Raw genomic sequence first — 49,870 nt, 5'->3', positions numbered from 1 at the left:
CCGACGAGAAGAAGAAGACCGTCGTTACCGGTATCGAGATGTTCCACAAGCTGCTGGACTACGCTGAGGCCGGCGACAACATCGGCGCCCTGCTGCGTGGCGTGGATCGTAATGGCATTGAGCGTGGCCAGGTTCTGGCTAAGCCCGGCTCCATTCATCCCCACACCAAGTTCAAGGGCCAGGTTTACGTTCTGACCAAGGACGAGGGCGGCCGTCACACCCCCTTCTTCAACAACTATCGTCCTCAGTTCTACTTCCGTACCACCGACGTGACCGGCGTCATCACTCTGCCCGAGGGCACTGAGATGTGCATGCCCGGCGATAACGTCGAGATGAGCGTTGAGCTGATCACCCCCATCGCCATTGAGAAGGGCCTGCGTTTCGCTATCCGTGAGGGTGGCCGTACCGTTGGTTCCGGCGCTGTCACCGAGATCATCGCTGACTAATCTCTGCTTTTAAAAAGAGACTGCCATATGGCAGTCTCTTTTTTTGCCCGGAGATCAATCCGCAGCTGCCGGATATACCAGGGTGTCCTGGAATCCGTCAGCACCGGAACAGAGAATGTCGCCTGCCACCGGGACTTCCTCGCATACGTACAGATTCGCCTGGACGCCCTGGGCACATCGGGGATCATTGGTCACCGTATAGGTGTAGCGGGTTACCTGCTTTCCCGTGTATTGGGTGAGATCAAAGCCCTGGGCCAACTGCAGCTGGTTGTAGCTGAGGTAGGGTTCCTCCAGGGTATCCGGCAGAAGGAACTGCAGCGTTTCCACCGGCTCGGGGTTTACTTCCCATCCCAGGGATTCCAGATAAGCAACCCGATCCTCATTGATGGCCAGCAGGGGCTGCTCCTGGGGATCCGTGCCGGGGGCTGTCTTTCCCAGAATGAGCGCCGCAGCTACCGCCAGGATCAGGACCAGTAAGCCGATCCCGGCCTTTTTCCGGGAAAACCGCGTTGTCCAAATCAGCATATCCATCCCTCCTGCATGTTTCTATTCATTTTCCACGGGCTTTATGATAAGATAAAGCGGAAAGTTACCAATAGGAGGAGTCTCACATGGAACAGCAGCGGCTGGACAAGATCATTGCCTCTACGGGACGATATTCCCGCCGGGAGGTGAAGCTGCTCATCCGACAGGGCCGCGTTCTGGTGGATGGCACAGCCCCCCGATCCTCAGAGGAGAAGGTGGATCCGGAGACGGCATCCATCACCGTGGATGGCATGGCGCTGACCTACCGGAAATATACATGGATTATGCTCCATAAGCCCGCCGGGGTGCTCTCCGCCACAGAGGACGGCCGTGGGAAAACGGTGCTGGATCTGCTGCCCGAGGAGCTGCGGCGGCAAAACCTCTTTCCGGTGGGACGGTTGGACAAGGATACGGAAGGCTTGCTTCTGCTGACCAACGAGGGGGGACTGGCCCATGATCTTCTCTCTCCCCGCCATCATGTGGACAAAGTGTATTATGCTCGCTGCGCCGGGCCCTTGTCTCCGGAGGACTGCCGGGCCTTTGCGGAGGGGATGGTGCTGGAGGACGGTACCCGGTGCCTTCCGGCAGGGCTGGAGATCCTCTCATCCGGGCCCCGCAGTGAGGCGCTGGTGACCCTGCGGGAAGGGAAATTCCATCAGGTGAAGCGGATGCTGGCTGCCTGCAGCGCGCCGGTAGAGTACCTGAAGCGGCTGAAAATGGGCAATTTGACATTGGATCCCGGCCTTTCCCCCGGTGAGTTTCGCTTTTTGTCGGAGGATGAAGTCAGGTTGTTGCGGAATTGTGAATAGTGATTTCCAAAAATTCAAATGTTCCACAAAAAAAATGACAATGTTTTGTGGAAAAAAGAAAAAACATCTTGCATTTTGTCATTTTTCCCGATATAATGTAACCATTGACGAAATGCACAAAAGAACCCGCACGATTTTTGGTGAGGAGGACGGGCCATGTCTGGAAGAATTTTTCAAAATGTGGTGCTGCAGCTGAAGGAGAACACGGATCGAACCGTCGGTGTGATCGACGGGGAAGGTGTGGTGATTGCCTGCAGTGAACTGTCTATGATCGGCCAGCGCTGGTCTGAGCATGTGCCGGTCATCAATGGAGCATCCGGCTCCATGATCTCCTCTGACGGAAAGACCTTCAAGGCCCTCAACGGCTGGGGAAACCAGTTTGACTATGCCGCTTTTGCTTTCGGCGACAATGAGATCAGCAGGACTGTCTGCGCCATGGCCACGGTGGCCCTCAACGCCGCCAAGTCCTATTATGAGGAAAAGCATGACCGGGGCTCCTTTATCAAGGACATTATCTCCGATAATATCATGCTGGGTGACATTTACATGCGGGCCAAGGAGCTGCGGGTCACCGCCGACGTGCCCCGGGGGGTCTTTTTGCTGCGCTCCCTGAAAAAGGGCGAGTCCGTGCCTACGGATATCATCCAGGCCCAGTTCCCGGACCGGCAGAACGACTTTGTACTGAGCATCGGGGAAGGGGACGTGGTCCTCATCCGGCAGATGCCCGAGGGCTCCGGCATCAAGGAGCTCAACAAGATTGCCACCTCTGTGGAGGAGAGCCTTCGCTCCGGCGGGGAGAGCACTGTGGTGGTGGGTATCGGCACCATCGCCACCCACCTGCGGGATCTGGCCAAGAGCTATAAGGAGGCCCAGATCGCCATTGAGGTAGGCAAGGTCTTTGATACAGAGAAGTACGTCATCAATTATGAGAATCTGGGAATCGGCCGCCTGATCTATCAGCTGCCTACCACCCTTTGCGAGATGTTCCTTCAGGAGGTCTTCAAGAAGAACCCTATTGACGCCCTGGATAAGGAGACCCTCTTCACCATTCACAAGTTCTTTGAGAACAACCTCAACGTCTCCGAGACAGCCCGGAAGCTCTTTGTCCACCGGAACACCCTGGTTTACCGGCTGGAGAAGATCAAGAAACTCACCGGGCTGGATCTCCGGGAGTTTGAGGACGCCATTACCTTCAAGGTAGCCCTGATGGTCAAGAAGTATCTGACCAGCCGGGGAATCGATTCCTGAGCTACATAGTGATGCCATCTCCAGGCGGTTTTCCGCCGGGAGATGGCTTTTTTATTTGTATTTCCGCCTCTGCCGGGTTCCGGACCGGCCGGAGGAGGCGACGGAAGCAGCAACCCGTGGAGCGGCTGTAACTTTTGTTACTTTTTTTGCCGATTCCTGCAAACTCCTGTTGCATTGCTGTGAAAAAGCAGATATAATGAGACACAATCAGGCATTATGTCGACTTTGCCGCCAAGGCCGGAAAAAACGGGAACCTTTTGGCGGAGAGAGCCGTCTGGATAAAAAAACGCGCGCGAGGTGTCCCATGATTCGATTAAAAGATGTGGAAATGGAGTATGACAACGGGACGAAGGCCATCAAAGGCATCACGTTGACCGTAGAGGACGGAGAATTTGTGTTTTTGGTGGGCCCCTCCGGGTCCGGCAAGTCCACCATTATTAAATTGCTGACCGGGGAGGTGGAGCCCTGTGCAGGCCGGATCATGATCAACGGCTTTTCCGTCAGCAATATCTCGGAAAAGCAGATCCCGCTGATGCGGCGGACCCTGGGGGTTATTTTCCAGGATTTCCGCCTGATCGAGAAGAAAACGGTGTACGATAATCTCTCCTTTGTTATGCGGGCGGTGGGAGCAAGTCCCCGCAAGATCCGGGAGCGCATCACCTATGTGCTGCGGCTGGTGGGACTGGAGGACAAGGCCAATTCCTATCCCACGGAGCTCTCCGGCGGTGAGCAGCAGCGTGTGGCCATTGCCCGGGCCCTGGTGAACAATCCCAACACCATCATTGCCGATGAGCCCACCGGCAACCTGGATCCGGAGCGGTCCCTGGAGCTGATGAGCCTGCTGGTGAAGATCAACCAGCTGGGAACCACGGTGGTGGTGGTCACCCATGAGAAAGACCTGGTGGATCGGTTCGGCAAGCGGGTCATCACCATTGAATCCGGCCATGTGGTCAGCGACTGCGTCGGCGGTTATGTGGGAGGAAAGCTCCATGAGTAAGCATAATTTCGGATATTTCGTTCATGAGGGCCTGTCCAACATGTTCAGCCACGGATTCATGTCTTTCGCGGCCATCGGCATTACCGTGGCGTGCCTTTTGATCATGGGAACCTTTACTCTGGTGGCGGTGAACGCCAACGAGCTGCTCCACACCCTGGAACAGGAGAATGAGATCCTGGCCTATGTGGACGATACCTATACCGACGCTCAATCCAAGGCGCTGGAATCCAAGCTGGAGGCGCTGCCCAACGTGGCCTCCGTCACATATATCTCCAAGGAAGAGGCCATGGAGAGTTTCAAGGCCCAGTACCCGGATGAAGAGGTCTTTCAGGATCTGGATCCGGAGATCCTGCAGGATCGGTACGCCATCAAGGTGGCGGATCTGACGAAGCAGGCCCAGACCAAGGAACAGGTGGAGAATGTGGAGGGCATTACTGACGTCAATGCCTATGAGGAGATCACCAGCGGCTTTATCACGGTGCGGAACGTGGCCACAGTGGTGTGCGTGGCCCTGATCGCCATTTTGTTTATCGTGTCGGTGTTCATTATCTCCAACACCATCAAGCTCACCACCTTTGACCGGCGAGAGGAGATCGCCATCATGCGCATGGTGGGCGCCACCAACGGCTTTATTCGCTGGCCCTTTGTGTATGAGGGCTTCATGCTGGGCTTTTTGGGCGCTGTGATCGCCTTTGGCCTGCAATGGCTGCTGTATGCGGCGGTGGCCCGGGGCGTGGCCACCAACGATACCCTTCAGCTGGTGCAGATCATTCCCTTCCAGCAGATGTGGCTGCCTGTGGCGCTGACCTTCGGGGGAGCCGGCATCCTCATCGGCGTAGGCGGCAGCTTGTCCGCCATCCGCCGGTTCCTGCAGGTGTGATAAAGTAGGTGCCGTATGAGAAAGAATAACCTGCAAAAGAAAAAAAGAGGGACGGGTGTGCTGCGCTGCCTGGCGGCCTTTGTGCTGGCGCTGGCAGTGGTGACGGCAGACCTTTCTCCCGCTGCCGCCGTCACCTGGGCAGATGTCAACGACCTCAAGGACGAGGCCGGAGATCTGGCGGATCAGCGCAAGGAGTTGGAGAGCCAGCTGGATGCCCTGGCCGACGACAAGAGCGAGGCCCTGAAGCGGAAGGATCTGCTGGATCAGCAGATCACCAACCTCTCCAGCCAGATCCGGAATGTGGAGGCGCAGATCTCCACCTATGAGACCCTGATCACCCAGACGGAGGCGGAGCTGGCGGAGGCCCAGGAAAAGGAAGAGGCTCAGTATGAGCTCTTTTGCAGCCGGGTCCGGGATATGGAGAAGCGTGGGACTGTCAGCTACTGGTCGGTTCTGTTCCGTGCCACCAGCTTTACAGACCTTCTGGGCCGGCTGGATATCATCAATGAGATCATGGATGCCGACCAGGCAGTCATTGATGAGCTGAAGGCCCTTCAGGAGGAAATCGAGACCAAGAAAACAGAGCTGGAGACCAGCAAAAAGGAATCCGAGGCCGCCAAGGCGGATCTGGTCACCAAGAAAAATGATCTGGATGTCCAGAGGACCAAGGCCAACCAGCTGGTCCAGGAGATCGAGTCCAACGAGAGCGAGTACCAGTCCACGCTGGACGCCATCGAGGCGGAGGAAGAGTCCATTCAGAAGAAGATCGTCCAACTGTCCCAGCAGCTGGCGGCCCAGAACGGCAGCAGCTCCAGCGCGGCATTGGGCGGGTATATCTGGCCGGTATCCAGCCGCCGCATCACCTCCCCCTTCGGCAACCGGAATACGGGAATCGCCGGGGCTTCCACCAACCACAAGGGCGTGGATATCGGCGGCGTATACTACACATCCCAGGTCCATGCGGCCAAGGCCGGAACCGTGATCATCTCCACCTATTCCAGTTCTTACGGCAACTATGTGGTGGTTTCCCACGGCAGCGGCAATACCACCCTCTATGCCCATATGAGCAGCCGCAGTGTCAGTGTGGGCGACTATGTCAATCAGGGCGATGTTCTGGGCATTACCGGTTCCACCGGCATTTCCAGCGGCCCCCATCTGCATTTCGAGATTACCGAAAACGGCACCCGGGTGAACCCCCTCAATTATCTCACGGGGTACATCCAGGCCTGGTAACCTGTGTTTTCGGGCATAACGGACCCTCCCGCTCCATACCATGGAGCGGGAGGGCTTTTGTTATGATGGGATTGATTGTATGGCAGCAGCCGGGGGCCGGAAAACGGCTGCGGACGGTGACGGCACAAGAGACGGCCATTTTGCGGGTGCCGTTTTTGCAGGTGGAGGTTGTACGGGGCCCCCGGACCCGGCCGGGGACGCTGGAGCGGCGGATGATCCGTGCGGCCCAAAAGCTGCGCCAGGCGGGCGTGAGATACACGGTGCTCCCGGCGGACTATCCCCCTTCTCAGTGGCCCCAGCGCCATGGTGTGGGAGTGGTGTCCACTCTCTCGCTGCGGCGGAGCCTGGCAGTGGAGCTGGTACGCCGGATTACGGCGGAGCGGGGACTGCCGCCGGGCAGTGTCCGGATCGCAGTCACCGCCGGACAGATGACCGGGGAGCTGGTGAAGACGGTGACGGAACTGACTCTTGGGTACCGGTATGTGATGCTGGATGTTCCCTACGGCGGGGAGGAGCTTTGCCGGAGGCTGCGGCGGGAGTACGGCGTGTCGCTGCTGCTCCAGCCATCCCGGGAGCAGCTGGAGGAAGCCCAGGTGTTGGTGCCTTTCGACCGGCGGACGGATCTCACCGGAAACAATGAGGCGGTAGTGGCCCTCTATGAAGGCGCGGAGAGCGCGTTCCCGCCTTTGACGGTGCCTCCGTCTGTGGAGACGCAGCTGCCTGCCGGGGCGGACCGGCTACAGCTTCTGGCGGCTTTGCGGGGGGCAGGGGCCCTGGCGCCGGGGCAGATCAGCCTCAGCGTTCCCGCGCTTGACATTCTCAAATCCAGCAACTATAATACTACTCTATGATAATATAGAATAGGTATGTTCGGGGGTTGAGGACGCTTCCCCATACTATAAAGAGAACGAGAAAGGACTTGCCAAAATGGAAAAAGAATACAAAATGAGCGCGGCCCGCGCCCAGGAACTGCAGGAAGAACTCAACTACCTGAAGACCATCCGCTCCGATGAGGTGGCCGAGCAGATCAAAGTGGCCCGCGGCTTCGGCGACCTGAGCGAGAACAGCGAGTACGACGAGGCCAAAAACGAGCAGGGCAAGCTCTACTCCCGCATCGCCGAGCTGGAGGAGATCCTCCAGCACGTGGTGATCGTGGACGAGAGCAACGCCCCTACCAACGTGGTGACCATCGGATGCAAGGTGACCGTGGTGGACAAGAACGGCAAGGCCATGCCCGCCTATAAGATCGTGGGCTCTCAGGAGGCCGATCCCATGCACGGCATCATCTCCGAGGAGTCTCCCTTCGGCAAGGCTCTGCTGGGCGCCAAGGAGGGAGACACCGTGACGGTGGAGGCTCCCCAGGGCGCCATCACCTATACGGTGCAGAAGATCGAGCGGTAAAGGAGAAGCATGATGTCTGAACAGAAGAACAACCAGCAGGCCCTGGGTGCCGAGCAGGATCTCTCCCAGCAGCGGATCGTCCGCCGGGAGAAGCTGGCGGCACTGCAGGCGGCAGGTGAGGATCCCTTCCAGGAGACCCGGTTTGACTGGGACACCACCTCCGCTCAGATCAAGGAGAACTTTGACGCCATGGAAGGCAAGGCTGTGAAGGTGGCCGGCCGTCTCATGAGCAAGCGCGGCATGGGCAAGGTCAGCTTCTGCGACCTCCAGGACCGGGACGGCCGGATCCAGCTCTACGCCCGTCAGGACGAGATGGACGAGGCGGTCTACAAGAAGTTTAAAAAGTTCGATATCGGTGATATCGTGGGTGTGGACGGCGAGGTTTTCCGCACCCAGCGGGGCGAGATGAGCGTCCGGGCCAAGAACATCACCCTGCTCTCCAAGTCCCTGCTGCCCCTGCCGGAGAAGTTCCACGGCCTGCAGGACCGGGAACTGCGGTACCGCCAGCGGTACGTGGATCTCATGGTGAATCCGGATGTGAAGCGGAACTTTGTCATCCGCTCCCAGTTCATTAAGTTCATGCGGTCCTATTTGGATGGGATGGGCTATATCGAGGTGGAGACCCCGGTGCTCAACACCATCGCCGGCGGCGCTGCTGCCCGTCCCTTCATCACCCATCACAATACCCTGGATATCGACATGTATATGCGCATCGCCACAGAGCTGCCCCTGAAGCGGCTCATTGTAGGCGGTATGGACCGGGTGTATGAGATCGGCCGTATCTTCCGCAACGAGGGTATGGATCCCAAGCACAATCCGGAGTTCACCACTGTGGAGCTCTATCAGGCCTACACGGATTTCCACGGGATGATGGATATTGCCGAGGGAATTCTCTCCGGCGCCGCCAAGGAGATTCTGGGTTCTTACCAGGTTCGCTGGCAGGGTGAGGACATCGATCTGACCCCCGGCTGGCGCCGTTTGACCATGGTGGAAGCTGTCAAGGAGTATGCCGGGGTGGACTTCGGCGCCATTACCGATGACGCCCAGGCCGTGGCTGCCGCCAAGGCCATCGGCGTGGAACTGGCGGACGCCGCAGAGAAGACCTGGGGCAACGCCCTGTATGCCTGCTTTGACCAGAAGGTGGAAGAGAAGCTGATCCAGCCCACCTTCATCACCATGTACCCGGTGGAGGTGAGCCCCCTCACCAAGCGCAGCCCTGCGGACCCCCGCCTGACGGAGCGGTTTGAGCTGTTCATCTGCCACAGCGAGTTGGCCAACGCCTATTCTGAACTCAACGATCCCATCGACCAGCGAGAGCGCTTTGAAAAGCAGGTGGAGCAGCGGGAGCGGGGTGACGAGGAGACAGAGATGCTGGATGAGGATTTCCTCACCGCTCTGGAATACGGCATGCCGCCCACCGGCGGCATGGGCATGGGCATCGACCGCTGCGTCATGCTGCTCACCGGCGCAGATACCATCCGGGAGGTCATTCTCTTCCCCACCATGAAGCCCCTGGATAAGCAGGACGCCGCCAAAAAGGAGGAGCGCTCCGCGCAGGCTGCTCCAGTGTCCGCCAGTGAGCCCATCGATTTTTCCAAGGTGGAGATCGAGCCCCTGTTTGCGGACTTCGTGGATTTCGAAACCTTCTCCAAGTCCGACTTCCGGGCGGTGAAGGTGAAGGAATGCACGGCTGTCCCCAAGTCCAAAAAGCTTTTGAAGTTTGTCCTCAACGACGGCACAGATACAGACCGGGTGATCCTGAGCGGGATCCACGAGTATTATGAGCCCGAGGAACTGGTTGGGAAGACCCTGATCGCCATTACCAATCTGCCTCCCCGGAAAATGATGGGCATTGATTCCTGCGGCATGATTATCAGCGCCGTGCATCACAAAGAGGGTGCGGAAAAGCTTCACCTTCTGATGGTGGACGACCACATCCCGGCCGGTGCCAAGCTGTATTAACCAATTCACGTTCAGCCCCTGAACCCCCACAGCCCGCGCGGCAGCCAATGGTACCGGGCCTGGCTGCTGCGGGGCACCGGGTGGTCTGCTGGCAGGATGGGAGAGAGATCCCCGGCCCTGCTGTTTCAAAAAACCAACGAAGGAGGCACCAGCCATGGAGAGCATCACCAGCCGCGCAAACGGGCTGTGTACCCATCTCCGGAAGCTGGCGGCCTCCTCCTCTTATCGCCGCCGCTGCGGGGAATTCCTGTGTGACAATCCCAAGCTGCTGGAGGAGGCCCTGCTGTGGGGCGGTGATTTGCACACGGTGGTGTGTACGCACCCGGAGACGCTGCCCGCCCTGCCGGAGGGCGTCCGAAGAGTGCAGGTGCCGGCGGATGTGATGAAATCCATCTCCCCCACGGAGATGCCCCAAGGGGTTTTGGCTGTGTGCGGCCTGCTCTCCCAACCTCTGCCGGAAAAGCTGGAGGGGCGGCGCTACGTGGTGCTGGACGGAGTGCAGGATCCCGGCAATGTGGGTACCATCCTCCGTACCGCCGACGCCTTCCATACTGACGGACTCTTCCTGGTGAACGGCTGCGCAGATCTCTACAACCCCAAGACGGTCCGGGCCACCATGGGCGCGGTGTTCCGCTGCCCGGTGTGGTCCTGCAAACCGGAGGAGGTTCTGGAGCTGCTGGAGCGCAGCGGCCTTCCTCTGTACGGGGCCGCCCTGCGGGACGATACCGCAGACGTTCGGGACGTGGATTACCGCCGGTGTGCCGTGGCCATCGGCAGTGAGGGCCGTGGCCTCTCGGCCCAAATGCTCCAGGGCTGTACCCGGACGGTGCGCATTCCCATGAGTGCGCACTGCGAATCCCTGAACGCGGCGGCAGCCGCTGCAGTGCTGCTGTGGGAGGCTGCCCGGGGCGATTGAGAAGGGGGAATGTTCCGTGTCCGCGCTGAAATACTGGCTGTGGCTGACGGAGCTGCGGGGCCTGCGCAATCAGACCCGGCTGGCCCTGCTGCGCCATTTTGGCTCCCCGGAGGATATTTTTTACGCCGATGAGGGGGAGATCCTCCTGACGGAGGGGATCACCCGGGATCAGGCCTCCCTTCTGAAAGACCACAGTCTGGATGGGGCGGATCAGATCCTGGCAGAGTGCCAGCGCCTGGGCTATCAGATTCTCACGCTGCACGACGCTGCCTATCCCGGGCGGCTGGAAAACATTTATGACCCGCCCTGCGTCCTGTATGTACGGGGGCAGATGCCCGCCTTTGACGAGGAGTGCGCCGTGGCGGTGGTGGGCACCCGGGACTGCACGCCCTACGGTGTCTCGGTGGCGGAGAAGTTTGGCTACGGATTAGCCGCGGGCGGGGCCCTGGTGGTCAGCGGCCTGGCCCGGGGTATTGACTCCGCGGCTCTGAGAGGCGCGCTGCGGGCCGGGAGACGGACCGCGGCGGTGCTGGGCAATGGACTGGACGTGGTCTATCCCAAAGAAAACCGCTATCTTTATGAAGATGTGGCCGCCGCAGGAGCTCTGATTTCCGAGTATCCCCCTGGAACAGAGCCGTCCCGGGGACATTTCCCGGTGCGAAACCGGATCCTCTCGGGACTGTGTGCCGCCACGCTGGTGGTGGAAGCGCCGGAGCGCAGCGGCGCCCTCATCACCGCCAACACCGCCCTGGAACAGGGGCGGGACGTCTACGCGGTGCCCGGGCCCATTGATGCTCCTGCCAGCCGGGGGTGCAATCAGTTTATTCGGGAGGGCGGTGTCTTGGTGACGGAACCCTGGGACATTCTGGAGGAGTATGTGGGCCGCTTTCCGGACAAGCTGCGTCAGGAGGGAGCCCGGAAGAAGCCGGAGGTCCTGGGTTACCAGGCCCGGCAGAAGGAGGAACCCCGGGCGGTGCCGCCCACCTTGGATCTGGCCAAGGGCGAAGTGGAGCTGACGGACGATCAGATTACCCTGCTGCGGGCCATGGGGGAGGAGCCTGCCCTGGTGGACGACCTTATTGAGGCCACCGGCATTCCCACCCGGCGGGTGCTCTCGGCACTGACCATGCTGGAGATCGACAGCCTGGTGACCCAGCATCCCGGCAAACGGTATGCCCGGGCGGTGACGCTCAGCGGCCTTCCAGGGGAGCCGGAACAAAACGGTAAGGAATAATCGCGCCCTGCGGGGCGCTTGGAGGTAACTATGGCAAAACACAGCCTGGTCATCGTGGAGTCTCCCGCGAAGGCCAAGACCATCGGAAAGTATCTGGGCAAGGACTTTGAGGTCAAGGCCTGCATGGGCCACCTGCGGGATCTGCCCAAGAGCACCCTGGGCGTGGATCTGGAGCATGACTTCGAGCCGGTCTACAAGCCCATCAAGGGAAAAGAAGACATCATCAGCGATCTGAAGAAATCTGCCAAGGCGGCGGACATGGTATATCTTGCCACCGACCCGGATCGTGAGGGAGAGGCCATTTCCTGGCATTTGAAGCAGCTTTTGGATCTGCCTGACGAGAAGACCCGGCGGGTGACCTTCAACGAGATCACCAAGAAGGTGGTGCAGGAGAGCATCCGGGAGCCCCGGGATATCGACCAGGATCTGGTGGATGCCCAGCAGGCCCGCCGCATCCTGGATCGCATCGTGGGCTATGAGCTCAGCCCCCTGCTGTGGAAGAAGATCCGCCGGGGGCTCTCCGCCGGCCGGGTGCAGTCTGTTGCTACCCGTATGGTGGATGACCGGGACCGGGAGATCGAGGAGTTCCAGCCGGAGGAGTATTGGACGCTGGACGCCAACCTCCTGGGCAATGACGTCAAGAAGATCCCCTTTGCCGCCCGCTATCACGGGAAGAACGGCAAAAAGGCGGAACTCAAGTCCGCCTCCGAGGTGGACGCCGTGGTGCATGAGACGGAGAATGCCGCCTTTGTGGTGAAGTCCGTCAAGCGCACCGACAAGCAGCGCAGTCCCTCTCCGCCCTTTACCACCTCCACCATGCAGCAGGAGGCGTCCCGGAAGCTCTCCATGACACCCCGGCGCACCATGGCGATTGCCCAGCAACTCTATGAGGGCGTGGACATCGAGGGGGAGGGAACCGTGGGCCTGATCACCTATATGCGTACCGACTCCCTGCGGATTTCTGAGGAGGCCTTGGCCTCCGTGAAGGAGTTTATCCTGGGCCGGTACGGAGCAGCCTACTATCCCCCTCAGACCCACCGCTACAAGGCCAAGGCCAATGCCCAGGATGCCCATGAGGCTATCCGCCCCAGCAATGTCAACTGGACGCCGGAGATGCTGAAAAAGGATCTCACCGGCGAGCAGTACCGCCTCTACCGGCTGATTTGGAGCCGGTATGTGGCCTGCCAGATGGCCAACGCCGTCTACGACAGTGTGGCGGTGGAAATTGAGGCCAACGGCCACAGCTTCCGCTCCAGCTCCTCCAGCCTGAAATTCTCCGGCTACACCGCGGTGTACGAGGAGGGCAAGGACGAGGAGAAGGAGGAGAAGGCATCCCCCCTGCCTGCTCTGCAGGAGGGGGAGACCCTGGTTCTCAAGGATTTCTCCCGTGACCAGCACTTCACCCAGCCCCCCGCCCACTATACCGACGCCTCTCTCATCCGGGCCATGGAAGAGCAGGGCATCGGCCGCCCCTCCACCTATGCGCCCACGGTGTCCACCATTCTGGACCGGGAGTACGTGGTAAAGGAAGGCAAGTACCTGCACATCACCAATCTGGGCCGGGTGGTGACAGCCTTGATGAAAGAGCGTTTCAGCGACATTGCGGATCTGAAATTTACCGCCAATATGGAGCAGAAGCTGGACGCCGTGGAAGAGGGAAGGCAGCCCTGGCGTGAGGTCCTGCGGGACTTCTACGGGGAGTTTGACCAGGATCTCAAGCAGGCGGAAAAGGACCTGGAGGGCGTGCGTATCAAGGTGCCCGACGAGGTCAGCGAGGAGATCTGCCCGGAATGCGGGCGCAATCTCGTGGTCAAGTCCGGCCGCTTCGGTCGCTTCCTGGCCTGCCCGGGATATCCCGAGTGCAATTTCACCATGCCTCTGGTGGTGGAGATGCCGGGCCGCTGCCCCAAGTGCGGCGGACGCCTTTTGAAGCGCACTGGCACCAGCAAAAAGACCAACAAGCAGTACACCTATTACTGCTGTGAGCATTTGAACAGCAAGGACGAGGCCGCCAAGTGCGACTTCATGACCTGGGACGTGCCGGTGAAGGACGACTGTCCCGTGTGCGGCCAGACCATGTTCAAAAAGTCCGGCCGGGGCTTCAAGCGTCCCTTCTGCATCAATCCCGCTTGCAGCAACTTCCTGCCGGAGGAGAAACGGGGTTACCCCAAGAAAAAGACCGAGGGAGAGGCTCCGGCAGCGGAGACGGCGGAGACTGAGGAAAAGGCACCTGCCAAGAAGACGGTGAAGTCCACAGCCAAGAAGACCACGGCAACCAAGAAAACAGCCGCCAAGTCCACGGAAAAAAAGACTGCCGCCGCCAAAACGACGGGAACCAAGACCACCACGGCCAAAAAGGCCACAGTGAAAAAGACGACTTCCAAGAAGACTGCCGAAAATCAGGCGGAGTGATGCCATGACGCGGCGGGAGGGATCAAAGAGATATGGATATGAATGTAACAGTGATTGGGGCGGGGCTGGCCGGCAGCGAGTGTGCCTGGCAGCTGGCCCAGCGGGGCGTCCATGTGACGCTCCTGGAAATGAAGCCCCTCAAGCGTACCCCCGCCCATGTAACGGATCAGTTTGCGGAGCTGTGCTGCTCCAACTCCCTGCGCTCCGACCAGCTGGAAAACGCGGTGGGCCTCTTGAAAGAGGAGATGCGCCGCCTGGGATCGTTGATCCTCTCTTGTGCCGATGCCACCCGAGTGGAGGCCGGCGGCGCCCTGGCCGTGGACCGGGAGGGCTTTGCCGCCCTGGTAACGGAGCGGATCCGCTCCCATCCCAACATCACCGTGGAGGCCCGGGAGGTCACAGAGATCCCGGAGGGGGAGGTAGTCATCGCCTCCGGCCCCCTGACATCCGACGCCCTGGCGCAGCGGCTGCAGACACTGCTGGGGGAGAAGAGCGCCCTGCACTTTTTTGACGCGGCGGCACCGTTGGTGTCCGCCGAGAGCGTGGATATGGACAAGGCCTGGTTTGGCTCCCGGTATGACCGGGGGACTTCAGATTATGTCAACTGCCCCATGACGGAGGAGGAGTACGATGCCTTCTGGCAGGCCCTCACCACCGCCCAGGAGGCGGAGGTCCACGGCTTTGAGGACAAGATGGTCTTTGAGGGCTGCATGCCGGTGGAGGTCATGGCCCGCCGGGGACATGATACCTTGTGCTATGGGCCCTTGAAGCCCCGGGGACTGAAAGATCCCCGTACCGGGAAGGAGCCCTATGCCGTGGTGCAGCTGCGGCGGGACAACGCCCAGGGAAGTGTTTATAATCTGGTGGGTTTCCAGACCCATCTGCGCTTTCCGGAGCAGCGGCGGGTGTTTTCCATGATCCCCGCCCTTCATGATGCGGAGTTTCTGCGCTACGGCGTCATGCACCGCAACACGTTTTTGAATTCCCCTCAGCTGCTGGACCGGTATTACCGGCTTAAAAGCGAGCCCCGGATCTCCTTTGCCGGACAGATGACCGGCGTGGAGGGGTATGTGGAATCCGCCGCTTCCGGCTTTTTGGTGGGGGTGGAGACTGCCCGGCGGCTGCAGGGCCTTCCGCCGGTGGATTTTCCCCGGGAGACGGCCATCGGTGCCCTGGGGCTGTACATTTCCAATCAGTCTATTGCCGCGTTCCAGCCCATGAACATCAATTTCGGCATCATGCCGCCCCTGGACCATCGGGTCAAGGGCAAGCGCAACAAGAACGCGGAACTGTCGGCGCGGTCCCTGGCCATTATTGAGGAACTGAAAGCGGAGGTATGTCCATGAAGATCATTGTAGACGCTATAGGCGGGGACAACGCCCCCCTGGAGATCGTGCGTGGAGCGCTGGATGCCCACCGGACCCACGGTGTGGATATTTTGCTGGTGGGAAGGGCCGGAGAGGTGCTCCGGGCCCTGGAGGAGTGCGGGGAGAAGACCCTGCCCGCAGGCGTGGAGATCAAGGACGCCGCGGAAGTGGTGGAGATCGCCGATGATCCTGCCACTGCATTTAAAATGAAGCCCAATTCCTCCCTGACGGTGGGACTCAAGCTCCTGCGGGACGGGGTGGGCGACGCCTTCGTCTCCGCCGGATCCACCGGTGCCATCCTGGCGGGAGCCACCCTGGTGGTCAAGCGCATCCGGGGCATCCGCCGGGCTGCCATGGGCCCCAGCGTCCCCGTGCTGGGGGGACAGGCCATCTTGTGCGATTGCGGCGCCAACGCCGAGTGCACGGCGGAGTATCTGCTGCAGTTTGCGTTCCTGGGCAGCTTCTACGCTCAGAAGGTGTGCGGTGTGGAGAATCCCCGTGTGGGTCTTTTGAACATCGGCGCCGAGGAGGAAAAGGGCGATGCCCTGCGCCATGAGGCCTACGCCCTGCTGAAAGAGGCAGGGGAGGCGGGCCGGCTGAACTTTGTGGGCAATGTGGAGGCCAACGATGCCATGCTGGGCGCCGTGGACGTCATTGTCACCGACGGTTTCACCGGCAATGTCCTGCTCAAATCCATGGAGGGTGTGGGAAAGTTCTTGTTGACGGAGCTCAAGAGCGTGTTCCTGACCAACACCCGCACCAAGATCGCGGCAGGGCTGGTGAAAGGGGACCTGGCGGGGCTGAAAAAGCAGATGGATCCCGGCGAGGTGGGCGGTACGCCCTTCCTGGGGATCACCAAGCCTGTCATCAAGGCTCATGGCTCCTCCAACGCCCGGGCCATCTCCAACGCCATCCTCCGGGCCAAGGAATATGCCCAGAGCGGCTTCATCGGAGAGATCGAGGCCAACATCGAACACATGCGGGTGCAGACCCGGGTGGAAAAAAGCTGATTCCCCCCCTTGACAGCGGCGCGGCATATGCCGTATGATTACCCCAGCAAGGATGACCATAATTCCTAAGGAGTGAACAGCATGTCAGTGGAAGATATTTTTCAAACGATGAGAGAGCTGGTTGCCGAGCAGTTTTCCCTGGAGCCGGAAGAAGTCTCCATGGAGACCTCTTTTGAGGATGATCTGGGAGCGGATTCTGTGGACGTGGTGGAGCTGGTCATGGCCATGGAAGAGGAGTTCGAACTGGGCGTGACCCAGGAAGAGGATCTCAAGGGCCTGAAGACTGTCGGCGACGTGGTGAACTATGTCGCGGGCAAGGTGAATAAGTAATCTTATGACACGGAAAAGCCCCGCTCCGGCGGGGCTTCCTTATGGAGAGGACCGCCATGCAGGAACTGGAGAAAAAACTGAATTATACGTTCCGGGATCCGTCGCTGCTCAGCGAGGCGCTGTGCCACAGCTCCTACGCCAACGAGCACCGTTCCGCCCACTTGAACAGCAACGAGCGGCTGGAGTTTCTGGGAGATTCCGTACTGGGCTTCGTGACGGCGGAGTTTCTCTTTATCCACCATCCGGATCTGCCGGAGGGAGATCTCACCCGGATTCGGGCGGCACTGGTATGTGAGCAGAGCCTCCATGAGGTGGCCCAGAAGCTGGATCTGGGGAGCTATCTGAAGCTGGGCCGGGGCGAGGAGGCCGGAGGCGGCCGCCACCGCACCTCCATCCTGGCGGATGCAACAGAGGCGGTCTTCGCCGCCGTGTACCTGGACGGCGGCATTGGGGCGGCCTCTGCGCTGATCCACCGGTTGCTGCTGGACGCAGAGCGGGAGGAGGCCGTGGAGGAGCGGCGCCGGGACTACAAGACCGCCCTGCAGGAGCTGGTGCAGCGGCAGGCGGATCAGGTGCTCACCTACCGGATGGCAGGGGAGCAGGGCCCGGATCACGACAAGACCTTCCTGGCGGAGGTGCTGCTCAACGGCACCCCGGTGGGAACCGGTTCCGGACACAGCAAGAAAGAGGCTGAGCAGGCCGCCGCCAAGGCGGCGCTGACGGCCATGGGCGCGGAGTAAGCGCTGGAGAAAACCCATCAGGGGGAGGGGAGCCCGCCGGGCACCCCTCCCTCCCTTTGTCCCGGCGGCACGGCGGAAATATGACTGGAATTTGCCCTGCCGGCATGGTATACTATCTCAATATGGGGCGAGGGGGTTCCCTCCCGCCGGCGGCGGCCCGGAGGCTGCGCCGGAAGCAGGTCTGGTTGGGCCTGCCGGTTACATAAGATCTTACCGTCAACAAGCGTACCACTTGGATAAATCGTGAAGGAGAGTGAGCCGATTGTCGCTTTTATCTGCCATCCTGCTGGGCCTGATCCAGGGCGTAGCGGAGTTTTTGCCCATTTCCAGCTCCGGCCATCTGGCCATTGCGGAGCATCTGCTGTCCACGGGTTCCATCGATGTGCCGGATTTTTACGATGTGCTGCTGCACCTGGGCACCCTCATCGCCGTGTTTGTTGCCTACTGGCAGGATATCCGGGAGATGGTGGTGGAGTTTTTCTCCGGGGTCCGGGATCTGGCCCATGGAACCACCCCCAATCCCGTGCCCCCTGCCCGACGTCTGATTCTGCTGATCATCGTGGGCACGCTGCCCCTCTTTGCGGTGCTGCCGGTGAAAGATCTGGTGGAGGGCCTGAGTGATAATCTCTACTTCGTGGCAGGCGCCCTGGTGTTTACCGGACTGCTGCTCTTTGCCAGCGACCGGGTCCGCAAGGGCCGCAAAACGGAGAAAAACGCCACGCTGGTGGATGTGCTGCTGGTGGGCGTTGGGCAGGCCATCGCCACCTGTCCCGGCATCTCCCGTTCCGGCACCACCATCACCGCCGGGTGCTTTGTGGGCTTTGAGCGGAAATTTGCCGTGCGGTTTTCCTTCCTGCTGTCCATCCCCGCCATCCTGGGGGCCAATATCCTCAGCTTGAAGGATGCTCTGGAGGGTGAGATCATCTGGGCCGACGTGCCGGTTTATCTGGTGGGTGTGGTCGTGGCGGCAGTGGTGGGGTATCTTTGCATCCGCCTGCTGCGGATGATCGCCAACAAGGGCCGTTTCGGCTGGTTTGCCTATTACTGCTGGGCCGCCGGCGCGCTGACCCTGGTGCTGGCCGTGATGGGCAAGTGATGGGTCAAAACAATCCAGGAAAGGGGGGAGGTTGACCATGGCATCCTCCGCACAAAAGAAGACCACCACAACCAGAAAAAGCACCGCATCCAAAAGCACAACCCGGGGGAAAAAGCGCACGCCGCCTCCTCCGCCCAAGCAGCCGGTGCGCCGGGAGGTTTGGGGAATCGTGCTGCTGGTGCTGGCACTGTGTGTGTTTGTCAGCTACTGCGGCATCTCCGCCATTTTCATTGATTGGTTTGCGGCGCTGCTCAAGGGCCTTTTCGGCTATGGCTACTGGCTGGCATGCCCGGCCTTGGTGCTCTCGGCGCTGATTTTGCTCTTCCACAAGGGCCGCCCTGTGGTGCTGCGGGTGACCTGTGCTCTGCTGACACCCCTGCTGCTGGGCAGCATCCTCCACATGATTTTGTGTAAGGTGGAATTTGAATCCTCTCTGGGAATTTTGAAGAACCTCTGGGCCACCGGGCAGAGCCTTACCTCCGGCGGCGCCGTTTCCGGCTCCCTGGCGGTGGGCTTTGTGGCGGTGTTCTCTCAGTACGCTTCTTTGCCCATTTTTATCCTGCTGCTGGTGATTGCCCTGATGATCGCCTTGCGGCTGACTCCGGCAGTCCTGTGGGAAAAGCTGCGGGAGCGGCCTCAGTATGAGCCGGAACCGGAAGAGGAGCCGGTCAAGACCCCGCCTGTCCGGGCGGCGGCTCCGGAGCCGGTGCGGATGAGTGCACCGGAGCGCAGCAGACCCCAGATCGATTTCCCGTTGGACGATGTCCCCGCCCGGGCGGAGAAAGCTCCGGCGGAGCCGGAGGAGAAGGAGGGGCGTTTCACCAGCTTCTTCCGACACAAGTCCGACCGGCAGAAGACGCCGGATCAGGTACTCTCCGGGGAGGAGAGTGCCAAGACCGAAGAGGCGGCATCTTCCCAGCCGGTTCGTACTCCTGCCATTCCGGAGATGGCCCCCCAGACCGGAACGAAGCCTGCTCCGGTACCCATGACGGCAGAACCTGCTGTGGAACCTGCGGCCCCCACTGCCTCCGGCGGCTCCGGCAAAAAGGCTGCGGCGGCAGAGCTGGCGGCGGCCACCGCTCAGGTCAGCGCGGAGATCGAAGAGAAGCTCTCCGCCGAGGGGGAGACGTACCGCTTTCCGCCCATTACCCTGCTCCATGAGAACACCGGGGGCAACATCTCCGCCGCCGGGGCGGAGCTGCGCAACAATTCCCGCCGCCTGGCGGAGACCCTTACCAGCTTCGGCGTGGACGCCACCGCCGGCGATGTGGTTCACGGGCCCTCCGTCACCCGGTATGAGTTTGTGCTGGAGCAGGGCGTCAAGCTCTCCAAGATCACCAACTTGGCGGATGACATTGCGCTGGCTCTGGGCGCCACCGGCGTCCGGATCGCCCCCATTCCCGACAAGATCTCTGTGGTGGGCATCGAGGTGCCCAACAAGTCCGTGACGCCGGTGCTGATCCGGGATGTCATCGAGTCCCGGGAGTTTACGGAGCACAAGTCCAAGACCGCCTTTGCCCTGGGCCGGGACATCGGCGGCCGGAACATCGTGGGCGACATTGAAAAGCTGCCCCATGTGCTGATCGCCGGTACCACCGGTTCCGGTAAATCCGTGTGTACCAACTCCCTCATCATCAGCCTGCTCTATAAGTCCACCCCTGATGAGGTGCGCTTTATCATGGTGGATCCCAAAATGGTGGAGCTGGCCCCCTACAACGGCATCCCCCATCTGCTGATCCCGGTAGTGACGGACCCCAAGAAGGCCGCCGGCGCGTTGCAGTGGGCGGTGTTTGAGATGATGAAGCGGTACAAGACCTTCTCCGAATGCGGTGTCAAGAAGCTGGAGGAGTACAATAAGCTGGCCCAGGCCACGGAGGGGATGGAGACCATGCCCAGCGTGGTGGTGGTCATCGACGAGTTGGCGGATCTGATGCTGGTGGCGGCCAAGGAGGTGGAGGAATCCATCTGCCGGGTGGCCCAGATGGGCCGTGCCGCCGGTATGCACCTGGTGATCGCCACCCAGCGGCCCTCCGCCGACGTCATCACCGGCCTTATGAAGGCCAACATCCCCAGCCGTATCGCCTTTGCGGTGGCCTCCTCTCTGGAGTCCCGCATCATTCTGGACACCACCGGCGCGGAAAAGCTGGTGGGCAAAGGTGACATGCTCTACGCCCCCCTGGGGGCCGGAAAGCCCACCCGGGTGCAGGGCTGCTTCATCACCCCCGAGGAGATCGACCAGGTGGTGACCTTTGTCAAGCAGACCGGTGAGGCCCAGTACTCCGACGAGGTCATGGCCAAGATCGAGGAGTCCATGCAGGAGCGGGAGAAGGGCGGAAAGTCCGCCCCCGCCGCCGACAGCGGCGCCGCAGAGGACTCCGACGAACTGCTGCCCGCTGCCGTGGATGTGGTGCTGGAGACGGGACAAGCCTCTGTTTCCATGCTGCAGCGGCGGCTGAAGCTGGGCTATTCCCGGGCCGCCCGCCTGGTGGACCAGATGGAGGAGCGGGGAATTGTGGGTCCCTTCGAGGGCTCCAAGCCCCGGCAGCTGCTCATCACCAAAGCCCAGTGGCAGGAGATGCAGCTGGGCGGCGCATCTGCGGGTACCCAGGAGGATGAACCTCCCTTCCCAGTGGAAGAGGAATGAGGCTGTGTCTTGACAAATCCGCGGAAAGACGTATAATGAAACAATAAAAGCGATGACAAAGCCAACTCTGTGAAACCGGCTTTCAGCGAGAGGGAACTGGTGCAAGCCCTCAGCCCACGCCGCAGAGCAGCCACTTTGGAGCGGCCCGCGAGGAGCGGGACGGATCATCTCCGTTACCGGATGACATGAGATGCCTCTTTCAATGGAGGGGGGCAGATCAGGGTGGTACCGTGGAAGTATTTTCGCCCCTGACAGTTGTCAGGGGCGATTTTTTTATCCAGATCAGACATGTTTCCCCGGCTAATCTTGAAAAATCAGGACCAAGGAGGTCATTTCCATGAAATTTTCCAGTAAGATCCAGGCCTGCGAGCTCTCTCCCATCCGGAAATTCCATCCCTATGTGCTGGCGGCGGAGGCCAAGGGCCGCAAGGTTCATCACCTGAACATCGGTCAGCCGGATATCGAGACGCCCAAGGCGTTTTTTGATGCGGTGAGCAACTTCGGAAAGGCTGTTTTGGAGTATGCTCCTTCCACCGGCGTGGAGTGCTATCTGGAGGCAGTGCGGGATTACTATACCAATCTGGGCTTCCCCATCACCTGCGACGATATCATGGCCACCCACGGCGGCAGCGAGGCGTTGGAGATCATCATGTCCTGCATCCTGGAGGACGGGGACGAGATCCTGATCCCGGAGCCCTTCTATCCCAATTACTCCACCTTCGTGGAGATCACCGGTGCCTCCATCCGGCCCATTCCCACGGATCCGGAAAAGGGATACCGCTATGCCACCCGGGAGCAGATTGAGCCTCTCATCAATGCCCACACCCGGGCTATTCTGGTGACCAACCCCGGCAACCCCACCGGCGTGGTGCTCAACCACCAGGAGATGCGCCTGCTGGCGGACATTGCCAAGGAGCACGAGATCTTCCTCATCAGTGACGAGGTGTATCGTGAGATCGTCTACACCGGCGAAAAACTCAGCTCCATGCTGGAGTTCCAGGATGCCGCGGAAAATGTGATCGTGGTGGACTCCGTGTCCAAGCGCTTTTCCTCCTGCGGTGCCCGGGTGGGTGCCCTCATCTCCCGCAACCAGGAGCTGATGGCCCAGGCCATGAAGATCTGCCAGGGCCGTCTGTGCGCCGCCACGCTGGATCAGGTGGGCGCCGCCGCCATGTACCGGGAGCTGCCGGCAGAGTATTACACCTCCGTCCGGGAGGAGTACCAGCGCCGCCGGGACACGGTGGTGGAGAGCCTTTCCAAGATTCCCGGTATCCGCTTCAGCCATCCGGACGGGGCCTTCTACGTGATGGCCACGCTGCCGGTGGACGATGCGGAGAAGTTGCAGTACTTCCTGCTGGAGGAGTTCGAGGATCACGGCGAAACCGTCATGTACACCCCGGCGGAGTCCTTCTACGCTACTCCCGGCAAGGGCCGCAACGAGATCCGCATCGCCTACGTCACCAATCCCGCGGAACTCTCCCGCTCCATTGAACTGCTGGGCCTGGGCATTGCCGCCTATAACGCCCGGGGAGAGAAGGCATGATCCGCCATATCGTCATGTGGAAGTTCCGGCCCGGTACGGAGACGGAGCAGCAGCAGTTTCTGGACGGCCTGCGGAGCTTGCAGGGGGTGATCCCCCAGCTGCTGCACAGCGAGGTGGCAGTCAACGTAGGGGAGGGCAATTATGATGCCGTCCTGGTCAGTGAGTTCCAGGATCTGGACGCGCTGGAAGCCTATAAAAACGACCCCCGGCACAAGGCGGTGTCCGCCCTGTGCAAATCCATCCGCATGGATCGGGTGGCGGTGGACTACGAGTTTTGAAAAAAGGAGCCTGGGACCATGACGGTCTCAGGCTCCTTTTTGTAAATTCATGTGCCGCTCCACAGGCATGTTGAAAGATCCGCCCGTCCATCTGGCCGAAAGGGGACGCCTTCCGCTTCCAGCAGAGCCCGCTGGGTACCGGGAGCCAGGGTATCGAAGGCCGCTTTGGTGCCGCCCAAGCGGTCCACCACCCGGTGGCAGGGCACCGATGGGTCGGTACAGGCAGCCATGGCATAACCCACCGTCCGGGCACAACGGGGCATCCCCGCCAGGCGGGCGATCTGACCGTAAGTGGCGACTTTTCCCGCAGGGATGCGGCGCACCACTGCGTAAAAGGCGGCAAAGACCGGACCGCTCATTTCTCCCGCACCTCATAGAGGTCCGTCCGCCGGGCGGAGAGAATGGGCAGCTGGGCCCGAACGGCTTCCAGCCGCCCTATATCCAGATCCGCGTAGAGAATGGCCTCCTCTGCTCCCGCCCGGCAGAGCACGGTGCCCCAGGGATCCACCGCCAGGGAGTTTCCATAGGCAACGTAGGAGGCGTGCTTATCCCGGGCGGGGGAGACTCCTACGGTGAAGCACTGGTTGTCCACCGCCCGCTGGCGGAAGAGCAGCTCCCAGTGGGCGGGGCCGGTGGTCATGTTGAAGGCCGCCGGGACGAAGAGTACCTTGGCACCCCGCAGACACATGCACCGGGCCAGCTCCTCAAAGCGCAGGTCAAAGCAGATGCAAAGACCGCAGGTGCCGAATTCCGTCTCAAAGGTGGTGATTGCATTTCCCGGGGAAAGAGTGTCGGATTCCATGAACCGCTGGCCGCCTGCTACATTGATGTCGAAAAGGTGGACTTTCCGGTGTTTGGCCAGCAGCTCCCCCTTCCGGCCGTAGACATAGCTGGTATTGTAGACCTTGTCCCCTTCCAGCTCCGGGATGGAGCCGCCCACAATGTAGAGCCCCAGTTCCCCTGCCAGGGCGGAGAGGGCCTGCTGAGCGGGGCCGCCCGCCTCCTCGCCGTAGGCGCGAAAGCAGCTGTTCTCATAGGGGCAGCAGAACATCTCCGGCAGCACAGCAACATCGGCGCCGTTGCATGCTGCCTTTCGGATGGCGCGGCAGGCGCAGGAGATGTTTTCCTGTTTGTCCGGTGTAACAGGCATTTGAATGAGTGCAACGCGCATAGGAGAGCCTCCTTCTTAAACATATTCCCGCAGCACCAGTTCGGTGGTGCCGCCGTCAGGGGAGAGGATCCGTCGTTTCACCCGGGGGTGGCGGGCATAAGTCCGTTCCAGAAAGTCCCGCAGGGCTGTCCCGGCATGGCAGCCGTGGATCAGACGCAGCCGGTAGGTACTGCTCCCCGCCCGGCGCAGCAAGGCATCCACGGTGATCCGGGCCTGATAGGTGGTTTTCCCGTGGAGATCTACGGTGATGATGCCGGGGGACATGGGCTCACTTCCTCTGTCAGGAGGCGGTGCGCCTCCCGGTGATTTGCCCATATTGTATCACGGGACAAAGTGTGTTACAATGCGGAAAAAGCAAGGAGGGATCGGATATGGCGGTTTACACCCAGACCAAGACGTATCACACCAAGGCCCACATGGGCATGATCGACGTGACAGAGGATTTCCAGCGGGCGGTGACAGAGGCCTGCAAAACATGCGGCATCTCCGCAGGAACCGTCACCGGTTTCACCACCGGCGGCGTGGCGGGCCTGACGACGCTGGAGTTTGAGCCCGGCATGGTGAACCACGACCTCAAAGCGGCGCTGGATGTGTTCTCCCCCTATTTGGATGAGCAGGGGCATGTGGTGCCCTATTGGCACCACGAGACCTGGCACGATGATAACGGATCTTCCCACATCAAGGCGGCGCTGCTCTCCCCCTTTATCACGGTGCCCTTTGTAAACGGGCGGATCACCGTGGGCCCCTGGCAGAATCTGACGTTGGTGGAGTGCGATACCCGGGACCGGGTGCGGGATATCGTATTCCAGGTGATGGGAGAATAACTGCAAATCTCAGGAGACGGACAGCTGGCTGTCCGTCTCTTTGCATGTATAGAATGGCGCAATTTGGGGAAATAGATTGCAATTTGCACAAAGGTATGGTATGATGCTCACGCTGCCCTGGAGACTGTACCGGTTTAAAGGAATGCGGCTTTAAATACAAAAAACAGGACCTGCGGGTCCGGGGAGAAGAACATGGAAAACCAACTGGAAAAGAAATACGGCCTTGTGACCGCCGTGTGTATGGTGGTAGGCATCGTCATCGGCTCCGGCGTATTTTTCAAGGCGGAAACGGTTCTCAACAAGACCGGGGGCAATATGCCTCTGGGCATTTTGGCCTGGGCCATTGTGGGCGCCATCATGATCATCTGCTCTTATGTCTTTGCGATTATGGCCACCCGGTATGAAAAGGTCAACGGCCTGGTGGACTACGCGGAGGCCACGGTGGGCCGCCGATACGCCTACAACGTGGGCTGGTTCATGGCCACCCTCTATACACCGGCCCTGGTGTCCGTGCTCTCCTGGATCTCCGCCCGGTATTTCTGCGTGCTGCTGGGGTGGGACATCACCGGCGGTGCCTGCATGACCATAGCGGGCTTTCTCCTGTGCGCTGTCCACATGCTCAACGCTCTGGCTCCCCGGCTCTCCGGCAAGTTTCAGGTGTCCACTACCTTTATTAAGATGGTGCCCCTGGCACTGATGGCGGTGGTGGGAACCATCGTAGGCATCGGCAACGGACGTATGGCGGAGAACATTGCCACCATGACCACCGCTACCATTTCAACAGGGGAGGGCCTCATGGCCTCCACCGTGGCAGTGGCCTTTGCCTATGAGGGCTGGATTCTGGCCACTACCATCAACGCCGAGCTGAAGGATGCCAAGAAGAATCTGCCCCGGGCTCTGGTGATCGGATCCTTCATCGTGGTGGGAACGTATATTTTGTACTATATCGGCCTCAACGGTGCCGTCACCACGGAAGAACTGATGGCCAGCGGCGAGGCCGCCGCCAAGATGGCGTTCCAGCGGGTGTTCGGCCAGGCGGCGGGTACCGTGGTGTTCGTACTGATCGTGATCTCCTGCCTGGGGACGCTCAATGGCCTGACGCTCTCGTGCAGCCGGGGATTCTACGCCCTGGCAGTCCGGAACGAGGGCCCCTGCCCGGCGATGTTCAGCCGGGTGGATCCCGTCACCAACATGTCCACCAACTCTGCGGTGGCCAGCCTGGGTCTGTCCGCCTTCTGGCTGCTGTATTTCTACGGGGCCAATCTGGGGGGCGGCTGGTTCGGGCCCTTCTGCTTCGACTCCTCGGAGCTGCCCATCATCACCCTCTACGGCATGTACGTGCCCATGTTCATCCAGCTGATGCGCAAGGAGCGGGATCTGCCCGTTTTCAAGCGGTTTGTCATGCCGTGCCTGGGCCTTTGCGGCTGTGCTTTTATGGTATACGCCGCTTTTGCGGGCTATGGAATGACGGTGTGCTACTATCTGATCGTCTATGTGGTATTCATGGTGGTGGGGAATTTCTTCTATCACCAGCCTGCCGGAAAGAAAAAAATTTAAAACCCTATGATAAGCCTTGACTTCTGGGGGAAAATGGTGTATAGTGCCCCAATGTAAAAAGGGAGTAGCTGGCACAGTTTTGTGTACCCACGGCGTCAGTACGGGCATCTGCCCCGCTTAGGGTTGAAACGGCGAGACTTTTGCATCAATGCAGCGGCATTGGCGCGAAAGTCTCGCTTTTTGCGTCTGCCGGAAAGGGAGAGTTATCATGAAACAAGAAAAAGCGATTTGGCAAAAAAGCCGGATGGAGCTGTTCCGGGATCTGGACTGCTCTGAGGAGGGCCTGTCGGCCCAGGAGGCGGAGCGCCGTCAGAAGCAGTACGGCCCCAATGAGCTGCGCTCGGAGGATCAAAAGAGCACCCTGCGGATCTTCCTGGAGCAGTTTGCAGATTTCCTGGTGATCATCCTGATCCTGGCGGCGGTGGTTTCCGCATTGCTGGGAGACGTGGAGAGCACCATCGTCATTCTGGCGGTCATCACCATGAACGCCATCCTGGGCACGGTGCAGACCAAGAAGGCCGCCGCATCCCTGGACAGCCTCAAACAGATGGCGGCGCCCACCGCCAAGGTGATCCGGGACGGCAAGACCATCCAGATCCCCGGCCGGGAGGTCACCGTGGGCGACGTGGTGGTGCTGGAGGCCGGCGACTCCGTCTGCGCCGACGGCCGGCTGCTGGAGTGCGCCAGCCTGAAGACCGCGGAGAGCGCCCTCACCGGCGAGAGCCTGCCGGTGGAAAAGGAGCTGGACGAGATCCCCGGAGACGCGCCCCTGGGCGACCGGAAGAACATGGTCTTCTCCGGCAGCTTCGTCACCTACGGCCGGGCCAAGTTCCTGGTGACGGCCATCGGCATGGATACGGAGATGGGCAAGATCGCCACGCTCCTGAAGAATACCCAGGAGAAGAAGACCCCCCTGCAGGTGAGCCTGGACCAGTTTGGCCGCAAACTCTCCATCGGCATCCTGGTGATCTGCGCCCTGCTGTTTTGCGTCAGCGTCTTTTTGCGGGGCGAGAACGTGATGAACGCCTTCCTCTTCGCCGTGGCCCTGGCCGTGGCCGCCATTCCCGAGGCGCTCAGTTCCATCGTCACCATCGTGCTCTCCTTCGGCACCCAGAAAATGGCCCGGGAGAACGCCATCATCCGCAAGCTCCAGGCAGTGGAGGGCCTGGGCAGCGTGTCTGTGATCTGCTCTGATAAGACGGGTACTCTGACCCAGAACAAGATGACCGTCAAGAAGCTCTACGCCGGCGGAAAGATCATCTCCGTGGAGGATGCGGATTTCAGCGATCCCGTCCAGGAGCCCCTGCTGCGTACAGCCCTGCTGTGCAGTGACGCTACCGTCAACGAATCCGGTGAGGTGGGTGATCCCACGGAGACCGCCCTGGTGCGCCTGGGTGAGAAATTCGGCTTTGACGAGGAAGATACCCGCCGGAAGTTCCCCCGCCTGACGGAGATCCCCTTTGACTCCGACCGCAAGCTCATGAGCACCGTCCATGAGTTCGCCGGCGGCTATACCATGGTTACCAAAGGCGCTGTGGACGTGCTGCTGGACCGGGCGGTGATCTCTCCTGCGGAGCGGACGGAGATCGAGGCCGCCAATGAGCAGTTTTCCAGCGAGGGATTGCGGGTCCTGGCCTTTGCCTGCCGTAAGGTGGACAGCGTGGCCGTCAGTCTGGAGGACGAGAACAATCTGGACTTCCTGGGCCTCATCGCCATGATGGACCCGCCCCGGGAGGAGTCCAAGGCGGCTGTGGCGGAGTGTATTGCCGCCGGCATCCGTCCCATCATGATCACCGGCGACCACAAGGTCACCGCCGCTGCCATCGCCAAGGAGATCGGGATTCTGACCCCCGGCACCGAGGCGGTGGAGGGCTCCGTCATCGAGTCCATGAGCGATGAGGAGCTGCGGGCGTTTGTTCCCAAGGTCAGCGTCTATGCCCGGGTGTCCCCGGAGCATAAGATCCGCATCGTCCGGGCCTGGCAGGATCTGGGGAACCTGGTGGCCATGACCGGCGACGGCGTCAATGACGCCCCCGCCCTCAAGCAGGCGGACATCGGCGTGGCTATGGGTATTACCGGCACCGAGGTGGCCAAGGACGCCGCCGGTATGGTGCTGGCGGACGACAACTTTGCCACCATCGTCAAGGCGGTGAAGAACGGCCGGAACGTGTATGCCAACATCAAAAAGGCCATCCAGTTCCTGCTCTCCGGCAACGCCGCCGGGATTTTGACGGTGCTCTACGCCTCCTTGCTGGGACTGCCGGTGCCCTTTGCTGCGGTGCATCTGCTCTTCATCAACCTGCTGACGGATTCCCTGCCTGCCATCGCGCTGGGTTTGGAGCCCCACTCCGATGAGGTGATGCACCAGAAGCCCCGGCCCCGGACGGAGGGGATCCTCACCCGGGAGTTCCTCACCAACGTGGTGGTGGAGGGCCTGGTGATCGCTGCAGCCACCATTGCCGCTTTCCACATCGGCCTCTCCCATGGCGGTGCCGCCGTGGGCAGCACCATGGCCTTTGCCACGCTGTGCCTGAGCCGTTTGTTCCACGGCTTCAACTGCAAGGCTGCCGTGCCTGTGATCTTCAAGCGGCGCTTCTGGGACAACAAGTATCTGCTGGGCGCCTTTGTCATCGGCGCGGCGCTGCTGGGCGCGGTGCTGCTGGTGCCGCCTCTGGAGCCCCTCTTCCAGGTGGCGGAGCTGTCCGCGGCTCTGGTAGGCGCCATCGTGGGCCTGGCCTTCGGCAGCATGGTGGTGATCCAGATCCTCAAGGCCATCCGTAATTTCGGGAAATAAGTTTCCTTTAACTGCCAAAAACCCAAGCAGCCCGTGGAAATTGCTTCCATGGGCTGCTTGTTTGTGGAAAAATCACAACACTTTCAAAAAAAGAGGTTTCCTTTTGAAGCATTTTTGATTATAATAGCAAAAAGAGTTTGTGACACATGGGCGCCGGAGGTGGATTCTCGGTTCCCAGGAAAGAGGAGGCATCCATGATCAACACGACCCTTTGTTATCTGGAGCGGGGAGACGAGTACCTGATGCTCCACCGGGTCAAGAAGAAAAACGATCTCAACCACGACAAATGGATTGGTGTGGGAGGAAAGTTTCTGGACAAGGAGAGCCCGGAAGACTGTTTGCTGCGGGAGACCCGGGAGGAGACCGGCCTCACCCTGACAGATTACCGATACCGGGGACTGGTGACGTTTATTTCTGACCAGTGGCCCACGGAGTACATGCACCTGTTTACCGCCACCGGCTGGACCGGCACCCCCATTGCGTGCGATGAGGGGGAGCTGGCCTGGATCAAAAAGGCGGAGCTGCTGTCCCTTCCCCTGTGGGAGGGAGACAAGATCTTTTTGCATCTGCTGGACACGGATGCGCCTTTTTTCTCCCTGAAGCTGCAATATGAGGGGGAGAAGCTGGTGCTGGCAGTGCTGGACGGCAAACGGATCGTGTGAGCGGCGGGAAATACCGGAAGAGGAGGAAATGTGATGGCTGCGAAATTATTGTTGTTTGGATTTGAGAATCTGCCATCCATTTTGCGGGTTGAAACTGCTGCCGAGTCCTGCGGCGCGGCGGTGGTGCCGGTGGGACGCCGGGATTACAATACGCCCCTGGGAATTCTGGCGGGGCTGGATACGGAGCGAAGCGGCGGTCAGCCGCCCTATGCCGGCGGTGCTCTGGGCGGGCGGATGATGGTTCTTTGCGGCGTAGAGGATCAGATGGATACGCTGCTCTCAGCGCTGCGGCTGGCCGGTGTGGGAACAGAGTGCCTGAAGGCGGTGCTGACAGCCCACAACCGCAACTGGGACGCTGTGCGGCTTTACAGTGAGCTGATGCGTGAACACCAGGCCATGCTGGGGAGGTAAGAGCGTGCGGATTTTGATCTCAGCCTGCCTTTTGGGGTGCCGCTGCCGCTACGATGGGGCATCCAAACCCCACCCTCTGGCGGGCGTGTTGGCCCGGCACCATACTTTGATTCCGGTATGTCCGGAGCAGTTGGGGGGATTGTCTACCCCCCGGCCGCCTGCGGAGCGGCGGGGAGACCGGGTGGTCACCCGAGAAGGACAGGATGTGACGGAACAGTACCGCCGGGGAGCGGAGGAGGCCTTGCGCCTTTGCCACCTTATGGGATGTGAAGCTGCGATTCTGAAAGAGCGCAGCCCCTCCTGCGGTTGTGGCAGTATTTATGATGGTACTTTTTCTGGGAGGATGCACCCTGGTGATGGGGTCACAGCTGAGCTGCTGGCTCGATGCGGCATCCCGGTCTATGGAGAGACCAAACTGGAAAAATTTTTAAAATGACGGGAGGAATCCCGTCATTTTTTACAATTTTCGAGTTTCTTTTTGGATGCTCCTCATGGAAATCCGGCCTTGTCAAAGAGCATACCATTTTGTATAATAGGGCAAAATAGCATGGGAGGGGACAGATATGTTGCATCAGTTCGGTACGGCGTCCTTTTCCCAGCTTCTTTTTTCTCTTTGACCGGCATTGGTGCCGGTATTTTTTTTGCCCCGCTGGGGGCGGTGTGTGTCAAAAAAGAAAGGAGATTTTCATGAACGAAAATCAGAGCAAAAATGCCCAGGCGCCCATCCGGGACGCTCGAACCCTGGGTACGCCCAAGATGCTGATTCTGGGATTGCAGCACATGTTCGCCATGTTCGGCGCCACAGTGCTGGTGCCCATCCTGGTACAGGGCTACGGCCTGCCCCTGTCCATCCAGTCCACGCTGTTTTTCGCCGGCTTCGGCACGCTGTTCTTCCATGTGTGCACCCGGATGAAGGTGCCTGCCTTCCTGGGCTCCTCCTTCGCTTTCCTGGGCGGCTTCCAGGCCATGGCGGCTATGGACAGCGGCATCTACGCCGGGATGGATCCGGCGGTAAAGCTGCAGTACACCTGCGGCGGCATCGTGGTGGCTGGCCTTTTGTATGTGGTGCTGGCTATCATCATCAAGGCGGTGGGTGTCCATAAGGTGATGCGCTTCCTGCCCCCGGTGGTCACCGGCCCCATCATCATCCTCATTGGACTGAACCTGGCTCCTTCCGCCGTGTCCAACGCCTCCACCTGCTGGTGGCTGGCCCTGGTGGCCATGGCCATCATCATCGTGGCCAACATCTGGGGCAAGGGCATGATCAAGATCATCCCCATCCTGCTGGGTGTGGTGGGCTCCTATATTGTGGCGCTTGTGGCCGGTAAGGTGGATTTCTCCAGCCTGGCCGGTACCAGCATCATCGGTTTCCAGCCCTTTATCACCAATTTCTCCGGCAGTATCGCCAAGTTCGACGTCTCCGCCATTTTGGTGATGGCTCCCATCGCCATCGCCTCCATGATGGAGCACATCGGTGATATGTCCGCCATCTCTGCCACCGTGGGCGAGAACTTCATCGAGGATCCCGGCCTCCACCGCACCCTGGTGGGCGACGGCATCGCCACGGCTCTGGCGGGCCTCTTCGGCGCTCCCGCCAATACTACCTACGGCGAGAACACCGGCGTGCTGGTGCTCTCCCGGGTCCATGATCCCCGGGTGATCCGGCTGGCTGCCATCTATGCCATCGTCCTCTCCTTCAGCCCCATGTTTGCCGCGTTTGTCAGCTCCATCCCCTCTGCCATCATCGGCGGTGTCAGCTTTATCCTCTATGGCATGATCTCCGCCATCGGTGTGCGGAATGTGGTGGAGAACCAGGTGGACTTCACCAATTCCCGCAACCTCATCATTGCCGCCGTCATCCTGGTGTGCGGCCTGGGCTTCACCGGCGGATTGACCTTCCACATCGGCGAGGTCTCCATTACCCTCACCTCCCTGGCCATCGCCGCCATTGCCGGTATTGCCCTCAACGCCATTCTGCCCGGCAACGACTTCCACTTCGGTAAGACCGCAAACTCCGATACCGCTGCCTCTCTGGGCCGGTATTAAGCGGACAAGTTTACAGCTGCTGCGCCCGTCCCGGGGCTCCGGGGCGGGCGCTTGCTCGTTTCCCACATCGCAAAAAACACAAAAAATGCGGGAAAATGGTTGACTTTTTGGGGATATCTTATATAATGAACAGGCAACTAGACCCATGATAGAGGCGCGGGCTTCAAGAGTACCCCTCTCCGACGGCAGGACACCGGGGGAGACGGGAAAGGGGAGACCGCCGAGGCGCTGCTCCGCTGCCTGGCGGGGAAGAGCCGGGCCGTCGGAGAACATCCGGCGGACTGTCACCCCCAAGGTGGAGCGCTGTCATGACCCATGGAGCTTTCCCCGGTGCCTGTATGAAGTCATGATGGATATCATGGCTTTATTTTTTTGCGTGAGGAGAGAGTATCATGAGAAAGAACCTGCGCCGCTTGCTGCCTCTGCTGGCACTGGTGGTTCTGCTGGCCACGGCCATGTCCGTGACCGCCTTCGCCGCCGGAGATCCTACAGAGGAAGCCGGCACCAAGATGATTGAATGTCCCGACTGCGGCGGCAGCACCGCCTGTATGGAGTGCTACGGCCTGGATCCGGAGTGCGCCGCCTGCGGCGGCAGCAATGTCTGCGCCACCTGCGGGGGTACCGGCTATGTGGAGTCTCCCAGCCATTTTTTCAACACGGCCCTGAGCCTGCTGCCTCCGGTGATCGCCATTGCCCTGGCCCTGATCACCAAGGAGGTATACTCCTCGCTGTTCATCGGCATTGTGGTGGGCGGACTGCTGTATTCCAACTTCTCCTTTGAGGGGACAGTCCTCCATGTATTCGAGAGCGGTATCGTCTCCGTGCTGTCCGACAGCTATAATGTGGGTATCCTGGTGTTTTTGGTGATCCTGGGCGCCATGGTGTGCCTGATGAACAAGGCGGGCGGCTCCGCGGCCTTCGGGCGTTGGGCCCAGGGACACATCAAGTCCCGGGTGGGAGCCCAGCTGGCCACCATCGTCCTGGGCTGCCTGATCTTCATCGACGACTATTTCAACTGTCTGACGGTAGGCAGTGTCATGCGGCCTGTTACCGACAAGTACAAGGTTTCCCGGGCAAAGCTTGCCTACATCATCGACGCCACCGCCGCCCCCATCTGCATCATCGCCCCCATCTCCTCCTGGGCTGCTGCTGTGGCGGGCTTTGCTGAGGACGGCCAGGGCCTAAACCTCTTCATCCGGGCCATTCCCTTCAATTTCTACGCCATCTTGACGGTGGTGATGATGGTGGGCATGGTGCTCATGAAAACGGAATTCGGCCTCATGGGCAAGTTTGAGGAGAACGCCGTGGAAAACGGCGACCTCTTCTCCGGCTCCAACCCCTACGCCATGATGGATGACGAGGTGGTGGAGGACAAGGGCCGGGTGATGGATCTGGTGGTGCCCATCGTGGTGCTGGTGATTTTCTGCGTCATCGGCATGATCTACTCCGGCGGATTCTTCTCCGGCGCCAGCTTTGTGGATGCCTTCTCCAGCTCTGACGCCTCTGTGGGCTTGATGCTGGGCTCCGCCTTTGCCCTGGTGGTGGCCTTTATCTACTATCTCATCCGTAAGTCCATGTCCTTCCGGGATATGATGAACTGCATCCCCGAGGGCTTCAAGGCCATGGTTCCCGCCATTATGATCCTGACCTTTGCCTGGAGCCTGAAGGCCATGACCGACTCTCTGGGCGCCAAGTATTTTGTCCGGGATTTCGTCCGCAGCTCCGCTGACGGCATGCAGATGTTCCTGCCGGCCATCGTGTTTGTGGTGGGCTGCCTGCTGGCCTTTGCCACCGGCACCTCCTGGGGTACCTTCGGCATCCTGATCCCCATTGTGCAGAATGTCTTCCCCATGGATAACCCGCTTGCCATTGTGTGTATCTCCGCCTGCATGGCCGGCGCCGTGTGCGGCGACCACTGCTCTCCCATCTCCGACACCACCATCATGGCCTCCGCCGGTGCCCAGTGCGACCACGTCAACCACGTGTCCACCCAGCTGCCCTATGCCATCACCGCAGCGGTGGTGAGCTGTGTCAGCTACATCGTGGCAGGCTTTATCCCCAACGCATTCATTGCCCTGCCTATCTCTATTGTGCTGATGATCGGCACTCTGCTGGTCATCAAGACCCTCCATGCCAACAAGCGCATTTGAACCAGCAGACCCACAAGCGGATCCATGGAATCTCCATGGATCCGCTTTTTGGGGAAAGCTGCCGGCGGGATGGGACAGTCGGGTTTACAAAAGGTAAAGATCGTGTTAAACTAATTCGGTATGCGTCAGGGGGGACTGCCATGAGCCGTCAAGCTGTTTTGGATTTTTTGCGTAGCCAACAGGGGAGTTTTTCCTCCGGAGAGGAGCTCAGCCGCCGCTTGGGCCTCAGCCGGGCCGCGGTTTGGAAGGCGGTGGAAGCCCTCCGGCGGGATGGTTACACCATTGAGGCCCGGACCGGGCTGGGTTACCGCCTGGCAGGGACGCCGGACGCCCTGACGGAAGCCGAGATCCGGGGCCTGCTGGGAAAGACGGAAGTGGTGGGCGGAACCCTGTACTGCCTGGATCAGGTGGATTCCACCAACACCTACGCCAAGCAGCTGGCTATGGCAGGGGCGGCGGACGGCACCGTGGTTGTGGCTGACTGCCAGACGGCTGGCCGTGGGCGCATGGAGCGCCGCTTTGAATCGCCTGCCGGACAAGGTATTTACCTGACCGCCCTGCTGCGCCCGGAGTTGCCGCCGGAGCGGCTGATGCCTGTGACAGCGTTGGCCGGTGTGGCGGTGTGCGAAGCCGTGGAGGAAGTATGCGGCGTGCGTCCCATGCTCAAATGGCCCAACGACCCGGTCCTCAACGGCAAGAAGCTCTCCGGCATCCTGACGGAGCTTTCCCTGGAGGCGGAGACCGGCCGGATGCAGTATCTGGTGGTGGGCATCGGCCTTAACGTGGGGCAGGGAGAGAAGGATTTTCCGCCGGAGCTGCGGCAGGTGGCTACATCGCTGCGTCAGGAGCTGGGAACGGCCGTGTCCCGGCCGGCGCTGGCGGCGGCGGAGATCCGGGCTCTGGATCGGCTGTATAAGGCCCTGCGGACAGGCGATCTTCAGGCATACCTGGAGGTCTATCGCCGGGACTGCGTGAATCTGGGAAGAACTGTCCGGCTGCAGGGGCCTGCCGGAGAGGAGACCGCCACCGCCGTGGGGATCGATGACGAGTTCGGTCTGGTGGTGGAAGACGGCACCGGAAACCGGAAGACCATCCGCTCCGGGGAGGTCTCTGTCCGGGGATTGTACGGATATGTGTGAAACCAAAGTCCGCAAGGAGACTTTGGCCAGGCAGCCTCTGAAAGGGGGCTGCCGCTATTTGCTGCGCGGTGAGGCGCGGGGGAGGATGCTATGAATATTTACCTGCAGTTGTTTTTGACATTCGCCAAGATCGGTGTGGTGACCTTCGGCGGCGGCGCAGCCATGCTTCCCATTTTGCAGCGGGAAGTGGTGGAGAACAAGCACTGGGCCACGGAGGAGGAACTGGTGGACTACTACGCCATCGGCCAGTGCACTCCCGGCATCATCGCGGTCAATACCGCCACCTTTGTGGGTCAGAAGCTCAAGGGCCTCTCCGGCGGTATCTTTGCCACGCTGGGCATGGTATTTCCCTCCCTGGTGATCATCTCCATCCTGGCGGGCCTCATCACCAACTTTGCGGATCTTGCGTGGGTGCAGAATGCCTTTGCCGGCATCCGGGCCTGCGTGTGCGTGCTGATCTTCAACGCCACAGTGCGTCTGATGAAAAAATCCGTGGTGGATAAGCGCACGGCGGTGATCTTTGTAGTGGTGCTGCTGGGCAGTGTATTTCTGGATATCTCCCCGGTGTGGTTCGTGCTGTGCTCGGCGCTGCTGGGGATCATTCTCAAGGGATTGGAGGCCAAACGGGCATGATTTTCATTCGGCTGTATTGGGAATTTTTCAAGACAGGCCTCTTTGCCGTAGGCGGCGGTATGGCCACCCTGCCCTTTTTGCAGGACATCGGGGAGTCCACCGGCTGGTATACTTACGCGGATCTTATGAACATGCTGGCGGTGTCGGAGTCCACTCCCGGCCCCATCGGCATCAACATGGCCACTTACGTGGGCTTCACCATCGGGGGTGTCCCCGGGGCGGTGATCGCCACCATCGGTGAAGTGACACCCTCCATCATCGTGATCCTGATTGTGGCGGCCCTGCTCAAGAGCTTCCGGGAGAACCGCTACGTCAACAATGGGTTCTACGGCCTGCGTCCGGCTTCCACCGGGCTCATCGGCGCCGCAGGCGTCACCATCATTCTGGAAGTGCTGACCCACATTGAATCCCTGGGTTCCGGTGACGGGATCATCAACCATTTCGCGCTGGAGAGCGGCATGGGCCTGGCGGATATCCTCAACTGGCCGGCTCTGGCCCTGGCGGCGGTGATTCTGGTGCTGACCAACTGGGTCAAGCCCACCAAGAATCTGCATCCCATTATTTTCATCATCATTTCCGCAGTGGTGGGTGTGGTATTCCACTTTGGCGGAGTCTAACAAGCCCCTGTGCGCCGGACACCATGTGTCCGGCGCATTCGTTTTTTCAAGCTGCGGTTTTTCCCGGAAAATCGACATGCGGACTTGACGGGGCGGGAAAAAGCCGATATTATGTAAATTGTAAAATTGTTGACATCCGGGAGGAGGAATCCCTTTGGCTATGAAACGCTGCCCCATCTGTGGGGAGAAATATTCGGAGACTTATAAAAAGTGTCCATTCTGTGAGGAGGAAGAGGCTCTGCAAAGCGGCGGCCGGATCCAGCGGGGCGGCCACCGGGCCGGTAAGCGGGCCGCGTCCCGAGGACAGCAGCCCAATCTGCTCAGCCCCATTCTGGTAGTGCTGATTATCATTATGGCTGTTTTGCTGGTCTATCTGCTCTTTGGCGACAAGATCCAGGACAAGCTTGCCGGGGAGGGGGATACCTCCCAGCAGACGGAGGAGATCACCCCTGTGGAGCCGGATATCACAGATGAAGGGGAGACAGAGGGCGTGATGCCCGACGATGAGGATCCCTCCGGCCAGACGGATTCCCAGACCGGTGAGGAAGATACAGACCAGGAGACTACCACTACGCCCTCGGATGTGGACAGCCTCCCGGAGACGCTGACCATGTCCTATCTGGGTACCCCCAAGACGGAGTTTACCATGTCCGTGGGCGACGCCCCCATTCCGCTGACGGCCTCCGGCGGCAACGGCAAGTATACCTGGAGCAGCAGCGATGAAAAGGTGGCCACCGTCTCCTCCGACGGCAAGGTATCCGCCGTGGCGGCGGGCCGGGCCACCATCACCCTGACGGACGGTTCCGCCAAGGGCACCTGCGTGGTGATCGTCAAGGGCGGCTCCACCGGTACCTCCACGTCTGCCGGCACTTCCACCGGCTCTTCCACGGGCGGCGCCTTGAAAGCCGGCGCCGCGGTGGTGGTCAACGGCGGCAACGGCGTGTTCGTGCGCTCCGGCCCCGGCACCAGCTATGAGGCCCTGGCCACCGTTTCCAACGGAGCCAGCGTCCAGATCGTGAAAAGCGCCGGAGACGGCTGGTATCAGATCACCTTCGCAGGCAGCGGCGGTGCCGATACCACCGGATACATGAAGGGCGACTATCTGGCCAACTCGTAAAGATGTGTGCAATCTCCCCGGATGTTACGGCATCCGGGGAGATTTGTTGCGCCGGGGGCGGAAGTATGCTATGATAAAACGGCAAACCAATACCGAAAAACAAGGAGACAGTCATGACCACCCAAGAGTTCCAGGAACGCTCCCATTTCCGGATCTTCCTGTCCTATTTCATGCCTCACCGGCGGCTTTTCCTGCTGGATATGTTCTGCGCCCTGCTGATCGCCCTGATCGATCTGGCGTTTCCCTATGTGTCCCGCTGGTGCATGTATGAGCTGCTGCCCCAGAGTGCCTACGCCACCTTTTTCGCCGTCATGGCGGTGGTATTCTGCGCCTTTGCCCTGCGGGCGCTGCTGACTTACGTGATCTGCTACTGGGGCCATACCTTCGGCATCCTGGTGGAGGCGGATATCCGCCGGGACCTGTTCCGCCACATGCAGGAGCTGAGCTTTGACTATTATGACCGCAACCGCACGGGCCAGCTGATGAGCCGCCTCACCGCAGACCTCTTCGATATCACAGAGTTGGCGCACCACGGTCCGGAGGACATCTTCATCTCCGGCGTCACCATCGTGGGTGCCTTGGCGGTCATGTTCACCATCCAGTGGCGTCTGGCGCTGGTGATCGCGCTGATTCTGCCCGTTTTCTTCCTGGTGGTCTGGCGCTGCCGCCGCTCCATGAGCGAGGCATCCCGCCGGGTGAAGCAGCGCACCGCCACCATCAACGCCGACATCGAGTCCGGCCTCTCCGGCATCCGCACCGCCAAGGCCTTCGCCAATGAGGAGGCGGAGATGGAGAAGTTCGATGTCTCCAACAACAGCTTCAAGACCTCCAAGCGCCAGTTCCACAAGGCCATGGGCCGGTTCAACGCATCCATGGAGTTCTTTTTGACCATCCTCTCCGTGGCGGTCATTGCCGCCGGCGGCTTTTTCATCATGCAGGGGCAGATGGACACCGTGGATCTCATTACCTTCAGCCTCTATATCACCACCTTTGTCAACCCCATCCGGAAACTCTCCAACTTTGCCGAGCTCTTTGCCAACGGTACGGCGGGCCTGGGCCGGTTCGTGGAGCTGATGCGGGAGGAGCCCGCTCTCAAGGATGCTCCGGATGCCAGGGTGCTGGCCAACGTGGCCGGCCAGGTGGACGTGGACCATGTGAGCTTTGCCTATCAGGATGATCTGGCGGTGCTCCACGATGTGGACCTCCACATCCGCCCCGGCGAGACCGTGGCCCTGGTGGGGCCCTCCGGCGGCGGAAAGTCCACCTTGTGCCAGTTGATTCCCCGGTTCTATGACGTCACCTCCGGCGCCATCCGCATTGACGGACAGGATGTGCGGCAGGTGACCCAGGAATCCCTGCGCCAGAACGTGGGCGTGGTGCAGCAGGAGGTGTTCCTCTTTGCTGCCAGCATTCTGGAGAACATCCGCTACGGCCGCCCCGGCGCCACGGAGGAAGAGGTGGCTCATGCCGCCAAGCTGGCGGAGATCTATGACGACATCGTGGCCATGCCCGAGGGCTTTAACACCTATGTGGGAGAGCGGGGCACCCTCCTCTCCGGCGGGCAGAAGCAGCGGATCTCCATCGCCCGGATCTTTTTGAAAAATCCCCCGGTGCTGATCCTGGACGAGGCCACCTCCGCCCTGGACTCCGTCACCGAGGCCCGGATCCAGCAGACCTTTGAAAAGCTGGCCAAGGGCCGTACCACCATCATCATCGCCCACCGGCTCTCCACCGTGCGCAACGCCGACCGCATCGCTGTCATCGAGGACGGCCGCATTGCGGAGCTGGGCTCCCACCAGGAGCTGATGGACAAAAACGGCGCTTACGCGGAGTTGGTGCGCACGCAGGAGCTGGGACATGGAGAAGAGTAAGCTGTTGGACCGCTGCGGCGCCCTGGGGGAGGACCGGCTGCTGCTGGCCAAGATCCTGGACCGGGCGGAGCAGGCCCGCAGCCGCAATATCCCCGCCTGCACCGACTTTCTCAGCCCCCAGCAGCGGCTTCAGGCGCTGGACCTCCTGCGTTTGGCAGGTATTGGAGAAAACGCCTTCGTCTCCCTGGGCGGGTATCCGCAGGCGGAGCGAAACGTTTTGCTGTTCCTGCCGGATTGGCTGGAGGCGGAGGACGCGGAGAGCCAGAGCCCCCTGCGCTGCCTGCGGGCGGCCTTCCGGGAGGAGGACGGCCTCACCCACCGGGATATCCTGGGCAGCCTCATGGGCATGGGCATCGTCCGGGAGAAGGTGGGGGATATTCTGGTGAGCCCCGGGAGCTGCGACCTTATCGTGCTGGAGAGTGTGGTGGAGTTTCTGCTGCAAAGCTGGGACTCCGCTGGCCGGGCCCGGCTGCACGTCACGGAGATCACGGCTGGAGAACTGCACATCCCCCAGGCCCGGTTTGAGGAGGTGCGGGACACGGTTTCCTCCCTGCGGCTGGACGCCGTGGCCTCCACAGGGTTCCGCATGGCCCGGGGCAAGGCAGCGGAGCTGATTGCCGGCGGCCGTGTCCAGGTGAACTGGCGGGAGTGTACGAAAGGGGACAAGCTGCTCTCGGAGGGGGACACCGTCTCCGCCCGGGGCTTTGGAAAATTTCAGCTGGCCCAGGTGGGCGGCGTCACCAAAAAGGGGCGCATCTCCATCGTGGTCAAGCGATACGTGTGACAGGAGGATCGTATGGATCAAAAGCAGATCGACCGGATCAATGAGCTCTCCCGGAAAGCCCGGTCTCCCGAGGGACTGACGCAGTGGGAGGAACAGGAGCGGGCCGCCCTGCGCCGGGAATATATCGATTCCGTGCTGGGGAACCTGCAGGGCCAGCTGGACCACACCTATGTGATGGATGAACAGGGCAACAAGCACAAGCTGAAGAAAAAGGGGGAGTGAGCTGTGGCGGCGAAGAGAAACAAGAAAAACAGCGACGCGGGAAGCTGGGTGCTCATTGTCATCCTTTTTGCCATTGGCCTGTGGCCTATTGCGCTGATTTTGCTGTTTTTCAAGCTCTTTGGCAAGGACGAGAAGAAAAAGCGGGTGGCGCCGCCGCCATTGAACACCCAGATCCCTTATCAGCCGGATTCTGGAGAAGCCTCGGAGAATGCCCAGCCCAGCAAGGCCCGCCGGGCTGCCCGCAAGGTCACAAAGTCCCCCTCGGAGAAGACCTCCACCGCCCGCTGGCTGAAGATCGCCGGTGTAGTAGTGGCGGCGGTGGGCCTTATCGCCTGCTGGGAGCCCCTGGATATGATGATCTGGCTGGGGGAGATCGACACCTGGTATATGGAAGATCTGCTGGCGGCGCTGGCTATGGCGGTGGCAGGCATTGCCATGCTGGTGGGCGGTGTCTCCATGGACCGGAGCCTCCGGCGCTACAGCAAGTATTTGGCGGTGCTGGGAGGCCGGGAGGCCATGGCCATGGAGGAGCCCGTCCGTACCCTGGGCTATTCTGCCGGCCAGGTGGAAAAGGATCTGCAGAAGATGATCGAACAGGGTTACTTCGGTGAGAGTGCCTATCTCAATCTGGAACTGGGATACCTCTTCTGCAGCCGTAAGGGCGCGGAGGAAGTGAAGAAAGAGCGGGTGAAGCAGGAAGAGGCTGCCAAGACGGAAGCGCCGGAGCAGGAGGAGGCCTGGTACGCGGACATCCTGCGGAATATCCGCCGGGCCAACGACGATATCGACGACCCGGTGCTCTCCGCCAAGATCGACCGGCTGGAGGAGATTGCACGGAAGATCTTCCAGGCGGTGGAGGAGGATCCCAGCAAGCGCAGCCGTATCGATACCTTCCTGAACTACTACCTGCCCACCACCCAGAAGCTGCTGGACTCTTACGCCCAGTTTGAGGATGCCGGTGTGGAGGGAGAGAACCTGCGCCAGGCCAAAAGCCGCATCGAGGGCACCATGGACGCCATTGTGGAGGGCTTTGAGCATCAGCTGGATCAGCTGTACAAGGCGGACGCCCTGGATGTGGACAGCGATATCCGGGTGATGGAGACTATGCTCCACCGGGATACCGCCAGCGTGGAAAAGGACTTCGGCCTCCATGTGCAGCCGGGAGAAAAAAGCGAATAACGGGCCGGCAGGAGTGCGGTAAAAAAAGAGGAGCGGGATGTCCCGCTCCTCTTTTATGCTTCGGATTTCGTCCGGGACACCAGATCCCGGTAGGCTTGGATATACACCAGGGTGTCCAGCCCCATGGCGGCGCTGTGGAAGCCCTGCTTCCAGTAGCCGCGGGTGGCCTCCGGCGAGCCGGAGAACACCATGGCAAGCTTTCCATTTTCCCGGCAGGCATTCACGACCCGCTCTGTGGCCTCCCGCATGACGGGAGTATCAAACTGTCCCGGGCAGCCCAGAGCAATGGACAGGTCAAAGGGCCCCAGGAAAATGCCGTCCACACCTTCCATGGCGGTGATCTCCTCAATGCGGGCAAGGCACCCGGCAGTCTCGCACTGGGGCAGCAGCAGTGTCTTCCGATTGCTCTCGTCCATATACGTCTCCAACGTGGGGGCAGCGCCGGGGGCAAAGCCCCAGCCGTCGTCCCGGGTCATGCAGTAGCCCCGGTTTCCGGTGGGGGCAAACTTGGCCCACTGCACCAGCTGGTGCACCTGTTCCGCCGTCTCCACGCAGGGCACCACCAGACCCATGGCCCCGGCGTCCAGGGGTTGGAGCACGGCGCTGCGGGAGATCTCCCGGGCCCGGACCAGAGGCGTGATGCCGCTGCCCCGGGCGGCGGCAATCAGCTCTCCGGCGGATTGGGCGCTCAAAGGGGCGTGCTCCATGTCGATGAGGACAAAATCCAGACCGGTATAGCCCAAAATCTCCGCGGCGATGGGACTGAGCATCTGGGTAAAGGTTCCCAGAGAGGGTTCCCCCCGGTGAAATTTTTCCAGAACTGTATTGGTCATGCTGCCACATCCTTTCTATATGATTTCAGAGTAGGATAATTGGGGGGCTTTGTCAATCCGCACCGGCCAGCTCTGCCCGGATTACGGCAATGACCCGCTGCATCCCGGCGGTGAGATACTTGCGCCGGTGGCGAACCAGATGATACTGCCGGAAAAACCGGGCATCTTCCAGGTCAATCTCCCGCAAAGAACCCCGGGCCAGGGATCCGGCTGCCAGGGAGCGGGGGAGAACGGCGATGCCCAACCCCGCCTCCGCACAAGCAGTGAGGGCCTGGGTGCTGACGCTCTCCAGAAGAGGTTCGACGGAGAGGTTGGCGGTCTGCACTACGGCGTCGAAGCTGGTGCGGGTGCCGCTGCCGGATTCCCGCAGCAGCAGGGGTTGGTCTACCAGTTCTGCTAAGGTCAGACATTCCGGCGCCGGGAAGGCAGGGGCGCATACGGCACACAGATCCTCCGTGCACAGGTGCTGGGCAAGGCAGGCAGGGGAGAGGGTGACGTGGTCCGTTACGGCAAAGTCCAGCCGGTTTTCCAGGATCATCTGCTCCGTCCTGGCGGAGTTAAACACGCAGGAGCGGATCTGGACCTCCGGTACCTGCCGACGCAGGGTAGTGAGGATGGCAGCCAGGCGGGTCTCTCCCAAGGTCACATGGACGCCGAAGCGGCAGCTGCCCCCGGCCTCCGCGTCCCGCAGCACATGCACCGACTCCTCCAGCTGGGAGAGGATGGTGTCGGCGTACTGCTGGAGGCTGCGGCCTGCGTCGGTGATGTAGAGGCGGCGGTTCATCCGCTGGAACAGCTTGACCCCGTAGAATACCTCCAGTTCCCGGATGGCCTGACTGACAGCAGGCTGGGTCATGTTCAGGGCCTCCGCCGCCTGGGTCACACTGCCCCTGACGCATACCGCACTGAAGATCTCCAGATGACGAATGGTCATACGGCACCTTCTTTCATAAGTAAAACATTATGTTTTCTATTTTAACATATGGATTGATGGATGTCATCACCGGGATTATCCTGGATGCAGAAAGAAAAGCCACGGAGGAGGCCGGTGGGGATGAAAGAGCAGTTGAGCCGGGCGGGAAGCCTGTTTGGGACGTTTTTCAAGATTGGAGCCTTTACCTTTGGCGGCGGCTACGCCATGATCCCGCTGATCCAGCGGGAGGTGGTGGAAAAGCGGCACTGGATGGAGCAAAGCGATATTTTGAACATCGTGGCCATCGCCGAGTCCACCCCGGGGCCCATTGCCATCAACACCGCCACCTTTGTGGGGTACCGTACCGGAGGCTTTCTAGGAGCGGCCTGTGCCACGCTGGGGGTGGTGCTGCCGTCCTTTGCCATCATCTTTGCCCTGTCCTTTGTCCTGCGGCAGTTCCAGGCTCTCAAAGCCGTGCAGTACGCCTTTTGGGGTATTCGGGCGGGGGTGCTGGCACTGTTGGTGAAGGCGTTGCTCTCCATGTACCGCCAGTGTCCCAAGGGGGGCTTTGCCTGGACACTGATGGCTCTTGCGTTGCTGCTGGCGGCATTCAGCGGCATCGGCGTCATATACATCCTGATCGGCTGTGCTGCGGCCGGTCTGGTGCGGCTGTATTGGAAAAAAGGGAGGAGTGCCCAATGATCTGCCTGGAATTGTTTGCAACCTTCTTCCGCATCGGCCTCTTTACCATTGGCGGAGGCTATGCCATGCTGCCCCTGATTCAGCAGGAGGTGCAGATCCGGGGCTGGATGACGGCGGAGGCTCTGGTGAATTTCGTGGCCGTCAGTGAGAGTACGCCGGGGCCCTTCGCGGTGAACATCTCCACCTATGTGGGGGCGGAGCTGGCGGGATTCCCCGGGGCGGTGTGCGCCACATTGGGTGTGGTAATGCCCTCGTTTTTGATTATCCTTCTGGTGGCCCGGTGCTTTGCGGCATTCCAGCACAGTGCCCTGGTGCGGGGCGCTATGGACGGACTGCGGCCTGCGGTCATCGGCCTCATCGGTGCTTCCGTGCTCTCTGTGGGCCAGGAAGTCCTGTTTCCCCAGGGAATCGCGTGGGCGACGGCGTTGTCCGTTCCTTTCTGGGGTTCTGTGGCGATTTTTGCACTGATGATGGTGCTCTCCCGCAAGGGGGTGCATCCCATCGGACTCATCGCCCTCTCCGCCGTGCTGGGCCTGGGAGCAGGCTGGGCAGGGCTGCTATAAACTGGATGAAACGGCACAGGGGGTTTTACTTGCTTTTTGAAGGACGCTGTGGTATAGTTTCAATTTGAAAAAAGTTCTCAAATTGAAAAGGAGCGTTTGCAACTTGAAAAGATGGATTGCCCTGTGCTGCTCTGCCCTGTCCCTTTGCCTGCTGCTGGCGGGCTGCGGCACCGGAGGGGAGCAGAGCCCGACGGAGGGAGAGAACGCATCGCTGCGGATTGTCACCACCGTGTTCCCGGCCTATGATTTTGCCCGGGCGGTGGCGGGTGAGCACGCGGATGTGACACTGCTGCTGCCTCCGGGAACGGAGAGCCACTCCTATGAGCCCACACCTGCGGATATCGTCTCTGTGGAGGAGTGCGACTTGTTTATCTACCTGGGCGGAGAGTCCGATGCCTGGGTGGATACGATCCTGGATTCTGTGGGTGCCTCAGACAAGGCCATGCGGATGATCGACTGTGTGGACTTGCTGGAAGAGGAGACCGTGGAAGGGATGGAGGCCGAACACGAGGATCATGACCATGACCTGGGAGCGGTAGTGGGCTATGACGAGCACGTGTGGACCTCTCCCAGGAACGCTGCCGCCATCACCCGTGCCATCGGGGCGCGGCTGGAGGAGCTGGATGCCGCCCATGCTCAGGACTACGCTGCCGGCGCGGAGGCGTACGCCGGACAGCTGGAGACCCTGGACGGGGAGTTCCGTACTTTCTTTGACGGCGTGACGGATAAGACCATGGTCTTTGGCGACCGGTTCCCCCTGCGTTATTTTGCCGAGGAGTACGGCATCAACTACTACGCGGCCTTCCCTGGCTGCAGCACCCAGACGGAGCCCTCTGCTGCCACCGTGGCCTTTTTGACGGATAAGGTGCGGGAGGAGGGAATCTCCACCGTCTGGTATATTGAGTTTTCCAACCATCTGGTGGCGGACAGCATCGCCGAGGCGGCGGAGGCGGACACAGCCCTGTTTCACACCTGCCACAATGTCTCGGCGGAGGATCTGGAAAACGGCGCGACCTATATTTCCCTGATGGAGGGGAACCTGGAGCGGCTGCGCCAGCACATGCATTGAATCGGACAGCGCCCCGCCTTCCGGCGGGGCGCTTTTGCTGCCGGAGGCGTTTACAAAAGGCGTAGAAGCGTATACAATGGTGCAAGTAAAGCGCCCGGTGTGGGGTGCCATTTCAACAGCGGAGGCGTTTTTTCATGTATGACGAATTGACTGAGGTGGATATCCGGAAGATGCAGGAGGAGATCGACCACCGGGTGCGGGTGCTGCGGCCCCAGCTGATCGAAGAGGTGCAGACTGCTCGGGCCTTCGGCGACCTCAGCGAGAATTACGAGTATAAGTGCGCCAAGCAGGCCAAAAACCGCAACGAGAGCCGCATCCGCTATCTGGAGCGGATGATCCGCACTGCCAAGGTCATTGCCCCGGAGTCCGGGGATGATACGGTGGGGCTTTTCGACAAGGTGACCATGTTCAATGAGATGATCAAAAAGGAGATGACCATCCAGATCGTCACCACGCTGCGCCAGGATGCCCTGAAAAACCGCATCAGCAAAGAGTCTCCGGTGGGTAAGGCCCTGCTGGGGCGCCGGGTAGGGGACCGGGTCCATGTGACGGTGAGTCCGGAACTGGGCTATGATGTGGAGATCCGGGCCATCGAAAAGGGGCAGGATGACGATTCCCTGGAGATCAGTGCCTATTGAATGCGCAAGCCCCGGAGAGCAGCTGCTTTCCGGGGCGTTTTCGGACTTGATGGAGCGGTCCCGGTTTGTTATACTGGCAAGCGGAAATCATAACACATTGTAAAGGAGAAAACGGCCATGCTGTTTCTTTGTTATCCCAAGTGCACCACCTGCCGGAAGGCCAAGGCCTGGCTGGAGGAGCAGAACATTTCCTTCACCCTGCGGGACATCAAGGAGGAGAATCCCACCGAAGAGGAACTGCAATCCTGGTGGCAGCGCAGCGGACTGCCCCTGCGGAAATTTTTCAATACCAGTGGCCTGCAGTACAAGGCACTGGGGCTCAAGGACAAGCTCCCTACTATGACGGAGGCAGAGCAGATCGCCTTGCTTTCCACTGACGGGATGCTGGTCAAGCGCCCCCTGCTGGTGGGAGAGGACTTCGTGCTGGTGGGCTTCCGTCCGGTGGAATGGGAAGAGACGCTGGTATGATCGAGCGCTACGACGTGGCCCCTCTGGACGGCATCACCCGGGCGGTATTCCGCCGGGTGCACCATCGGATGTTCGGCGGGGCCGACCGGTACTTTATCCCCTTTTTCTCCCCCACCGATCAGCACATCATCACCCGCCGGGACCTGCGGGAGCTGGATCCGGCCAACAACGTGGGGCTGCCCCTGGTGCCCCAGATCATGACCCGCCGGGCTCCGGATTTTCTCTGGGGCGCTCAGGTGATGGAGGAGATGGGCTACGGTGAGGTGAATCTGAACCTGGGCTGTCCCTCCGGCACCGTCACTGCCAAGGGAAAGGGCTCGGGATTTCTGGCCAAGCCGGAGGAGCTGGACCGCTTTTTTGAGGAGGTGTTTGCCTCTGTCCGCCTGCCGGTTTCCGTCAAAACCCGGCTGGGCATCCGGGAAGCGGAGGAATTCCCCCGCCTGCTGGAGATCTTCAACCGCTATCCCATCAAGACCCTCACCATCCATCCCCGGGTGCAGAAGGAGTTCTACAAGGGCCCCATCCACCGGGACGTGTTCGCGGCGGCCGCTGTCGGGAGCCGCAATCCCGTGTGCTACAACGGCGACCTTCTGACGGTAGAGGACTGTGCGGCCTTTGCAAAGGAATTCCCCCAGGTGGACGCCGTGATGATCGGCCGGGCGGTGGTGGCGGACCCGGCCCTGCTGCGCAAGATCCGGGGCGGCGCCCCTGCCACCCGGGAGGAGCTCCAGCGCTTCACGGCAGAGCTCTACCGGGAGTATCAGGAGTTCTACGGCCAGGTGGGTACTGCCGCCCAGCGGATGAAGGAGGTCTGGTTCTACCTGATCCATCTCTTTGAGGGCGGAGAGCGCATCGACAAGAAGATGCGCCGCTCCCGCAGCCCCGGGGAGTATGAGTCCCTGGAGGCCCAGATCTTCGCCGAGCTTCCCCTCCGGGATCACGCGGAGGGCCCGCTGATTTAAGCGTGCCCGGAGAGTGGCGCGAAATAGCGGTTGCAACTTCCGGGAAAACTCGATATACTGATGAAAGCAAAAAATCCGCCAGAGAAAGGATGGTTTTACCATGAAAGCATACGCGCAGATGTCCGTTCAGGAGCGGCAGGAGGAGTATCGGAGCCTCCAGCGGGAGTTTGAGGATCTCAAGGCCCGCGGTTTGAAGCTGAATATGGCTCGCGGCAAGCCCGGCAAGGAGCAGCTGGATCTGGTGAGCGATATTTTCGGCTTGATGCAGAAGCCTGAGGACTATGTTTCCGATGGTGTGGACGTGCGCAACTACGGTGAGCTCTGCGGCCTGCCTGCCGCCCGGAAGCTGTTTGCGGACATCCTGGGCTGCAAGCCCGAGCAGGTGTTTGCCGGCGGCAACGCCAGTTTGCAGCTGATGTACGATACCATTGCCAAGGCCTATACCCACGGCCTGCTGCACAGCGAGCGCCCCTGGTGCAAGGAGCCGGTGGTGAAGTGGCTGTGCCCCGCCCCCGGCTATGACCGCCACTTCAAGGTGACGGAGTCCTTCGGCTTCGAGCTCATCACCGTCCCCATGACCGATGAGGGGCCGGATATGGACGTGGTGGAGCGCTACATCGCCGATCCGGCGGTGAAGGGCATGTGGAACGTGCCCAAGTACTCCAACCCCGACGGCATCATCTACTCCGCCGAAACCATCCGCCGCATCGCCTCCATGAAGCCTGCGGCCCCGGATTTCCTGCTGATGTGGGACAATGCCTACTGCATCCATGAGTTTGAGGGGGACTACGTGCCCTTCCCGGACATTTTGAGCGAGTGCGAAAAGTACGGCAACGCCGACATGGTCTTTGAGTTCGCCTCCACCTCCAAGGTGACGCTGCCCGGCGCGGGCATCTCCTGCTTCGCCTGCTCCGAGGCCAACATGGCTTATATGGAAAAGCTCCTGACCGTCCAGGTCATCAGCTTCGACAAGGTCAACCAGCAGCGCCATGTCCTCTATCTCAAGGACAAGGCCCACACCCTGGAGCTGATGAAGAAGCACGCCACTATCCTGGGCCCCAAGTTCCGCTGCGTGGTGGACGCCCTGGACCGAGAGATCGCCCCCCTGGAGATCGCCTCCTGGCGCCGTCCCAAGGGCGGCTACTTCGTCTCCGTCAACGCCATGCCCGGCACCGCCAAGCGGACCCTGGCATTGTGCAAGGAGGCGGGCGTCACCATGACCGGCGCCGGCGCCACCTTCCCCTACGGCAAGGATCCCCAGGATTCCAATATCCGCATCGCACCCTCCCTGCCCCCTGTTGAGGAACTGGAGCAGGCCGTGGCGGTGTTCTGCACCTGCCTGCGCATGGCGGCCCTGGAGAAGCTGGGCGTATGAGATACTACGGCAGCGTCTACCGTCCCCCCTCTGAGGCCCGCAGTCTCATCGTCCAGGTGACCTACGGGTGCAGCCACAATACCTGCGCCTTTTGCAGCA

49 protein-coding genes, 1 pseudogene and 1 riboswitch are annotated in these 49,870 nt (G+C 60.6%); of the genes and pseudogenes, 44 read left to right on the top strand and 6 right to left on the bottom strand.

Translation table 11 applies throughout. From position 1 onward, the window contains the following. On the top strand, positions 1-446 hold a 446-nt coding region (locus tag ACT67G_RS05840; protein ID WP_443663439.1), incomplete at its 5' end, for an EF-Tu C-terminal domain-related protein. A 54-nt stretch (positions 447-500) separates the two neighbouring features. On the opposite strand, the gene ACT67G_RS05835 is transcribed toward ACT67G_RS05840, so the two are convergent. Beyond that, on the bottom strand, positions 501-971 hold the full coding sequence (locus ACT67G_RS05835; protein WP_443663438.1) for a DUF4830 domain-containing protein: 471 nt from the start codon (positions 969-971) through the stop codon (positions 501-503). Positions 972-1,057: 86 nt separating this feature from the next. Between ACT67G_RS05835 and ACT67G_RS05830 the strand changes: the two genes are divergently transcribed. The 19 genes from ACT67G_RS05830 (at position 1,058) to ACT67G_RS05740 (ending at position 23,071) form a co-directional block, all read left to right on the top strand. Beyond that, positions 1,058-1,780: a pseudouridine synthase gene (locus tag ACT67G_RS05830; protein ID WP_443663436.1), complete on the top strand. Its 723-nt coding sequence runs from the start codon at positions 1,058-1,060 to the stop codon at positions 1,778-1,780. Between the two features lie 156 nt (positions 1,781-1,936). Further along, positions 1,937-3,028 carry a PucR family transcriptional regulator gene (locus ACT67G_RS05825; protein ID WP_325245203.1) on the top strand — a complete coding sequence of 364 codons (1,092 nt, stop codon included), beginning with the start codon at positions 1,937-1,939 and terminating at the stop codon, positions 3,026-3,028. A gap of 304 nt (positions 3,029-3,332) precedes the next feature. Then, positions 3,333-4,025 (top strand): cell division ATP-binding protein FtsE, encoded by a 693-nt coding sequence (gene ftsE, locus ACT67G_RS05820; protein WP_325245205.1) that lies wholly within the window; start codon positions 3,333-3,335, stop codon positions 4,023-4,025. After that, positions 4,018-4,905: a permease-like cell division protein FtsX gene (ftsX, locus tag ACT67G_RS05815; protein ID WP_325245207.1), complete on the top strand. Its 888-nt coding sequence runs from the start codon at positions 4,018-4,020 to the stop codon at positions 4,903-4,905. Before ftsE ends, ftsX begins: the two co-directional genes overlap by 8 nt. Positions 4,906-4,920: 15 nt before the next feature. Continuing rightward, on the top strand, positions 4,921-6,138 hold the full coding sequence (locus tag ACT67G_RS05810; protein ID WP_326216751.1) for a murein hydrolase activator EnvC family protein: 1,218 nt from the start codon (positions 4,921-4,923) through the stop codon (positions 6,136-6,138). Between the two features lie 62 nt (positions 6,139-6,200). Next, on the top strand, positions 6,201-6,989 hold the full coding sequence (locus ACT67G_RS05805) for a hypothetical protein (protein ID WP_443663433.1): 789 nt from the start codon (positions 6,201-6,203) through the stop codon (positions 6,987-6,989). Positions 6,990-7,065: 76 nt separating this feature from the next. Further along, positions 7,066-7,539 (top strand): transcription elongation factor GreA, encoded by a 474-nt coding sequence (gene greA / locus ACT67G_RS05800; RefSeq protein ID WP_443663431.1) that lies wholly within the window; start codon positions 7,066-7,068, stop codon positions 7,537-7,539. A gap of 12 nt (positions 7,540-7,551) precedes the next feature. Beyond that, the gene (lysS, locus tag ACT67G_RS05795) at positions 7,552-9,501 is read left to right on the top strand and encodes a lysine--tRNA ligase (RefSeq protein ID WP_443663429.1); all 1,950 of its coding nucleotides are present in this window, start codon (positions 7,552-7,554) and stop codon (positions 9,499-9,501) included. 154 nt (positions 9,502-9,655) lie between these two features. Further along, positions 9,656-10,417, top strand: a complete 762-nt coding sequence (locus ACT67G_RS05790) for a TrmH family RNA methyltransferase (protein WP_443663427.1) — start codon at positions 9,656-9,658, stop codon at positions 10,415-10,417. A gap of 16 nt (positions 10,418-10,433) precedes the next feature. Next, on the top strand, positions 10,434-11,651 hold the full coding sequence (gene dprA, locus ACT67G_RS05785; protein ID WP_443663425.1) for a DNA-processing protein DprA: 1,218 nt from the start codon (positions 10,434-10,436) through the stop codon (positions 11,649-11,651). A 30-nt stretch (positions 11,652-11,681) separates the two neighbouring features. Continuing rightward, on the top strand, positions 11,682-14,063 hold the full coding sequence (gene topA / locus ACT67G_RS05780) for a type I DNA topoisomerase (protein WP_443663424.1): 2,382 nt from the start codon (positions 11,682-11,684) through the stop codon (positions 14,061-14,063). Between the two features lie 38 nt (positions 14,064-14,101). Next, positions 14,102-15,409: a methylenetetrahydrofolate--tRNA-(uracil(54)-C(5))-methyltransferase (FADH(2)-oxidizing) TrmFO gene (gene trmFO / locus ACT67G_RS05775; RefSeq protein WP_443663442.1), complete on the top strand. Its 1,308-nt coding sequence runs from the start codon at positions 14,102-14,104 to the stop codon at positions 15,407-15,409. Beyond that, positions 15,406-16,440 (top strand): phosphate acyltransferase PlsX, encoded by a 1,035-nt coding sequence (gene plsX, locus ACT67G_RS05770; RefSeq protein WP_443663422.1) that lies wholly within the window; start codon positions 15,406-15,408, stop codon positions 16,438-16,440. The genes trmFO and plsX overlap by 4 nt, the downstream gene beginning before the upstream one ends. 81 nt (positions 16,441-16,521) lie before the next feature. Then, positions 16,522-16,770, top strand: coding sequence for an acyl carrier protein (gene acpP, locus ACT67G_RS05765; protein WP_325245225.1), 249 nt, complete (start codon positions 16,522-16,524; stop codon positions 16,768-16,770). Positions 16,771-16,826: 56 nt separating this feature from the next. Beyond that, positions 16,827-17,510 (top strand): ribonuclease III, encoded by a 684-nt coding sequence (gene rnc, locus ACT67G_RS05760; RefSeq protein WP_325245227.1) that lies wholly within the window; start codon positions 16,827-16,829, stop codon positions 17,508-17,510. Positions 17,511-17,763: 253 nt separating this feature from the next. Further along, the gene (locus tag ACT67G_RS05755) at positions 17,764-18,606 is read left to right on the top strand and encodes an undecaprenyl-diphosphate phosphatase (RefSeq protein WP_443663420.1); all 843 of its coding nucleotides are present in this window, start codon (positions 17,764-17,766) and stop codon (positions 18,604-18,606) included. 37 nt (positions 18,607-18,643) lie between these two features. Beyond that, entirely contained in the window at positions 18,644-21,250 is a 2,607-nt protein-coding gene (locus ACT67G_RS05750) for a DNA translocase FtsK (protein ID WP_443663419.1), read from the top strand. A gap of 337 nt (positions 21,251-21,587) precedes the next feature. After that, on the top strand, positions 21,588-22,793 hold the full coding sequence (locus ACT67G_RS05745; protein ID WP_443663417.1) for a pyridoxal phosphate-dependent aminotransferase: 1,206 nt from the start codon (positions 21,588-21,590) through the stop codon (positions 22,791-22,793). Next, the gene (locus tag ACT67G_RS05740) at positions 22,790-23,071 is read left to right on the top strand and encodes a Dabb family protein (protein WP_443663416.1); all 282 of its coding nucleotides are present in this window, start codon (positions 22,790-22,792) and stop codon (positions 23,069-23,071) included. Before ACT67G_RS05745 ends, ACT67G_RS05740 begins: the two co-directional genes overlap by 4 nt. Before the next feature lie 47 nt (positions 23,072-23,118). Here the strand turns inward: ACT67G_RS05740 and ACT67G_RS05735 are convergent, their stop codons facing one another. From ACT67G_RS05735 to ACT67G_RS05725, 3 genes are read right to left on the bottom strand one after another with little or no spacing between them, the layout of a single operon-like run. Next, on the bottom strand, positions 23,119-23,430 hold the full coding sequence (locus ACT67G_RS05735; protein ID WP_443663415.1) for an MGMT family protein: 312 nt from the start codon (positions 23,428-23,430) through the stop codon (positions 23,119-23,121). Further along, a complete protein-coding gene (locus ACT67G_RS05730) occupies positions 23,427-24,242 on the bottom strand; it encodes a carbon-nitrogen hydrolase family protein (protein WP_443663414.1) in 816 nt (271 codons plus the stop codon). The genes ACT67G_RS05735 and ACT67G_RS05730 overlap by 4 nt, the downstream gene beginning before the upstream one ends. A 15-nt stretch (positions 24,243-24,257) precedes the next feature. Beyond that, entirely contained in the window at positions 24,258-24,506 is a 249-nt protein-coding gene (locus ACT67G_RS05725) for a Smr/MutS family protein (RefSeq protein ID WP_443663413.1), read from the bottom strand. A gap of 107 nt (positions 24,507-24,613) precedes the next feature. On the opposite strand from ACT67G_RS05725, the gene ACT67G_RS05720 reads away from it, so the two are divergent. The 16 genes from ACT67G_RS05720 (at position 24,614) to ACT67G_RS05645 (ending at position 42,248) form a co-directional block, all read left to right on the top strand. Next, the gene (locus ACT67G_RS05720) at positions 24,614-25,066 is read left to right on the top strand and encodes a YjbQ family protein (protein WP_325247786.1); all 453 of its coding nucleotides are present in this window, start codon (positions 24,614-24,616) and stop codon (positions 25,064-25,066) included. Between the two features lie 192 nt (positions 25,067-25,258). Then, positions 25,259-26,623: an APC family permease gene (locus ACT67G_RS05715; RefSeq protein ID WP_443663411.1), complete on the top strand. Its 1,365-nt coding sequence runs from the start codon at positions 25,259-25,261 to the stop codon at positions 26,621-26,623. Positions 26,624-26,831: 208 nt separating this feature from the next. Then, positions 26,832-29,417 (top strand): calcium-translocating P-type ATPase, PMCA-type, encoded by a 2,586-nt coding sequence (locus tag ACT67G_RS05710; RefSeq protein WP_325247788.1) that lies wholly within the window; start codon positions 26,832-26,834, stop codon positions 29,415-29,417. 194 nt (positions 29,418-29,611) lie between these two features. Beyond that, positions 29,612-30,079: an NUDIX hydrolase gene (locus tag ACT67G_RS05705; RefSeq protein WP_325247789.1), complete on the top strand. Its 468-nt coding sequence runs from the start codon at positions 29,612-29,614 to the stop codon at positions 30,077-30,079. Positions 30,080-30,112: 33 nt separating this feature from the next. Continuing rightward, positions 30,113-30,490, top strand: a complete 378-nt coding sequence (locus ACT67G_RS05700) for a DUF3783 domain-containing protein (protein ID WP_443663409.1) — start codon at positions 30,113-30,115, stop codon at positions 30,488-30,490. A 4-nt stretch (positions 30,491-30,494) separates the two neighbouring features. Then, positions 30,495-30,926: a DUF523 domain-containing protein gene (locus ACT67G_RS05695; RefSeq protein ID WP_443663407.1), complete on the top strand. Its 432-nt coding sequence runs from the start codon at positions 30,495-30,497 to the stop codon at positions 30,924-30,926. Between the two features lie 251 nt (positions 30,927-31,177). Next, a complete protein-coding gene (locus ACT67G_RS05690) occupies positions 31,178-32,536 on the top strand; it encodes a uracil-xanthine permease family protein (protein WP_325247792.1) in 1,359 nt (452 codons plus the stop codon). A 141-nt stretch (positions 32,537-32,677) separates the two neighbouring features. Next, a riboswitch (Lysine riboswitch) is annotated at positions 32,678-32,850 on the top strand. Positions 32,851-32,928: 78 nt separating this feature from the next. Continuing rightward, a complete protein-coding gene (locus tag ACT67G_RS05685; protein WP_443663405.1) occupies positions 32,929-34,686 on the top strand; it encodes a Na+/H+ antiporter NhaC family protein in 1,758 nt (585 codons plus the stop codon). Positions 34,687-34,826: 140 nt separating this feature from the next. Beyond that, the gene (locus tag ACT67G_RS05680; protein WP_443663403.1) at positions 34,827-35,825 is read left to right on the top strand and encodes a biotin--[acetyl-CoA-carboxylase] ligase; all 999 of its coding nucleotides are present in this window, start codon (positions 34,827-34,829) and stop codon (positions 35,823-35,825) included. A 90-nt stretch (positions 35,826-35,915) separates the two neighbouring features. After that, entirely contained in the window at positions 35,916-36,458 is a 543-nt protein-coding gene (locus ACT67G_RS05675; RefSeq protein WP_325247795.1) for a chromate transporter, read from the top strand. Continuing rightward, complete coding sequence (locus tag ACT67G_RS05670; RefSeq protein ID WP_443663401.1) at positions 36,455-37,075, top strand: chromate transporter; 621 nt, start codon at positions 36,455-36,457, stop codon at positions 37,073-37,075. The genes ACT67G_RS05675 and ACT67G_RS05670 overlap by 4 nt, the downstream gene beginning before the upstream one ends. Positions 37,076-37,235: 160 nt before the next feature. Then, entirely contained in the window at positions 37,236-38,192 is a 957-nt protein-coding gene (locus ACT67G_RS05665) for an SH3 domain-containing protein (protein WP_326215163.1), read from the top strand. 113 nt (positions 38,193-38,305) lie between these two features. After that, complete coding sequence (locus tag ACT67G_RS05660; protein WP_325247797.1) at positions 38,306-40,063, top strand: ABC transporter ATP-binding protein; 1,758 nt, start codon at positions 38,306-38,308, stop codon at positions 40,061-40,063. Next, positions 40,050-40,847: a YlmH family RNA-binding protein gene (locus ACT67G_RS05655; protein ID WP_443663399.1), complete on the top strand. Its 798-nt coding sequence runs from the start codon at positions 40,050-40,052 to the stop codon at positions 40,845-40,847. Before ACT67G_RS05660 ends, ACT67G_RS05655 begins: the two co-directional genes overlap by 14 nt. A gap of 12 nt (positions 40,848-40,859) precedes the next feature. Next, positions 40,860-41,069: a DUF896 domain-containing protein gene (locus ACT67G_RS05650; RefSeq protein WP_325247799.1), complete on the top strand. Its 210-nt coding sequence runs from the start codon at positions 40,860-40,862 to the stop codon at positions 41,067-41,069. Positions 41,070-41,072: 3 nt separating this feature from the next. Then, entirely contained in the window at positions 41,073-42,248 is a 1,176-nt protein-coding gene (locus ACT67G_RS05645; protein WP_443663397.1) for a 5-bromo-4-chloroindolyl phosphate hydrolysis family protein, read from the top strand. Between the two features lie 53 nt (positions 42,249-42,301). Here the strand turns inward: ACT67G_RS05645 and ACT67G_RS05640 are convergent, their stop codons facing one another. Continuing rightward, complete coding sequence (locus ACT67G_RS05640; protein WP_443663396.1) at positions 42,302-43,081, bottom strand: HpcH/HpaI aldolase family protein; 780 nt, start codon at positions 43,079-43,081, stop codon at positions 42,302-42,304. A gap of 52 nt (positions 43,082-43,133) precedes the next feature. Then, positions 43,134-44,015 carry a LysR family transcriptional regulator gene (locus tag ACT67G_RS05635; protein ID WP_443663394.1) on the bottom strand — a complete coding sequence of 294 codons (882 nt, stop codon included), beginning with the start codon at positions 44,013-44,015 and terminating at the stop codon, positions 43,134-43,136. Positions 44,016-44,135: 120 nt separating this feature from the next. Here ACT67G_RS05635 and ACT67G_RS05630 point away from each other — a divergent pair, with 120 nt between their 5' ends. The 8 genes and pseudogenes from ACT67G_RS05630 to ACT67G_RS05595 all read left to right on the top strand — a co-directional run. Next, positions 44,136-44,696 carry a chromate transporter gene (locus tag ACT67G_RS05630; RefSeq protein ID WP_443663392.1) on the top strand — a complete coding sequence of 187 codons (561 nt, stop codon included), beginning with the start codon at positions 44,136-44,138 and terminating at the stop codon, positions 44,694-44,696. Further along, the gene (locus tag ACT67G_RS05625; protein WP_325247804.1) at positions 44,693-45,259 is read left to right on the top strand and encodes a chromate transporter; all 567 of its coding nucleotides are present in this window, start codon (positions 44,693-44,695) and stop codon (positions 45,257-45,259) included. The genes ACT67G_RS05630 and ACT67G_RS05625 overlap by 4 nt, the downstream gene beginning before the upstream one ends. A 103-nt stretch (positions 45,260-45,362) precedes the next feature. After that, positions 45,363-46,328, top strand: a complete 966-nt coding sequence (locus ACT67G_RS05620; RefSeq protein ID WP_443663390.1) for a metal ABC transporter substrate-binding protein — start codon at positions 45,363-45,365, stop codon at positions 46,326-46,328. 134 nt (positions 46,329-46,462) lie between these two features. Further along, positions 46,463-46,966 carry a GreA/GreB family elongation factor gene (locus ACT67G_RS05615; protein ID WP_325247806.1) on the top strand — a complete coding sequence of 168 codons (504 nt, stop codon included), beginning with the start codon at positions 46,463-46,465 and terminating at the stop codon, positions 46,964-46,966. 117 nt (positions 46,967-47,083) lie between these two features. Then, a complete protein-coding gene (locus ACT67G_RS05610; protein WP_443663388.1) occupies positions 47,084-47,434 on the top strand; it encodes an arsenate reductase family protein in 351 nt (116 codons plus the stop codon). Next, on the top strand, positions 47,431-48,396 hold the full coding sequence (locus ACT67G_RS05605) for a tRNA dihydrouridine synthase (protein ID WP_443663387.1): 966 nt from the start codon (positions 47,431-47,433) through the stop codon (positions 48,394-48,396). The genes ACT67G_RS05610 and ACT67G_RS05605 overlap by 4 nt, the downstream gene beginning before the upstream one ends. Positions 48,397-48,496: 100 nt before the next feature. Then, a complete protein-coding gene (locus tag ACT67G_RS05600) occupies positions 48,497-49,771 on the top strand; it encodes an aminotransferase class I/II-fold pyridoxal phosphate-dependent enzyme (RefSeq protein WP_443663385.1) in 1,275 nt (424 codons plus the stop codon). After that, positions 49,768-49,870: pseudogene (locus tag ACT67G_RS05595) on the top strand (radical SAM protein); the annotation flags it as partial. The gene ACT67G_RS05600 and the pseudogene ACT67G_RS05595, both read left to right, overlap by 4 nt.

Origin of the sequence: Dysosmobacter sp., from assembly GCF_052306735.1 — a bacterium.
Classification (GTDB): domain Bacteria; phylum Bacillota; class Clostridia; order Oscillospirales; family Oscillospiraceae; genus Oscillibacter.
This window is presented reverse-complemented; position numbering and strand designations above follow the sequence as displayed.

Excerpts from the sequence above, each read along its gene's own strand:
- ACT67G_RS05835 (WP_443663438.1), bottom strand. The coding sequence starts at position 971 with ATGCTGATTTGGACAACGCGGTTTTCCCGGAAAAAGGCCGGGATCGGC.
- ACT67G_RS05830 (WP_443663436.1), top strand. The coding sequence starts at position 1,058 with ATGGAACAGCAGCGGCTGGACAAGATCATTGCCTCTACGGGACGATAT.
- ACT67G_RS05825 (WP_325245203.1), top strand. The coding sequence starts at position 1,937 with ATGTCTGGAAGAATTTTTCAAAATGTGGTGCTGCAGCTGAAGGAGAAC.
- ftsE (WP_325245205.1), top strand. The coding sequence starts at position 3,333 with ATGATTCGATTAAAAGATGTGGAAATGGAGTATGACAACGGGACGAAG.
- ftsX (WP_325245207.1), top strand. The coding sequence starts at position 4,018 with ATGAGTAAGCATAATTTCGGATATTTCGTTCATGAGGGCCTGTCCAAC.
- ACT67G_RS05810 (WP_326216751.1), top strand. The coding sequence starts at position 4,921 with ATGAGAAAGAATAACCTGCAAAAGAAAAAAAGAGGGACGGGTGTGCTG.
- ACT67G_RS05805 (WP_443663433.1), top strand. The coding sequence starts at position 6,201 with ATGATGGGATTGATTGTATGGCAGCAGCCGGGGGCCGGAAAACGGCTG.
- greA (WP_443663431.1), top strand. The coding sequence starts at position 7,066 with ATGGAAAAAGAATACAAAATGAGCGCGGCCCGCGCCCAGGAACTGCAG.
- lysS (WP_443663429.1), top strand. The coding sequence starts at position 7,552 with ATGTCTGAACAGAAGAACAACCAGCAGGCCCTGGGTGCCGAGCAGGAT.
- ACT67G_RS05790 (WP_443663427.1), top strand. The coding sequence starts at position 9,656 with ATGGAGAGCATCACCAGCCGCGCAAACGGGCTGTGTACCCATCTCCGG.
- topA (WP_443663424.1), top strand. The coding sequence starts at position 11,682 with ATGGCAAAACACAGCCTGGTCATCGTGGAGTCTCCCGCGAAGGCCAAG.
- trmFO (WP_443663442.1), top strand. The coding sequence starts at position 14,102 with ATGAATGTAACAGTGATTGGGGCGGGGCTGGCCGGCAGCGAGTGTGCC.
- plsX (WP_443663422.1), top strand. The coding sequence starts at position 15,406 with ATGAAGATCATTGTAGACGCTATAGGCGGGGACAACGCCCCCCTGGAG.
- acpP (WP_325245225.1), top strand. The coding sequence starts at position 16,522 with ATGTCAGTGGAAGATATTTTTCAAACGATGAGAGAGCTGGTTGCCGAG.
- rnc (WP_325245227.1), top strand. The coding sequence starts at position 16,827 with ATGCAGGAACTGGAGAAAAAACTGAATTATACGTTCCGGGATCCGTCG.
- ACT67G_RS05750 (WP_443663419.1), top strand. The coding sequence starts at position 18,644 with ATGGCATCCTCCGCACAAAAGAAGACCACCACAACCAGAAAAAGCACC.
- ACT67G_RS05745 (WP_443663417.1), top strand. The coding sequence starts at position 21,588 with ATGAAATTTTCCAGTAAGATCCAGGCCTGCGAGCTCTCTCCCATCCGG.
- ACT67G_RS05740 (WP_443663416.1), top strand. The coding sequence starts at position 22,790 with ATGATCCGCCATATCGTCATGTGGAAGTTCCGGCCCGGTACGGAGACG.
- ACT67G_RS05735 (WP_443663415.1), bottom strand. The coding sequence starts at position 23,430 with ATGAGCGGTCCGGTCTTTGCCGCCTTTTACGCAGTGGTGCGCCGCATC.
- ACT67G_RS05730 (WP_443663414.1), bottom strand. The coding sequence starts at position 24,242 with ATGCGCGTTGCACTCATTCAAATGCCTGTTACACCGGACAAACAGGAA.
- ACT67G_RS05725 (WP_443663413.1), bottom strand. The coding sequence starts at position 24,506 with ATGTCCCCCGGCATCATCACCGTAGATCTCCACGGGAAAACCACCTAT.
- ACT67G_RS05720 (WP_325247786.1), top strand. The coding sequence starts at position 24,614 with ATGGCGGTTTACACCCAGACCAAGACGTATCACACCAAGGCCCACATG.
- ACT67G_RS05715 (WP_443663411.1), top strand. The coding sequence starts at position 25,259 with ATGGAAAACCAACTGGAAAAGAAATACGGCCTTGTGACCGCCGTGTGT.
- ACT67G_RS05710 (WP_325247788.1), top strand. The coding sequence starts at position 26,832 with ATGAAACAAGAAAAAGCGATTTGGCAAAAAAGCCGGATGGAGCTGTTC.
- ACT67G_RS05705 (WP_325247789.1), top strand. The coding sequence starts at position 29,612 with ATGATCAACACGACCCTTTGTTATCTGGAGCGGGGAGACGAGTACCTG.
- ACT67G_RS05700 (WP_443663409.1), top strand. The coding sequence starts at position 30,113 with ATGGCTGCGAAATTATTGTTGTTTGGATTTGAGAATCTGCCATCCATT.
- ACT67G_RS05690 (WP_325247792.1), top strand. The coding sequence starts at position 31,178 with ATGAACGAAAATCAGAGCAAAAATGCCCAGGCGCCCATCCGGGACGCT.
- ACT67G_RS05685 (WP_443663405.1), top strand. The coding sequence starts at position 32,929 with ATGAGAAAGAACCTGCGCCGCTTGCTGCCTCTGCTGGCACTGGTGGTT.
- ACT67G_RS05680 (WP_443663403.1), top strand. The coding sequence starts at position 34,827 with ATGAGCCGTCAAGCTGTTTTGGATTTTTTGCGTAGCCAACAGGGGAGT.
- ACT67G_RS05675 (WP_325247795.1), top strand. The coding sequence starts at position 35,916 with ATGAATATTTACCTGCAGTTGTTTTTGACATTCGCCAAGATCGGTGTG.
- ACT67G_RS05670 (WP_443663401.1), top strand. The coding sequence starts at position 36,455 with ATGATTTTCATTCGGCTGTATTGGGAATTTTTCAAGACAGGCCTCTTT.
- ACT67G_RS05665 (WP_326215163.1), top strand. The coding sequence starts at position 37,236 with ATGAAACGCTGCCCCATCTGTGGGGAGAAATATTCGGAGACTTATAAA.
- ACT67G_RS05660 (WP_325247797.1), top strand. The coding sequence starts at position 38,306 with ATGACCACCCAAGAGTTCCAGGAACGCTCCCATTTCCGGATCTTCCTG.
- ACT67G_RS05655 (WP_443663399.1), top strand. The coding sequence starts at position 40,050 with ATGGAGAAGAGTAAGCTGTTGGACCGCTGCGGCGCCCTGGGGGAGGAC.
- ACT67G_RS05650 (WP_325247799.1), top strand. The coding sequence starts at position 40,860 with ATGGATCAAAAGCAGATCGACCGGATCAATGAGCTCTCCCGGAAAGCC.
- ACT67G_RS05640 (WP_443663396.1), bottom strand. The coding sequence starts at position 43,081 with ATGACCAATACAGTTCTGGAAAAATTTCACCGGGGGGAACCCTCTCTG.
- ACT67G_RS05635 (WP_443663394.1), bottom strand. The coding sequence starts at position 44,015 with ATGACCATTCGTCATCTGGAGATCTTCAGTGCGGTATGCGTCAGGGGC.
- ACT67G_RS05630 (WP_443663392.1), top strand. The coding sequence starts at position 44,136 with ATGAAAGAGCAGTTGAGCCGGGCGGGAAGCCTGTTTGGGACGTTTTTC.
- ACT67G_RS05625 (WP_325247804.1), top strand. The coding sequence starts at position 44,693 with ATGATCTGCCTGGAATTGTTTGCAACCTTCTTCCGCATCGGCCTCTTT.
- ACT67G_RS05615 (WP_325247806.1), top strand. The coding sequence starts at position 46,463 with ATGTATGACGAATTGACTGAGGTGGATATCCGGAAGATGCAGGAGGAG.
- ACT67G_RS05610 (WP_443663388.1), top strand. The coding sequence starts at position 47,084 with ATGCTGTTTCTTTGTTATCCCAAGTGCACCACCTGCCGGAAGGCCAAG.
- ACT67G_RS05605 (WP_443663387.1), top strand. The coding sequence starts at position 47,431 with ATGATCGAGCGCTACGACGTGGCCCCTCTGGACGGCATCACCCGGGCG.
- ACT67G_RS05600 (WP_443663385.1), top strand. The coding sequence starts at position 48,497 with ATGAAAGCATACGCGCAGATGTCCGTTCAGGAGCGGCAGGAGGAGTAT.